This window comes from Geobacillus jurassicus NBRC 107829 (assembly GCF_001544315.1).
Lineage (GTDB): Bacteria > Bacillota > Bacilli > Bacillales > Anoxybacillaceae > Geobacillus > Geobacillus jurassicus.
On record NZ_BCQG01000020.1, the window covers coordinates 1 to 55,979 of the forward strand.

At 54.2% G+C, this 55,979-nt stretch carries 60 protein-coding genes and 1 riboswitch (1 of these 61 running past the window's edge); of the genes, 18 read left to right on the forward strand and 42 right to left on the reverse strand.

Annotated features, from left to right (window positions below; all coding sequences use genetic code 11):
* Positions 1–194 precede the first annotated feature (194 nt).
* The gene (locus tag GJ1_RS07220; protein WP_066230496.1) at positions 195–593 is read left to right on the forward strand and encodes a hypothetical protein; all 399 of its coding nucleotides are present in this window, start codon (positions 195–197) and stop codon (positions 591–593) included.
* 36 nt (positions 594–629) lie between these two features.
* Here the strand turns inward: GJ1_RS07220 and GJ1_RS07225 are convergent, their stop codons facing one another.
* The 3 genes from GJ1_RS07225 to lipM all read right to left on the reverse strand — a co-directional run bounded on the left by GJ1_RS07225 (position 630) and on the right by lipM (position 5,838).
* The gene (locus tag GJ1_RS07225; RefSeq protein ID WP_066230499.1) at positions 630–2,042 is read right to left on the reverse strand and encodes a glycoside hydrolase family 18 protein; all 1,413 of its coding nucleotides are present in this window, start codon (positions 2,040–2,042) and stop codon (positions 630–632) included.
* A 128-nt stretch (positions 2,043–2,170) separates the two neighbouring features.
* Positions 2,171–4,744 carry a vitamin B12-dependent ribonucleotide reductase gene (locus GJ1_RS07230; protein WP_066230502.1) on the reverse strand — a complete coding sequence of 858 codons (2,574 nt, stop codon included), beginning with the start codon at positions 4,742–4,744 and terminating at the stop codon, positions 2,171–2,173.
* A gap of 257 nt (positions 4,745–5,001) precedes the next feature.
* Positions 5,002–5,838: an octanoyltransferase LipM gene (lipM, locus tag GJ1_RS07235; protein ID WP_066230505.1), complete on the reverse strand. Its 837-nt coding sequence runs from the start codon at positions 5,836–5,838 to the stop codon at positions 5,002–5,004.
* Positions 5,839–6,046: 208 nt separating this feature from the next.
* Here lipM and GJ1_RS07240 point away from each other — a divergent pair, with 208 nt between their 5' ends.
* Positions 6,047–6,421 carry a rhodanese-like domain-containing protein gene (locus GJ1_RS07240; RefSeq protein ID WP_066230508.1) on the forward strand — a complete coding sequence of 125 codons (375 nt, stop codon included), beginning with the start codon at positions 6,047–6,049 and terminating at the stop codon, positions 6,419–6,421.
* A 53-nt stretch (positions 6,422–6,474) separates the two neighbouring features.
* Here GJ1_RS07240 and GJ1_RS07245 read toward each other — a convergent pair whose 3' ends face one another.
* The 5 genes from GJ1_RS07245 to gcvT form a co-directional block, all read right to left on the reverse strand.
* On the reverse strand, positions 6,475–7,662 hold the full coding sequence (locus GJ1_RS07245) for an ROK family transcriptional regulator (RefSeq protein ID WP_083509968.1): 1,188 nt from the start codon (positions 7,660–7,662) through the stop codon (positions 6,475–6,477).
* Positions 7,663–7,691: 29 nt separating this feature from the next.
* Positions 7,692–8,675 carry an aldo/keto reductase gene (locus GJ1_RS07250; RefSeq protein ID WP_066230509.1) on the reverse strand — a complete coding sequence of 328 codons (984 nt, stop codon included), beginning with the start codon at positions 8,673–8,675 and terminating at the stop codon, positions 7,692–7,694.
* 134 nt (positions 8,676–8,809) lie between these two features.
* Complete coding sequence (gcvPB, locus tag GJ1_RS07255) at positions 8,810–10,270, reverse strand: aminomethyl-transferring glycine dehydrogenase subunit GcvPB (protein WP_066230511.1); 1,461 nt, start codon at positions 10,268–10,270, stop codon at positions 8,810–8,812.
* Complete coding sequence (gene gcvPA, locus GJ1_RS07260; RefSeq protein ID WP_066230515.1) at positions 10,263–11,609, reverse strand: aminomethyl-transferring glycine dehydrogenase subunit GcvPA; 1,347 nt, start codon at positions 11,607–11,609, stop codon at positions 10,263–10,265. Before gcvPA ends, gcvPB begins: the two co-directional genes overlap by 8 nt.
* Positions 11,610–11,644: 35 nt before the next feature.
* On the reverse strand, positions 11,645–12,739 hold the full coding sequence (gcvT, locus tag GJ1_RS07265; RefSeq protein WP_066230517.1) for a glycine cleavage system aminomethyltransferase GcvT: 1,095 nt from the start codon (positions 12,737–12,739) through the stop codon (positions 11,645–11,647).
* A 189-nt stretch (positions 12,740–12,928) separates the two neighbouring features.
* Positions 12,929–13,017, reverse strand: a riboswitch (glycine riboswitch).
* A 219-nt stretch (positions 13,018–13,236) separates the two neighbouring features.
* Between gcvT and GJ1_RS07270 the strand changes: the two genes are divergently transcribed.
* Positions 13,237–14,901 carry a DEAD/DEAH box helicase gene (locus GJ1_RS07270; protein ID WP_066230519.1) on the forward strand — a complete coding sequence of 555 codons (1,665 nt, stop codon included), beginning with the start codon at positions 13,237–13,239 and terminating at the stop codon, positions 14,899–14,901.
* Entirely contained in the window at positions 14,888–15,682 is a 795-nt protein-coding gene (locus tag GJ1_RS07275; protein WP_066230523.1) for a YqhG family protein, read from the forward strand. Before GJ1_RS07270 ends, GJ1_RS07275 begins: the two co-directional genes overlap by 14 nt.
* Before the next feature lie 108 nt (positions 15,683–15,790).
* Here the strand turns inward: GJ1_RS07275 and GJ1_RS07280 are convergent, their stop codons facing one another.
* From GJ1_RS07280 to comGA, 8 genes are all read right to left on the reverse strand, one after another.
* Positions 15,791–15,970 (reverse strand): YqzE family protein, encoded by a 180-nt coding sequence (locus GJ1_RS07280; protein ID WP_066230526.1) that lies wholly within the window; start codon positions 15,968–15,970, stop codon positions 15,791–15,793.
* Positions 15,971–16,016: 46 nt separating this feature from the next.
* Positions 16,017–16,406, reverse strand: coding sequence for a competence type IV pilus minor pilin ComGG (gene comGG / locus GJ1_RS07285; protein ID WP_066230529.1), 390 nt, complete (start codon positions 16,404–16,406; stop codon positions 16,017–16,019).
* A 114-nt stretch (positions 16,407–16,520) separates the two neighbouring features.
* Entirely contained in the window at positions 16,521–16,967 is a 447-nt protein-coding gene (gene comGF / locus GJ1_RS07290; RefSeq protein ID WP_066230532.1) for a competence type IV pilus minor pilin ComGF, read from the reverse strand.
* The gene (locus tag GJ1_RS07295; RefSeq protein ID WP_066230537.1) at positions 16,946–17,272 is read right to left on the reverse strand and encodes a competence protein ComG; all 327 of its coding nucleotides are present in this window, start codon (positions 17,270–17,272) and stop codon (positions 16,946–16,948) included. The genes comGF and GJ1_RS07295 overlap by 22 nt, the downstream gene beginning before the upstream one ends.
* On the reverse strand, positions 17,256–17,699 hold the full coding sequence (gene comGD / locus GJ1_RS07300; protein WP_083509969.1) for a competence type IV pilus minor pilin ComGD: 444 nt from the start codon (positions 17,697–17,699) through the stop codon (positions 17,256–17,258). The genes GJ1_RS07295 and comGD overlap by 17 nt, the downstream gene beginning before the upstream one ends.
* Positions 17,683–17,979, reverse strand: coding sequence for a competence type IV pilus major pilin ComGC (gene comGC / locus GJ1_RS07305; protein ID WP_066230544.1), 297 nt, complete (start codon positions 17,977–17,979; stop codon positions 17,683–17,685). The genes comGD and comGC overlap by 17 nt, the downstream gene beginning before the upstream one ends.
* Before the next feature lie 198 nt (positions 17,980–18,177).
* Positions 18,178–19,206 carry a competence type IV pilus assembly protein ComGB gene (comGB, locus tag GJ1_RS07310; RefSeq protein WP_066230548.1) on the reverse strand — a complete coding sequence of 343 codons (1,029 nt, stop codon included), beginning with the start codon at positions 19,204–19,206 and terminating at the stop codon, positions 18,178–18,180.
* Positions 19,203–20,276 carry a competence type IV pilus ATPase ComGA gene (comGA, locus tag GJ1_RS07315; RefSeq protein ID WP_066230551.1) on the reverse strand — a complete coding sequence of 358 codons (1,074 nt, stop codon included), beginning with the start codon at positions 20,274–20,276 and terminating at the stop codon, positions 19,203–19,205. Before comGA ends, comGB begins: the two co-directional genes overlap by 4 nt.
* Before the next feature lie 192 nt (positions 20,277–20,468).
* Here comGA and GJ1_RS07320 point away from each other — a divergent pair, with 192 nt between their 5' ends.
* Both GJ1_RS07320 and GJ1_RS07325 read left to right on the forward strand, forming a co-directional pair.
* Positions 20,469–21,167 (forward strand): helix-turn-helix transcriptional regulator, encoded by a 699-nt coding sequence (locus GJ1_RS07320; RefSeq protein WP_066230554.1) that lies wholly within the window; start codon positions 20,469–20,471, stop codon positions 21,165–21,167.
* A gap of 159 nt (positions 21,168–21,326) precedes the next feature.
* On the forward strand, positions 21,327–21,569 hold the full coding sequence (locus GJ1_RS07325) for a DUF2626 family protein (protein WP_008879854.1): 243 nt from the start codon (positions 21,327–21,329) through the stop codon (positions 21,567–21,569).
* Positions 21,570–21,906: 337 nt separating this feature from the next.
* Here the strand turns inward: GJ1_RS07325 and GJ1_RS07330 are convergent, their stop codons facing one another.
* Both GJ1_RS07330 and GJ1_RS07335 read right to left on the reverse strand, forming a co-directional pair.
* Positions 21,907–23,040, reverse strand: a complete 1,134-nt coding sequence (locus GJ1_RS07330; RefSeq protein ID WP_066230558.1) for a class I SAM-dependent methyltransferase — start codon at positions 23,038–23,040, stop codon at positions 21,907–21,909.
* 309 nt (positions 23,041–23,349) lie between these two features.
* Entirely contained in the window at positions 23,350–23,982 is a 633-nt protein-coding gene (locus GJ1_RS07335; RefSeq protein ID WP_066230561.1) for an MBL fold metallo-hydrolase, read from the reverse strand.
* A 175-nt stretch (positions 23,983–24,157) separates the two neighbouring features.
* Between GJ1_RS07335 and GJ1_RS17740 the strand changes: the two genes are divergently transcribed.
* The gene (locus GJ1_RS17740; protein WP_044730834.1) at positions 24,158–24,334 is read left to right on the forward strand and encodes a DUF2759 domain-containing protein; all 177 of its coding nucleotides are present in this window, start codon (positions 24,158–24,160) and stop codon (positions 24,332–24,334) included.
* Between the two features lie 34 nt (positions 24,335–24,368).
* Here GJ1_RS17740 and GJ1_RS07340 read toward each other — a convergent pair whose 3' ends face one another.
* The 4 genes from GJ1_RS07340 to GJ1_RS07355 form a co-directional block, all read right to left on the reverse strand.
* On the reverse strand, positions 24,369–25,532 hold the full coding sequence (locus GJ1_RS07340; RefSeq protein ID WP_066230564.1) for a M14 family metallopeptidase: 1,164 nt from the start codon (positions 25,530–25,532) through the stop codon (positions 24,369–24,371).
* A 270-nt stretch (positions 25,533–25,802) separates the two neighbouring features.
* Entirely contained in the window at positions 25,803–26,756 is a 954-nt protein-coding gene (locus GJ1_RS07345; protein ID WP_066230567.1) for an ROK family glucokinase, read from the reverse strand.
* A gap of 7 nt (positions 26,757–26,763) precedes the next feature.
* Positions 26,764–26,976 carry a YqgQ family protein gene (locus GJ1_RS07350; RefSeq protein WP_066230572.1) on the reverse strand — a complete coding sequence of 71 codons (213 nt, stop codon included), beginning with the start codon at positions 26,974–26,976 and terminating at the stop codon, positions 26,764–26,766.
* Positions 26,977–27,072: 96 nt separating this feature from the next.
* A complete protein-coding gene (locus tag GJ1_RS07355) occupies positions 27,073–28,536 on the reverse strand; it encodes a spore germination protein (protein ID WP_066230575.1) in 1,464 nt (487 codons plus the stop codon).
* 125 nt (positions 28,537–28,661) lie between these two features.
* On the opposite strand from GJ1_RS07355, the gene GJ1_RS07360 reads away from it, so the two are divergent.
* Entirely contained in the window at positions 28,662–29,525 is an 864-nt protein-coding gene (locus GJ1_RS07360) for a hypothetical protein (protein WP_066230577.1), read from the forward strand.
* Here the strand turns inward: GJ1_RS07360 and GJ1_RS07365 are convergent.
* The 5 genes from GJ1_RS07365 to rpmG form a co-directional block, all read right to left on the reverse strand.
* Complete coding sequence (locus GJ1_RS07365) at positions 29,522–30,682, reverse strand: rhomboid family intramembrane serine protease (RefSeq protein WP_066230675.1); 1,161 nt, start codon at positions 30,680–30,682, stop codon at positions 29,522–29,524. The two genes, GJ1_RS07360 and GJ1_RS07365, sit on opposite strands and share 4 nt — an antisense overlap.
* Positions 30,683–30,787: 105 nt before the next feature.
* A complete protein-coding gene (gene yqgO, locus GJ1_RS07370) occupies positions 30,788–30,967 on the reverse strand; it encodes a protein YqgO (RefSeq protein ID WP_066230580.1) in 180 nt (59 codons plus the stop codon).
* A gap of 77 nt (positions 30,968–31,044) precedes the next feature.
* The gene (locus tag GJ1_RS07375; protein WP_066230582.1) at positions 31,045–31,818 is read right to left on the reverse strand and encodes a DUF92 domain-containing protein; all 774 of its coding nucleotides are present in this window, start codon (positions 31,816–31,818) and stop codon (positions 31,045–31,047) included.
* Positions 31,808–32,380 (reverse strand): 5-formyltetrahydrofolate cyclo-ligase, encoded by a 573-nt coding sequence (locus tag GJ1_RS07380; protein WP_066230585.1) that lies wholly within the window; start codon positions 32,378–32,380, stop codon positions 31,808–31,810. Before GJ1_RS07380 ends, GJ1_RS07375 begins: the two co-directional genes overlap by 11 nt.
* A gap of 53 nt (positions 32,381–32,433) precedes the next feature.
* Positions 32,434–32,583 (reverse strand): 50S ribosomal protein L33, encoded by a 150-nt coding sequence (rpmG, locus tag GJ1_RS07385; RefSeq protein WP_011231931.1) that lies wholly within the window; start codon positions 32,581–32,583, stop codon positions 32,434–32,436.
* 149 nt (positions 32,584–32,732) lie between these two features.
* Here rpmG and GJ1_RS07390 point away from each other — a divergent pair, with 149 nt between their 5' ends.
* Positions 32,733–33,083, forward strand: coding sequence for a hypothetical protein (locus tag GJ1_RS07390; protein ID WP_066230678.1), 351 nt, complete (start codon positions 32,733–32,735; stop codon positions 33,081–33,083).
* Entirely contained in the window at positions 33,080–33,529 is a 450-nt protein-coding gene (locus GJ1_RS07395; protein WP_066230590.1) for an endolytic transglycosylase MltG, read from the forward strand. The genes GJ1_RS07390 and GJ1_RS07395 overlap by 4 nt, the downstream gene beginning before the upstream one ends.
* 107 nt (positions 33,530–33,636) lie before the next feature.
* On the opposite strand, the gene pstB is transcribed toward GJ1_RS07395, so the two are convergent.
* The 4 genes from pstB to GJ1_RS07415 form a co-directional block, all read right to left on the reverse strand.
* Positions 33,637–34,455 (reverse strand): phosphate ABC transporter ATP-binding protein PstB, encoded by an 819-nt coding sequence (pstB, locus tag GJ1_RS07400; RefSeq protein WP_066230593.1) that lies wholly within the window; start codon positions 34,453–34,455, stop codon positions 33,637–33,639.
* Positions 34,456–34,640: 185 nt separating this feature from the next.
* Complete coding sequence (locus GJ1_RS07405; protein WP_066230598.1) at positions 34,641–36,755, reverse strand: peptidoglycan D,D-transpeptidase FtsI family protein; 2,115 nt, start codon at positions 36,753–36,755, stop codon at positions 34,641–34,643.
* A gap of 72 nt (positions 36,756–36,827) precedes the next feature.
* Positions 36,828–38,120, reverse strand: a complete 1,293-nt coding sequence (locus GJ1_RS07410) for an MFS transporter (RefSeq protein WP_066230600.1) — start codon at positions 38,118–38,120, stop codon at positions 36,828–36,830.
* Positions 38,121–38,264: 144 nt separating this feature from the next.
* Entirely contained in the window at positions 38,265–38,879 is a 615-nt protein-coding gene (locus tag GJ1_RS07415; protein WP_066230603.1) for a superoxide dismutase, read from the reverse strand.
* A gap of 201 nt (positions 38,880–39,080) precedes the next feature.
* Here GJ1_RS07415 and GJ1_RS07420 point away from each other — a divergent pair, with 201 nt between their 5' ends.
* Complete coding sequence (locus GJ1_RS07420) at positions 39,081–40,760, forward strand: methyl-accepting chemotaxis protein (RefSeq protein ID WP_066230608.1); 1,680 nt, start codon at positions 39,081–39,083, stop codon at positions 40,758–40,760.
* 99 nt (positions 40,761–40,859) lie between these two features.
* Positions 40,860–41,633, forward strand: a complete 774-nt coding sequence (locus tag GJ1_RS07425; RefSeq protein WP_066230611.1) for a DUF1189 domain-containing protein — start codon at positions 40,860–40,862, stop codon at positions 41,631–41,633.
* 39 nt (positions 41,634–41,672) lie between these two features.
* On the opposite strand, the gene pstA is transcribed toward GJ1_RS07425, so the two are convergent.
* The 3 genes from pstA to GJ1_RS07440 all read right to left on the reverse strand — a co-directional run bounded on the left by pstA (position 41,673) and on the right by GJ1_RS07440 (position 44,441).
* Positions 41,673–42,596: a phosphate ABC transporter permease PstA gene (gene pstA / locus GJ1_RS07430; RefSeq protein ID WP_066230614.1), complete on the reverse strand. Its 924-nt coding sequence runs from the start codon at positions 42,594–42,596 to the stop codon at positions 41,673–41,675.
* A gap of 1 nt (position 42,597) precedes the next feature.
* Complete coding sequence (pstC, locus tag GJ1_RS07435) at positions 42,598–43,485, reverse strand: phosphate ABC transporter permease subunit PstC (RefSeq protein ID WP_066230680.1); 888 nt, start codon at positions 43,483–43,485, stop codon at positions 42,598–42,600.
* Between the two features lie 65 nt (positions 43,486–43,550).
* Positions 43,551–44,441: a phosphate ABC transporter substrate-binding protein PstS family protein gene (locus GJ1_RS07440; protein ID WP_066230684.1), complete on the reverse strand. Its 891-nt coding sequence runs from the start codon at positions 44,439–44,441 to the stop codon at positions 43,551–43,553.
* 298 nt (positions 44,442–44,739) lie between these two features.
* Here GJ1_RS07440 and yqfZ point away from each other — a divergent pair, with 298 nt between their 5' ends.
* The gene (gene yqfZ / locus GJ1_RS07445; RefSeq protein ID WP_066230617.1) at positions 44,740–45,054 is read left to right on the forward strand and encodes a protein YqfZ; all 315 of its coding nucleotides are present in this window, start codon (positions 44,740–44,742) and stop codon (positions 45,052–45,054) included.
* A gap of 82 nt (positions 45,055–45,136) precedes the next feature.
* On the forward strand, positions 45,137–46,255 hold the full coding sequence (gene ispG / locus GJ1_RS07450; protein ID WP_066230619.1) for a flavodoxin-dependent (E)-4-hydroxy-3-methylbut-2-enyl-diphosphate synthase: 1,119 nt from the start codon (positions 45,137–45,139) through the stop codon (positions 46,253–46,255).
* A 63-nt stretch (positions 46,256–46,318) separates the two neighbouring features.
* Here ispG and GJ1_RS07455 read toward each other — a convergent pair whose 3' ends face one another.
* Positions 46,319–46,663, reverse strand: coding sequence for a hypothetical protein (locus GJ1_RS07455; RefSeq protein WP_066230622.1), 345 nt, complete (start codon positions 46,661–46,663; stop codon positions 46,319–46,321).
* 97 nt (positions 46,664–46,760) lie between these two features.
* Here GJ1_RS07455 and GJ1_RS07460 point away from each other — a divergent pair, with 97 nt between their 5' ends.
* Positions 46,761–47,327 carry a hypothetical protein gene (locus tag GJ1_RS07460; RefSeq protein WP_066230626.1) on the forward strand — a complete coding sequence of 189 codons (567 nt, stop codon included), beginning with the start codon at positions 46,761–46,763 and terminating at the stop codon, positions 47,325–47,327.
* Positions 47,328–47,343: 16 nt separating this feature from the next.
* Here GJ1_RS07460 and GJ1_RS07465 read toward each other — a convergent pair whose 3' ends face one another.
* The 4 genes from GJ1_RS07465 to GJ1_RS07480 form a co-directional block, all read right to left on the reverse strand.
* Positions 47,344–47,769, reverse strand: a complete 426-nt coding sequence (locus GJ1_RS07465; RefSeq protein ID WP_066230629.1) for a Fur family transcriptional regulator — start codon at positions 47,767–47,769, stop codon at positions 47,344–47,346.
* Complete coding sequence (locus GJ1_RS07470) at positions 47,766–48,599, reverse strand: metal ABC transporter permease (RefSeq protein WP_066230632.1); 834 nt, start codon at positions 48,597–48,599, stop codon at positions 47,766–47,768. The genes GJ1_RS07465 and GJ1_RS07470 overlap by 4 nt, the downstream gene beginning before the upstream one ends.
* 40 nt (positions 48,600–48,639) lie before the next feature.
* Positions 48,640–49,395 carry a metal ABC transporter ATP-binding protein gene (locus GJ1_RS07475; protein WP_066230636.1) on the reverse strand — a complete coding sequence of 252 codons (756 nt, stop codon included), beginning with the start codon at positions 49,393–49,395 and terminating at the stop codon, positions 48,640–48,642.
* Between the two features lie 82 nt (positions 49,396–49,477).
* Positions 49,478–50,359 (reverse strand): YitT family protein, encoded by an 882-nt coding sequence (locus GJ1_RS07480; protein WP_083509971.1) that lies wholly within the window; start codon positions 50,357–50,359, stop codon positions 49,478–49,480.
* A gap of 98 nt (positions 50,360–50,457) precedes the next feature.
* Here GJ1_RS07480 and GJ1_RS07485 point away from each other — a divergent pair, with 98 nt between their 5' ends.
* Complete coding sequence (locus tag GJ1_RS07485; RefSeq protein ID WP_066230638.1) at positions 50,458–50,718, forward strand: DUF2624 domain-containing protein; 261 nt, start codon at positions 50,458–50,460, stop codon at positions 50,716–50,718.
* A 20-nt stretch (positions 50,719–50,738) separates the two neighbouring features.
* Here the strand turns inward: GJ1_RS07485 and GJ1_RS07490 are convergent, their stop codons facing one another.
* On the reverse strand, positions 50,739–51,638 hold the full coding sequence (locus GJ1_RS07490) for a deoxyribonuclease IV (RefSeq protein ID WP_066230640.1): 900 nt from the start codon (positions 51,636–51,638) through the stop codon (positions 50,739–50,741).
* A 38-nt stretch (positions 51,639–51,676) separates the two neighbouring features.
* Positions 51,677–52,987 (reverse strand): DEAD/DEAH box helicase, encoded by a 1,311-nt coding sequence (locus tag GJ1_RS07495; protein ID WP_066230643.1) that lies wholly within the window; start codon positions 52,985–52,987, stop codon positions 51,677–51,679.
* Positions 52,988–53,370: 383 nt separating this feature from the next.
* On the opposite strand from GJ1_RS07495, the gene vrrA reads away from it, so the two are divergent.
* Positions 53,371–53,901: a VrrA/YqfQ family protein gene (gene vrrA / locus GJ1_RS07500; protein WP_066230646.1), complete on the forward strand. Its 531-nt coding sequence runs from the start codon at positions 53,371–53,373 to the stop codon at positions 53,899–53,901.
* 121 nt (positions 53,902–54,022) lie between these two features.
* Positions 54,023–54,973, forward strand: coding sequence for a 4-hydroxy-3-methylbut-2-enyl diphosphate reductase (locus GJ1_RS07505; RefSeq protein ID WP_066230649.1), 951 nt, complete (start codon positions 54,023–54,025; stop codon positions 54,971–54,973).
* 82 nt (positions 54,974–55,055) lie between these two features.
* On the opposite strand, the gene GJ1_RS07510 is transcribed toward GJ1_RS07505, so the two are convergent.
* On the reverse strand, positions 55,056–55,979 hold the 3' portion of the coding sequence (locus tag GJ1_RS07510) for a Nif3-like dinuclear metal center hexameric protein (protein ID WP_066230652.1). It continues 198 nt past the right edge of the window; only the last 924 of its 1,122 coding nucleotides appear in the window; the start codon falls outside the window, past its right edge; it ends in the stop codon at positions 55,056–55,058.

Below are 55,979 nucleotides of genomic sequence, written 5' to 3' on the forward strand. Positions count from 1 at the left end.
CCTGCAGATGCAATTTCGGATCCCACATATTGTTGTACACGTGGAACAAGTCCCGTTGACGGCCGATTTCGCGAATCCGCTCAAGCAACACACACTGTTTTCCTTCCCAAACATTCGCACATCTTTAGGATTCGCCATGACAACCCGTGAGCACAATGGTACAATAAAACTAAACAGCAAGGGAGGGATGTGGAATGTCTCGTGAGCTTGTCGAATTGCTTCGCTCAGTGCTGAAAGAAGAGCTGCAGCCGATTCATGAACGTCTCGACCGTCTAGAAGCCGGGCAGTTGCGGCTTGAAGAGCGGCAAGCGCGGCTTGAGGAACGGCAACAGCGTCTTGAAGAACAGCAGCGGCAGCTCGAGGAACGGCAAATGCGTCTTGAGGAAAAACTGGACCATTTCATCATCGAGACGCGCAGCCATTTCAAAAAAATCGAGGACGAGCTCGCCGACCATCAGCGCATGTTCGAAATTTTGTCGAACGATTGGCGCAACGCAAACATCGCCATCGAGTATTTAAGCAGCAAAATCGGCCAGCACGACACCGAGATCTACCAGCTGAAAAAACGGTTGGAACTCCAAAGCGCAAAGTAAAAAAGCGCATGCCCCATGCGCATACGCTCCATTCGTTTATCCGCGTTTGCGAACGCGGAAGTTGTCTTCTAACAGCACCCAGTTTTCTGGATACGGATACCCGAGCACCCAGTAGCTGATTCCGCGCAATCCGTATTCTTTCACCAATTCAAATTTTGCCAACGCGCTGCGAGCGTCCTCAAACCATACTTCGTGCTGGCGCCCGTGTTCGTCCGTGTAGCGGTAAAACGGCGAAGCAGCCGCCGGATCGTACTGAATGGACGCTCCGTAGCGAATGGCGCGCTCAACCGCTTCTTTTGGGCTGAACGTTTCCGCCTCTTGCCCCTGCACGTGCGGCAGCACCCAGTCGCGCGCATAAATTTGAAACCCCATCATAATTTTACTCCGCGGAATGGCGGTCACCGCATAATCGAGCACGCGCCGGATTTGATTCACCGGAGAAATGGCTTGCGGCGGCCCAAACCGGTAGCCCCACTCATAGGTCATCAGGACAACAAAATCGGCGATGCGCCCGTGGGCTGGGTAGTCGTGCGCTTCGTACAGCAGCCCTTTTTGTTCAGCGCTAATTTTCGGCGCCAGCGACGTCGATAAAATATACCCTTCGGCGTGAAGCCGGTCGGCCGCCCGCCGCAAAAACTCGTTGTACCGCTCACGGTCGGACGGATAGACGTTTTCAAAATCGACATTCAACGCTCGATATCCTTTCGCCCGCATCACCTGAATGGCGTTGTCAAGCAGCCGCGTTTGCAGGGCAATGTCTCCCAAAATCGTCTGCGCTAGCCTAGAGCCCGGGTCTCGGTACGTAAAGTTTGTGATCGTCATCATCGGCACAACGCGTTCGGCATAAGCCGCCTGAATGATCGCCGCATCATTGATGGGGTTGAGCCCGCCATCGGCGCGGATCGTGTAGGTGAATGGCGCGGCATAGGTCAAATGGCGGCCGACTTGGCGCACTTGTTCGGCTCCTTTTTCCCCTTGATCCACCGTAAACGCATTGACTTCGATCAGCGGTTTGGCCGGCGGAATGATGAGGCGCTGTCCGGGGACGATCCGGTTTGGGTCGGTGATGTCGTTTACCTCAATCAGCTGCTGAACCGTCACTCCGTAGACTGAAGCGATTTGCGCCAGCGTTTCTCGGCTTCGCACCGTATGGATGCGCGCCGGGATGACCAAAGTGGTCCCTGGATAAAGGAGCGATGGATTGGTGATCCGGTTCGCCTGTACAATCGCCTCGACCGTCACTCCGTACTGGCGGGCGATTTGCCATAGCGCTTCCCCTGCGCGAACGGTATGGTAGCGATACGGCACCGGGATGACAACGGCTTGCCCGACGGCCAGTCGGTTCGGGTCGCTCAATTGGTTGGCGGCGATGATCCGCTCAAGCGGGACGTCGTAGCGCCGAGACAGCTGCCAAAGCGCCTCGCCGCGCTTTACGACATGGACAATCATGACGCTCCCCCTTTCTTTTTCCTCTGCTCTCTTACACTATATTTCCGCTCTCTCCTTTTATGTAAAAAAAACGCCGGTTTCGCTATGGAAACCAGCGTTTTCGAAATCGGGAGCTTCTCTCCGTTACATTACAGCCCGCATTTCAGCTGGGCGCCGCAGTTGGTGCACGTATTGCAGCCGCCGATCTCTTCGACCGTCCCTTCGCGGCAAATCGGGCAAATGTTGCCGATTTCGGAGCCGATCGTCACATCGGTGGCGCGCACATCTTGAATTGTATCCACAAGAACGACAGCGCGCTTCTTTGTTTCCTCTTCCGTTTCCTCTGGAATCAGTTCAAGCTGCTCTTCGATCCGGTTTTCTTCCGCTTTCAGCGTCAACACTTGCGCATCGCGGCTGCCGTCGACGTAGACGGTTCCGCCTTTCGCGCCGCCGCGCCATAAGCGCTCATACACTTTTTGCACTTGTTCGACCGTATAGCCCTTTGGTGCGTTGACCGTTTTTGACAAGCTGGAGTCGACCCAGCGCTGGATGATGCATTGCACATCGGCGTGCGCTTCCGGCGGCAAGTCCATCGCCGTCACAAACCAAGGCGGCAAGTTGTTCGGATCGGCTTCCGGATGTTTGTCCAAATATTCTTGGACGATGTCGGCTTTGACCTCGATAAACTTGCCGAGGCGGCCGCTCCGGTAGTATGAGAACGAGAAATACGGCTCAAGCCCGGTCGAGACGCCGACCATCGTTCCTGTCGACCCTGTCGGGGCCACCGTGAGCAAATGCGAGTTGCGGATGCCGTATTTCAAAATATCTTGGCGAATGTCTTCCGGCATCCGTTTCATGTAGCCGGTGTTGATGAACGCTTCACGCAGTTTGCGCGTTTCTTCTTCCGTTTTGCCGACAAGGAACGGGAAGCTGCCTTTTTCTTTCGCCAGCTCGATCGACGCCCGGTACGCGGTCGTGGCGATCGTGCGGAACAGCTCGTCGACGAGCTGGTTTCCTTCCTCAGAGCCGTACGCTTTTTCGCAATAAATGAGCAAGTCCGCAAGTCCCATGACGCCGAGGCCGATGCGGCGCTCGCCGAGCGCTTGTTTTTTGTTTTCCTCAAGGAAGTACGGCGTCGCGTCAATGACGTTGTCTTGCATCCGCACCCCGATCTCGACCGTGCGCTTCAGTTTTTCGTAGTCAATGACCTTCCGTTCTTTGTCCACCATGTTGGCCAAGTTGATGGCGGCCAGATTGCACACCGAATACGGTGCTAAAGGTTGTTCCCCGCACGGGTTGGTCGCAACCACTTTTTGCCCGTACGCGCGGGCGTTCGTCATTTCGTTGGCGTTGTCGATGAAGAAAATGCCCGGTTCAGCCGAGTACGTCGCGCAAATGTTGATCAGCTTCCAGAGCTCGCGGGCGCGGATTTTCCGGTAGACGCGGACGCGGTAGCCCATTTTCTCCCATTCGCGCACATCGCCGACTTCATGCCATTTTTCGTTGTAAATACGCATTTCTTCTTCGGAGTACGTTTCAACGTCCGGGAAGCGGAGGGCATATTCTTCGTCCTTTTCGACCGCTTCCATGAACTCTTTCGTCAAGCAGACGGAAATGTTCGCCCCGGTCAAAAAGTCTGGGTTGTGCACAGTGTATGTGCCGCCGGTGCGCAGTTTTTCTTCGGCATCTTTAATGATTTCTTCAGTGAAGCCGCCGTAGTCAGGCTCGTTTTTGTAGCGGACGATCGCTTCGTACATCGCCCGCTCCCGGTCGGTGAGCGGCGTGAATTTCAGCTTGTCGCGCGCTGCTTTTTTGATTCCTTCGTCTTCCATGTTTTCGAGCAAGTAGCGCAAAATGCGCGGGTTTTGCATTTTCGAGACGATGAATTCGATAATGTCCGGGTGCCAGTCGGCAAGCATAATCATTTGGGCGCCGCGGCGGGAGCCACCTTGCTCGACAAGGTGGGTCAGCTTCGCAATGTCGTCAAGCCATGAGACCGACCCGGACGATTTGCCGTTCACCCCGCGCGCAAGCGTATGGCGCGGCCGCAATGTCGAGCCGTTCGTGCCGACGCCGCCGCCGCGGCTCATGATTTCCATCACCTGCTTCCGATGTTCGGAAATTCCTTCGCGCGAGTCTTTCACAAACGGCATCACATAGCAGTTGAAATACGTCACTTCCTTGCCTGAACCCGCGCCGTACAAAACGCGGCCGGCCGGAACAAAATTCAAGCTGGCGAGCTCTTGATAAAACTTTTCGAACCACTCTTTCCGCTTTTCTTCCGTCTTTTCCACTGCCGCCAGCCCGGTCGCATTGCGTTTGGCGATCTGTTCGTAAAAAATCTCGAGCGGCTTGTCGATGATGTCGAGCGACCGGACGACAATGCCCGTCTCCGCCTCTTCCCCTTCAAGCACATGCCGGTATTCGTCTTCAATCAACACGCGCGCCTTTTTCGCCTCCCAGTCGATGTCGACGATAAACCCGAGCCCCCGGGCCGGGAACTTCGGATCCTCCTTGATCGTCAACACGACGAAGTCGCCCGGTGTGAGCGTCAGCTTTTCCGTATCTTTGAACGAATACCGGTCAAGCATGACTAAACGGGATACGCCTTTGTGGGTGATGTGCATATCCGGCGTAATCGGATGCACTTGCGGAAACAGGCGGATATCCTCGTTCAGCTTGTCAATATTGATCTTCATTTTTTCGGATGACGCCACCGTCATTCTCCTATCTCTCCTCTTTTATATAATCTCTCATGTTTTTGGCAAAGTTGTCCTGTCTTCTCTACCTTACCATATCGAACAGAAAAAAACAATATATAGTATGATTTTTTATGAAAATCATACTATATATTGTTAAAGAGAACAAATGATTCGATTTTTGTCAAGCAGAAAAAAAGGCAAAACACGGCGAAAAGTGGAGAAAAACGGGTGAGTGCCGCCGTTTTTGCCGGAAAACGAACGATTTTCCACGTTGCTGCTTAGCGCTTAAAGTTCCACTCGTCGCTCTCGTATTTCGTCCGCGCCAGCTCTTCGACGTACGCCCGCTCTTCGGCGGTGAGCGTGTACGGCTCCAACACGATGTTCAACCCTTTTTCAAATCCTTTGTAAAACGCCTCTTTCGCTTCCTCGATCGTCACCGTGCGGCTAGTCAACTCATTGATCGCGACTGCTTTCTTTTTAAAATCGCGCTGCAGCCGCTCTTTCACCCGCTCGTTCGGGTATTTAAACAAACTGAACAGCAGCTCTTCGTCCAGATCAAGCAAAATCGATCCGTGCTGCAAAATGACGCCTTTTTGCCGCGTTTGCGCGCTGCCGGCGATTTTCCGTCCCTCAACGACAAGCTCGTACCACGACGGCGCGTCAAAACAAACGGCCGAGCGCGGGCTGCGCAAATCCGCCTTCTCTTCTTCCGTTTTCGGCACAGCAAAATACGCATCCAATCCAAGGTAGCGGAACCCTTCCAAAATGCCTTGGGAAATGACGCGATACGCTTCCGTCACTGTCTGCGGCATTGCTGGGTGCGATTCGGAGACGATCACGCTGTATGTCAATTCTTTATCGTGCAGGACGCCGCGCCCTCCGGTCGGCCGGCGAACAAAGCCGAGGCCGTGCCGTTTGACCGCCTCTAAGTCAATTTCTTTCTCCACTTTTTGAAAATAGCCGATCGACAACGTCGGCGGATTCCAGCCGTAAAAGCGGACCGTCGGCGGAATTTTTCCTTCGCTGTGCCAATCGAGAAGTGCTTCATCAAGCGCCATGTTAAACGACGGCGAGCCATCGCCGGAATCGATAAAGCGCCATACTTCTTTTGCCATCGTTCCACCTTCTCTATTGTTCCATGCTCTAGACGCTGCGGCGGCTTGTCCACCACCGCTGAGGGGCGGGCCGCTTTTGGCCGCCTTTACTAGTTTAGCAAACAACGCCGGTGAAGGAAAGAAAAATGGCATCGTGAAACCCCTTTGCTTCCCGGCGGCGACTTTATATAATAGGAGATAGCAGACGAAGCGAAAGGAGGCAGGACGGGTGGAAGCATTGCTCATTATTCTCGGCGCGATCATCGTGTATTCTGCCATTACGTACTTCTGGCAGCGGAGAATTGTCAAAGCATTGACAGAGGAAGAGTTCCGCGCCGGTTATCGAAAAGCGCAACTCGTCGACGTCCGCGAACCGGATGAGTTTGCGGCTGGACATATTTTAGGGGCGCGCAACATCCCGCTCACGCAGCTTCGCATGCGCATGAAAGAATTGCGCAAAGACCAGCCGATCTATTTGTACTGCCAAAACGGGCTGCGCAGCGGGCGGGCCGCGCAAATGCTCTACCGGAAAGGGTACCGCGACTTGTATCATTTAAAAGGCGGTTTTAAAACGTGGACCGGGAAGGTGAAGAAAAAAGCGTAGCCTAACGAAAGAGGCGCTCTGCCGGGAAAGGCAGACGCCTCTTTTCGCTTGCGCTAGACCGCCGCATATTCCGGCGGCAGAACGACCGTCTCAAGCACCGAAGCAGCCGCGCCGATAGCGCAGCTTTTCTCTTTCAGCTTCGAGGCGATGATCAACGGTTCGCTTTCTTTTTTGACGAGAATGCGCTTTCTCACTTCTTGGCGCGCCGGACCGATCACATACTCGCCCGCTTGGGCAAGTGGACCGCCGATGATGACCGCTTCCGGATTATACGCGTAAATCACCTGCAACAGCCCAACGCCAAGATAGCGGCCTGCTTCTTCCAAAATGCGCGCCAGCTGTTCATCGCTTTCCGCCGCCAGTGCCATCGCGGCGATGGAAAAGCGGTCATCGAGCCATTCGGAACGCCCTTCTTCGGACAAACGGCGTTCAATGTATTTTTCCGACGCATACATTTCCCAGCAGCCGATGTTGCCGCAGCTGCAGCGAATGCCGTTGACATCGATCGTATGATGGCCGATTTCACCAGCTAGGCCACTGACACCGCGATAGAGCTGATGGTGAAGAACGACGCCGGCGCCGATGCCGATGCCGGCGCTGATGTAAACGAAGTGGGCGAACTCGTTGCCGGCGCCAAACCACTTTTCTCCAAGCGCTGCTAATTTCGCCTCATTCTCGACAATGACAGGACGCTCGGGCCACTGTTTTTGCAAAACAGCCGCCAAGGCGACATCGTCCCAGCGCAAGTTCGGGGCAAAAATGACCGTCCCGCTTTCTGTATGAACGACGCCCGGCACACCGATGCCGATTCCCATCACGCCGTACGGCGTCGCCGGCGCCCGGCGGATGGCCGCCTCGATAAGCTCAATCATTTCGCCGATGATCGCCTCCTGCCCTTCGGACGGGCGGAACGAACGCCGTTGCTCCCAAAGGATATCCGCGTTTAAATTGGTCAACACGGCATACAAATAGTTCACCCCCAGCTCAACGCCGACAAGCGAGCCGGCGTCGGCGTTGAAGCGAAGCATGAGCGGCCGGCGCCCGCCGGTTGACTCGCCGATGCCGCTTTCATGGACGAAATGCTCGGCGATCAGTTCGTCAACAAGCGCGGAAACGGTCGCTTTGTTCAATCCGGTCGTCTTCGCAATATCGGCGCGCGAAATCGGATGCTGGTCGCGAATCAATTTCAAGACAAGCTGTTTATTCATTTTTTTTACAAGGGAAATGTTTCCTGTGCGCACGTCTCTGTCATCCTTTTCCTCTTATTTGCTTAGTATGCCCCGCGGATGTGCGGATGCACCTCGCTCCAATAAAACTGGCGAAGCCGTTCCTTTTCTGCTTCTGTAAATGGCGGCACATGAAGCGCGTCTAAGTTTTCTTTCACTTGTTTCACTGTCTTAAAACCTGGAATAGCACACGTCACTTCTTCATGATCGATCACCCAGCGCAACGCTGCTTTCGCCATGCTGCCTCGCCCATCAGCGACCCAACGCAGCTCGTCGGCAAGTTCCACCCCTTTTTGAAACTCAAGGCCGCCGAACGTTTCCCCAACGTTAAACTGTTCGCCGTTGCGGTTGAAATGACGGTGATCGTCCTCAGGGAACGTTGTTTGTTTTGTAAACTTGCCAGTCAGCAACCCGCTTGCCAGCGGCAGACGGACCAAAATGCCGACACCAAGCCGTTTTGCCTCCGGAAACAGACGCTCAAGCGGCTTTTGCCGCAAAATATTAAAGATGACTTGCAAGGCGCTTGCCTTTGAGTGCTCAAGGACATACAGCCCTTCTTCAATCGTTTCGACGCTGACACCATAATAGCGGATTTTCCCTTCCTGCTTCAGCTTCTCCAACACTTCAAACACCGCGCCTTGCTTTAAGATTTCAAACGGCGGGCAATGAATTTGATACAAGTCGATCGTCTCACGTCCGAGCCGTTTCAAGCTCGCTTCACAATAGGTGCGCACCGACGCCTCGGAATACGTATTCGGATCGTGAATATCGCCGGCGCGGCAAAACTTCGTTGCAATATAGACGCGGTCTTCCTTTCCTTTCGTCGCTTTCGCTAACAATTCCTCGCTATGGCCATCGCCGTACACATCGGCCGTATCAAAAAAATTGACACCGTGATCAATCGCATAAGCGAGCGCGCGCAGCGATTCTTGGTCGTCGACGTTTCCCCACGAACCGCCGATCGCCCATGTGCCGAAACTGAGCGCGCTCACTTGAAGATCGGTGTTTCCTAGTTGGCGGTATTGCATGTCCCTCTCCCCTTTCGTTGACTTCAACCATTAGTTTATATGATAAACTAACTGAACTTTTCTGTCAACGCGCCAGTTGCAAAACGAAGCGGCCCGCCCTTTATGAGGCAGGCCGCATAAGAACAAGGCTTAGCTTACGTTTCTTTTTGGTAGCGCAAAATCGGTTTGCGCGCCGCGGTCGTTTCGTCGAGCCGCTTGACGACCGTCGTATGCGGCGCTTCTTGAACGATTTCCGGATTTTCCTCCGCCTCTTTGGCGATTTGGATCATTGCTTCAATAAACGCATCGAGCGTCTCTTTCGACTCCGTCTCCGTCGGCTCGATCATCATGCATTCTTCGACGATGAGCGGGAAGTAAATCGTCGGCGGATGGAACCCGAAATCAAGCAGCCTCTTGGCGATGTCGAGCGTTCTGACGCCGAGCTTCTTTTGCCGCCGGCCGGAGAGGACGAACTCATGCTTGCAATGGCGGTCATACGGCAAATCGTAATATTCGGCAAGCCGGCGCATCATATAGTTGGCGTTTAACACAGCGTACTCGCTCACCGCTTTTAAGCCGTCCGGCCCCATCGAGCGGATGTACGTGTACGCCCGGACGTTGATGCCGAAATTGCCGTAAAACGGCTTGACGCGGCCGATCGATTGCGGGCGGTCGTAATCAAGGTAATAGCCGTTTTCCCCTTTTTCGATGACCGGCTTCGGCAAAAACGGAATGAGGTCGGCTTTCACCCCGACCGGGCCGGAGCCTGGGCCTCCGCCGCCGTGCGGGCCGGTGAACGTTTTGTGCAAGTTCAAATGGACGACGTCAAAACCCATGTCGCCCGGGCGCGCCTTGCCAAGAATGGCGTTTAAATTCGCGCCGTCATAATACAGCTTGCCGCCGGCTTCGTGAACGATTTCGGCCATTTCGACAATATGCTCTTCAAACAGCCCGAGCGTGTTCGGGTTCGTGAGCATAAGCGCCGCTGTATCCGGACCGACGACGCGTTTTAAGTCATCCAAATCGACAAGCCCGTCAACCGTCGAGCGGACCGTGACCGTTTCAAAGCCGGCCACCGTGGCCGACGCCGGGTTCGTGCCATGCGCCGAATCCGGAACGATCACTTTCGTCCGTCCGAAGTCGCCGTTTGCTTCATGATAAGCGCGGATCATCATCAGCCCCGTCCACTCGCCGTGGGCGCCGGCCGCCGGCTGCAAGGTGACGGCATCCATGCCGGTGATTTCTTTTAAATGTTCCTGCAAGTCGTACATCAACTCGAGCGCCCCTTGCACCGTTTCTTCCGGCTGAAGCGGATGGATGTGGGCGAACCCAGCGAGGCGGGCGACGTTTTCATTAATTTTCGGATTGTATTTCATCGTGCACGACCCAAGCGGATAAAACCCGGAATCGACGCCGTGGTTTCGTTTCGACAGCGCCGTATAATGGCGCATTAAGTCCAGCTCGGACACTTCCGGCAGCTCCGGCTCTTCGGTGCGCAAGTAGTCGGCCGGAACAAGCTCGCTGACGTCGACAGCCGGAACGTCCAACGCCGGCAGACTGTAGGCGATGCGGCCCGGCTTGCTTCGTTCGAAAATGAGCGGTTGATCATTACGCATGGCCATCCCCCAATTCATTGACAAACCGATCGATTTCTTCTTTCGTCCGCAGTTCCGTGACAGCAACAAGCATATGGCCCGCCAGCTCCGGATAATCGCGGCCAAGGTCATAGCCGCCGATGATCCCCTTCTCAAGCAGGCGTCCGTTCACCTCATCCACCGGCCGGCCGAGCCGGATGACAAACTCGTTGAAAAACGGACCGGCAAACGGCGACGCGAACCCGCGCTGCTCGAGTGCACTTTTCGCATAATGCGCCTTTTGCATGTTCATCGCCGCCATTTCTTTCACGCCCCGCTTGCCGAGCGCCGACAGCGCCACCGAAGCGGCCAAGGCGTTTAACGCCTGATTGGAGCAAATGTTGGACGTCGCCTTGTCGCGGCGGATGTGCTGTTCGCGCGCCTGGAGCGTCAACACAAATCCGCGGCGCCCGTCCTCATCGGTCGTTTGTCCGACGAGCCGCCCCGGAATTTTGCGCATGAGCGGCGTTTTGACGGCGAAATAGCCGCAATGCGGGCCGCCAAACTGCGTTGGAATGCCAAACGGCTGCATGTCGCCGACGACAATGTCGGCGCCAAACGCCCCAGGCGCAGTCAAAATGCCGAGCGCAAGCGGGTTGCTGGCGACGACGAATAAGCTTTTCTTTTCATGGACGAGCGGCTCGATCGCTTTTAACGGCTCAATTTGACCGAAAAAGTTCGGGTATTGGACAACGACGCACGCCACATCGTCCCCCATCTCCGCTTCAAGCGCCGCAAGATCCGTAACACCGCCATCGTACGGAATTTCTTTCACTTCGAGCTGCTGCCCTTTGGCATACGTACGCACAACTTCCCGATATTGCGGATGAACGGCGCTCGAGATGAGCACTTTCTTCCGTTTCGTATGCGCAACGCTAAGGAGCATCGCTTCGGCAAGCGCTGTACCGCCGTCATACATCGACGAGTTGGCGACATCCATGCCGGTCAGCTCGCATACCATCGTTTGAAATTCGAAAATCGCCTGCAGCTCGCCTTGGGAAATTTCCGGCTGATACGGGGTATACGCGGTATAAAATTCAGAGCGCGACAACACATGGTCTACCACCGCTGGAATGTAATGGTCGTACACCCCAGCGCCTAAAAAGGAAACGTATTGTTTCAGATTGGCATTTTTTTCCGCTAAAGCAACAAGCTCCTTCCACAACTCCGGCTCCGATTTGGCCGGTTTCACCTTCATCTCGCCGCGGAAGCGGACTTGTTCCGGAATGTCGGCGAACAAATCATCGATCGAGGCAACGCCGATCGTTTTCAGCATCTCTCGTTTGTCTTCTTCCGTCATCGGCAAATAACGGTGGAGCACAGCGCTTTTCCCCTTTCCTTGTCGCTTTGAAATCGTCACTTCGTCCGCTTGTAAAACGGAGTCGGCACGATGTTCGCTTTCAGCCGTCTACCGCGGATGTCCACTTCAATTTCTCGGCCGACAGCGGCCGCATCAGCCTTCACTAGAGCCAAGCCAATGTTTTTCTTCAACGTCGGCGATTGCGTGCCGGTGGTGACAACGCCGACTTCTTCGCCGCCGGCGAACACACGGTAGCCTTGGCGTGGAATGCCTTTGTCAATCATTTCGATGCCGACAAGCCGGCGCGGCGGCCCCGCCTCTTTTTGCCGCTTCAGCGCCGCTTGGCCAATAAACGGCGTCGCCTTTTCCGTTTTCACCGCAAAGCCGAGCCCGGCTTCAAGCGGCGAAATCGATTCCGACAGCTCTTGGCCGTAAAGCGGCAGGCACGCTTCAAACCGGAGCGTGTCGCGCGCGCCCAACCCGCATGGGAGGACGCCGTCTTCGGCTCCAGCGGTGAGGATCGCATCCCATAGCGCAACGGCATCTTTTGCTTGGCAATATAGTTCAAACCCGTCTTCGCCGGTGTAGCCGGTGCGCGAAACGAGCGCCTTCACGCCAGAGACTTCGACGCCGTCGGCGAATGAAAACGGGCGCAGCGTGGACAAATCAAAATCGGTCAATCGCTGCAGGACGCGCTCTGCTGCCGGTCCTTGCAAAGCAAGCTGAGCCGTTTCGGCCGATACGTCTTGGAGCTCGACTCCCTCATCATTGTGCTCGCTCAGCCACGCAAAATCTTTTTCCGTGTTCGCGGCGTTGACGACAAGCAAGTAGTCATCCTCTGCTTTTTGATAAATGAGCAAATCATCGACCGTACCGCCGTTCTCATTGCACATGAGCGTATATTGCGCCCGTCCCGGCCGCAGCTTGGCGACATCATTAGTCATTAGTTTTTGCAAAAACGCAAGGCTCCCACGGCCGCGAACAATAATTTCCCCCATATGGGAGACGTCGAACAGCCCGGCGTGCGTTCTAACGGCTTCATGTTCTTCCTTAATGCTCGAAAACTGTACCGGCATTTCCCAGCCGCCGAATTCAATCATCTTGGCGCCATGCCGGGCGTACACCGAGAATAGCGGCGTGCGCTTTAACATCTGATTCCCTCCTTCGACCCACATGACGCAAAAAAGGACAGACTCCCCCTATAGTCAAAAGTAAGGGGGCTCTGTCCTGGCACCTGAAAGTTTCCCGACGGCCGTTTGGCGCATCCGCTCCGCGGTGCGCGCGGGCCGGTCGGTTTCCTCTTGGGTGGCCTGCCTGTCTGCAGGCGCTCTCCAGAGCTGCGTCAAGCAAGAGTCTTTTTGCCTGAGAGATTCGCGTTTCCGCTTGCTCCTTCGGCGCTACATTCCGTAGTCTCTCCCCTTGCCGTCATCCGCCCATCGATAAATTGTTTCCAAAACGGGCATACTAACAAACGCCCTCATCAATAAGTCATGCGAATGTTCTAAATTTATACTACCATCAACACAGCGAAAGGGCAATAGGAAATAATCGAACTTTCCCAGGAATTAAATACAAAAACGTTCTTATTTTTGTTGAACATATCGCCTATAATTCATATAAACATTCGCAACAAGGGAAGGGGATGACGATGAACATCGATCTTGAAATGGACGAAACATGGAAGGAGGAATTTTTGGCGCGCGTCGAAAAAGACGGCCCGTGGGCGAGCTGGGAAATGTACGAATTGGCGTTGGAAGCCGCTCATCATTTAAGTGTGCCGGAATTTGACGGCTTGCAGGCACCGAAGCATTTGCCCCACTTGACGATTCTTCCGCACCAGCTTGAAGTGGCGCGCCGCGTCGTCGAAGAGATGAACGGCAAAGCCATTTTAGCGGATGAAGTCGGGCTTGGAAAAACGATCGAAGCCGGGCTCATCTTGAAAGAATATATGATTCGCGGCCTTGTGAAAAAAGCTCTCATTCTCGTTCCCGCCTCCCTTGTTTCGCAATGGGTGAGAGAGTTGAACGAAAAGTTTTTCATCCCGGCCGTCCAGCAGAAAAAGAGCTACGTCTGGGAGCAGTGCGACATCGTCGTTTCATCGATCGACACGGCGAAAAAGCCGCCGCATCGTGATATCATCTACGAGCAGCCGTATGACATGATCATCATCGATGAGGCGCACAAACTGAAAAACAACAAAACGAAAAACTACGAGTTTGTGCAAAATTTAAAAAAGAAGTTTTGTTTGCTGTTGACGGCGACGCCGATCCAAAACCGGATCGAAGAAATTTTCAACCTCGTCTCGCTGTTGAAGCCCGGACATTTAGGCAACGCCGAACAATTTGCCAAAACGTACGGCAAAACGAGAGCCGTACAGACAAACGAGCATTTAAAAGCGCTCGTCAACAAAGTGATGATCCGCAACCGCCGCGCCGACACGCCGATCGAATGGTCGAAGCGCCATGTCGAACCGGTGCTGATCGAGTTTACGGATGAAGAACGAGAACTGTATGAAGCGGTCAGGGCGCTCCGCCACGAATCGTTCGCCGGCTCGTTTTCGCTCATCACGCTTCTTCGAGAAGCGTGTAGCAGCCGCGAGGCGCTGTTTTTAACGATGAAAAACATGATCGACAAGTGTGGCGGGACGGTTCCGGAATCGTTGGAATATGTGCTGGAAAAAATCAACGCCGTCACAACGAACTCGAAAGCGGAAAAAACGCTCGAGCTCATCCGTTCCATTAATGACAAAGTCATTATTTTCACTGAGTACCGGGCGACGCAGCTTTACTTGCAATGGTTTTTAAAGCAGCATGGCATCTCATCCGTCCCGTTTCGCGGCGGGTTCCGGCGCGGCAAAAAAGACTGGATGCAGGAACTGTTTAAACAGCACGCTCAAGTGTTTATCGCCACCGAAGCGGGCGGTGAAGGCATCAACTTGCAGTTTTGCCGGTATGTCATCAACTACGACTTGCCATGGAATCCGATGCGCCTTGAGCAGCGAATCGGCCGCGTCCACCGGCTCGGCCAGACGGATGACGTTTACATTTACAACTTTGCCGTCAAACAGACGGTCGAAGAGCATATTTTAACGCTGCTGTACGAAAAAATCCGCCTGTTCGAACGGGTCGTCGGCGAGCTGGACGACATTTTGGCGAAAATGAATCTCGCCAACCTGGAGCACTACTTCGAAGACGCCCTTGTCCATTCGCGAAGCGAAGGGGAAATGAAAATCAAAATGGAAAACATCATCGCCATGATCGAGCTGGCGGAGCAGCTCGGAAAAGAAGGGGGCAAGCAGCATGCAGCAACATGAAATTCGCCGCTTTGTCGAGCGTTACTTTACAGCCAACGGCTGCACGTTTGTGGAAGCGAACGATGATTACCTCATCATCCAGCTGACGGCGGAAATGGACAAAGAGCTGATGAACCGGCCGTTTTACTGGCATTACATTGAACGGACAGGCGGCGTACCGCAGCCGATGCAACTGACGCTCATCACCCGCGCCAACGAGCGGACGGACAAGCTCAAAGGGGAGCGGCTCCATTTCGGAGCCCCCCGGCTGCACCAGCTGTTCCGCTCGGCGCAAAAACGCGGCAGCTTCATTCGTCTGTATGAGGAGCCAAGCATGCCGTTGCACGGCAACGCCGCCCTCCACCCGTGGCTTGGCATGAACGTCACGATTTCATATGAATGCGACCGAAAAAAAGATGAAATCGTTTCCCTTGGCCTTCACCTAATTAGCGGGACGATCATCGAGTCGTTCCACGAACGGCTGCGCGAGCGGCGGCTCACGCCGAAAATTCCTGATTATTGTTTCACCATTTCCCCGCTGATTAAGCCGAGAAGCGGCATCGGCCGCATTGAACAATATATTCGCGGCCGCATCGCCGCCGACGACCACACGTGGGCCGACGAAGCGCACCGGCGCTGGGCCGACGATTTGGCATTGCTTGATGAGTTTTACAAAGACAGCGAAGAAAAGCCGGAGTGCTATTATATCGAAAAAGAGGCGCTCGAAAAACAGTACAAGCCGCGCATCACCGTTTCTGTCATCAACGGCGGTCTGTTTTACTTGCTGCCCCGCACGTCGTAAATTCCAACCACCAGTCGGCCCCGTCTGTCCCGGGGCGCCCTCTCAAACCATGAGCCGATCTCCGGCCGAATGAAAAACGCCCGAAGGCTGTAGGCCTGCGGGCATTCGCTATGGACGACGCCGAAACAGCAAACGAAGCGAAAGCGGCACCATGCCAAACAAGCGGTACGAAAGCGGGAGCCGCTCTTGCTTTCGCGCCTGGCGTCGCTGCATCCGCTCCTCTTTCGGCAAATCCATGTAGGCGACAAACTGTTGGGTGACAAACTTGACATAATCGTTGACCGCCATCAAATCTCCCCTTTTTTTCTTTTAGTTTTTCCGCCTCTTTCCTTTTTTAACCGTTTGGCTCGCTCCATTCGACAATATGGAGCGCCGGAAGCGTGACGGTAAACGTGACAGCGCGCCTTAGCCCAGAGGCTGAGCGGATGGACAAAGCCACTCGGACGCGCGCTTCACTTTCTCGTGTCCATCGGTAAGCGACCGTTCCGCGCGGATAAATCCATTCTCCTTCTTTCCACGCGGTTGACGGATCGACCGACGCGATTTGTTCCTTGACATCAAACACCGCCATCTGCACAAGCTCATCCGCCTCGGCCGCTTGCCGGGCCGCATACGCCGCCTGCCGTTCCGCTTCGTAAAGAAGCAGGACGTTCGCGGCAGAAAAAGAAAACAGCAGCGCCACAACGGCCGCAAGCGGAAAAATGACGCCGTCTTGCCGGCCCACCTTCTTTCCTCCCTTCTTCTATTTACCGCCTTTGGAGCGTCTTTCTCCGCCCCCGCTCGACGCAACGATGCCAAACGAGGCGAAATGATGTCCGGACAAACCAAGCGCCTGCCGCTAAAACGCCCGCGCGACAAACGACTCGCAAACGGTGCCGTCGTCGGCCGTCACTCGCACAAACAAGCCATGGGCGCTGATTCGGTACGAGACGATGCGCACGTGGCGAAGCGCTGTTTCATTGCCGGCGCCGTCCACTTGACGAATGAGTTCGGCTCTTGACGCAACAACGGAAAAACGGACGATCTCCCCGCTCCATTTTTGCAAGTAGAGAGCGGTTCCGTCTGTCGACCACTGCTTCGTCTCATTGAGCTCGATTTGCAGCTGCTGCAAAAACAGCCGCCATTCCAGCCGGGAAAACGCATCTACGGGCTCCGGGGCCAAGGCGCGGACAGATAGCAACGCCGGGACAGCCGCCGCTATCACGATCGCAGCCGCCAGCGCCAACAACGCTTCAATCATTGTAAACCCGCTTTCTTTTGCCGCTACCGTTTGCCATACCCGCACTGTTCCCTCTCGCGGCCGGCGTAATCGTTCCAGCGCACGCAAACGTTCCACATTCGCCCTCCTTCCTCTCGCGCCTGCAGCCGGAACACCGTGCGTCCGTCAGCAACGATGGTTTCTCCCACAAGCGGCTCCTCGTACAACGCGATCGTTAACAGCTGATGCGCTTTTTCTTCGAGGGTGAGGCTTTGCCGCTCGACGGCGATTTGCATGAGCAGCGGAAGAAGAACCGCCGTCGTCATCCATAGGAGCGACAAAGCGAACAACGCCTCCACCAGTAAAAACCCGCCGCTACATTTTTTGCACATAAAACCGCCCTTTTCCAAGCAAAAAAGTAAGCTTGTAGTTGCTCTTGCCCCCACGCACCCAAACGGTTCCCGCCTTCTCGATGTTGCCGTTGTCCGTAAAGACGAGCGGGTTGCGCAGCGTGACGAGCCGAAACCGCCACGGGGAAGGGAGCGAGCGGACGACAACCTGCCGGCCGCTCGCTGCCTCAACCGCCTTGTACTCCGCCCCGCCGTCAGTGAAAAAAATGGACACATCGGCCCGATGGGCGATGGCGTATTGCTGCGCTCTATACAAGTCCGCGCGCAACACAGCCAACATATACGCCTCCTCCTGCTTACGCATCGCGCCGCCAAGCGTTGGGACAGCCAGCGCGGCAAGCAAGAGGACGACCGCCAAGACGATCAGCATCTCAAGCAGCGTAAACCCGCCGTTATGAGCCGCTTTCACTCACATCACCGTTCGCGCTGATTTGGATCGCATGGCCGTTCGGACATTTGGCCGATTTAATATAGCGGCCGTCGAGCAATTCCTGCACCGTCGGAATTTTGTTATGCTCCATCTCGTATGCTTTCACCTGCGCTTGCACCGTGTTCAGAAACGCCTCGCATCCTTTCGAATTGATCATGCTGTTGTGTTTTGTAATATTTGGAATCGCAATCAGCAACAGGACAGAAATCACCATCATCACGATCAACATTTCGATCAACGTGAATCCTTTTTGATTCATTGCCACTCCTCCTCGTATACGAAATTTCAGAAAGAGCTCTTAGCGAATGACCGGTTCGATCCGTTCCTTGACCATCGAATATGTTCATTGATTGGGCCTCGGGAGGAGGGGCGCGCCCCTCCCCCCAAGGAGCCAACACATCGAAGTTGAGCATCATGTTCCTGCGGCGCCGTCCCATCTCCGTTGGATGGAAGCAGCTTACAGTCCGTTCAACATAGAAAACATTGGCAGCAAAATCGCCAAATACATGCCGACGACAAACGAGCCGACGACCGCCAACAAAAGCGGCTGCATTCGTTTTAAGACCGACTCGATTCGTTGTTCCATCACCTGCAGCAAAAACTCGCTGTAATGTTCAAGTTCTTTGCCAAGTTCGCCGTTCGACTGGCCGTGGCGGATGACAAGCGCCAGCTCTTGTTCGTAATAGCGGACGGCGCCGATTAATCCGTCAAGCGTCATCCCTTTCATCAACCCCTCGCGAATGCGCCGACCTTCCATTTGCAAAAACGGCCAGGACGACGGCTCGCTGAACACGCCGAGCGCATCATAAACCGACAATCCGGCCTGCAGCAGGCGCCCGAGCTGGCGGGCGGTCAGGCAGGTGAGGAACAGTTTCAGAAACGAAGAAACCCCTGGAATTCGCAAAGCGAATTGAAGTTTTCGGGAGACCGGCCAGCGGCGGAAACAAACGGCGTAAAACAGCCCGGAGAACACCGCCAAGGCGGCGATGGCGGCCAGCACCATAGGGGCATGGGCGATCACCGTAAGCAGCCAAGCGGTGTGTCCGCGTTGTGGAGAAAACGCCGCCGCCGCCCGTTCAAACTGCGGCAACAGCCACCATTCCATCAAGACGAGCATGATGATGAGCAAAGAAAGAAGGAACAGCGGATAGCGACTGAAGCGGCGCAGTTGCTCGTGGAAGCGCGCTTTTTGCGCTAGTGCCTCCCCTGTCTCTGCCATGCCGCGCGGCAAGTCGCCATGCCGTTCGGCAAAAAAGAGGAGGTTAACCGCCATGCGGTCGACCGACAGCGCTTCGACAGCCGCAAACAGCGGCAGCCCGGCGCGCAGCTGCTGCAGACAGCGTTCCACTTCCAGCCGGCGGTATGTTGGAGCCTGGATGGCCAAAAACTCAAGCGCTTGCCCGAGCGGATAACCGCGCTCGAGCAGCCGGCCAAGCCGGGCAAAAAACAACGCCTGTTCAGCGAGCGGCCACATTTTACGTTTCATCTTCCTCTCCCTCCGACGAGCTCAAGCATGCGGACGGGCAGGTAGCCGAGCGCAATCCCCTTGCGGATCAAGCGGACCAGCGTCATATAAGGGCGCTTGGGCTTCCCTCTCCCATCGGTGAGTGAACGAATAACGTCCTCAAGCGCTGAACCGTAAAGCAACTCATAAACAGCGGTGCGCCGGCGGCGCCCGAGACGGCCGCACGCCGGATGGCAGTCATCGCCGCACAGCGGGCAGCAAAGCTCGACAAGCCGCTGGGCGGAGACGGCAAGCAGCGTCTCGGCCAAATCGGCGATCGGAATGCCGAATTCATGCAGCCGGTAGACGGCGCCGACTGCATCGGCGGCGTGCATGGTCGAGACGACCAAATGACCGCTCAGCGCTGAACGGATGGCAATGGCTGCCGTGTCATGATCGCGGATCTCTCCGACCATCAACACATCCGGGTCATGGCGCAGCGCCGCTTTTAGGCCGGCGGCGTACGTGATCCCTGCTTTCTCATTGATTTGCACTTGCAACAATCGTTCGTTCTGTTTTTCGATCGGATCTTCAAGCGTGATGATGTTGCGTTGCCTTTCAGCTTGGCAAATATCAAGAAGGGTATACAGGGTCGTCGTTTTTCCCGACCCCGTCGGGCCGGTCAACAGCACGAGTCCTTGCGGATGCTGCATGAAGGAAAATAATCGTGCGGTGGAGCGGGAGAATAAGGATAGTTCGCGAAGCGGCAGCGAGAGGCGTTGCGGCAGAAGGCGAATGACGAGGCTTTCATCGTAGAGCGTCGGCAACGTCGATAAACGCAAATACACCGTTTCCCCAAACTCAGTTACTTCCATGGCGCCGCTTTGCGGACGGCGTCGTTCCCCGATGTCCATGCCGGCTAAAAATTTAAAGTGGACGATGAGACGTTCCGCGGTTTCTTTCGGAAGCACGCCGACGTCGACAAGCATGCCGTCGAGCCGAAGGCGAACGGCGGCATCGTGGCGGCGCGGAACGAGGTGAAGATCCGAGGCGCGGCGCTGCACTGCTTCGGCGAGAAGGCGGTTTGCCGTTTGTTCAATCTCGTTCAGCACATATTCCCTCCTTTCGACAGACTGCTTTGTATTTCGACGAGCATGAGCCGTTATCCTGCTTTCGACGCAACTTTTTTGTGAATTTTTTTTGAATGTCGGTCAACTCACTGCCAATAGTGACAAAAATCATTCCTCGCTTTGGACGATTTCATTATAATAACCATATCAATGATTCATTTAGGAGGGGAACCGATGGAACAAACGTTGAAAATTACAAGCGTATTGTCTGACCCGACCAGATTTCATATTTATGAATACATGACAAAAGTGCATCGCGAAGTTTCTGTTCAAGAAATCGCAGAAAAATTCCATATCCATCCAAACGTCGCCCGCCTGCATTTAACGAAACTTGAAGACGTTCGCATGGTTGTATCGGATACGCAAAAAACGGGAAAAGGCGGACGGCCGAGCCGGCTGTACCGGCTATCCGACGAAGTGATCGGACTGTATTTTCCGTTCCGCGATTATCAACTCCTCGCCCGCATCGCCATTCAAACGATGGCCAAACTCGGTCCCATTGGAAGCGAGGCGTTGCGTGAAACAGGAAAGCGGTTCGGCCATGAGCTCATCGCCAGCCGTTTGCCGCATAACGGCACAGCGAGCGCGCTCACCATGGCGGACAAAATCGCCATAATGGAAGAGGCGGCCGAAGCGGCTGGATTTTTGCCGCAATTGCACTATGATGAAGAAGAAGGAGTGCTTTACCTCGATATTTTCAACTGCCCGTTCAAAGAAATCGCCGCGCAAGCGCCTGATACCGTCTGCGGCATGCACCACGCCTTTTTGAAGGGAATGGTCGAGACGCTGTTTGCCGGCGCCGAAGTAGCGGAAACAGAAAATATGATGGAAGGCAGCCGCCGCTGCGCCTACCGCATCGCCATACGTCCGTGACAGCGTCCCTCCTTCCTCTTTCTTTTTCTGAAAGCAAGCAACGGCCGGCATTTGCATCATTTCTTGCCACCTGCCCGAAAGCGTTATTTACATTCCCAACCATTGTACATTATAATAAGTAAGGACCAATGGTTTGCACAAACGAAGGAGGGATACATAATGGACCGCATGTTCCGCGTGCTCGCCTTTTGGACCGGCATTTTTGCTGTCATGTTTTACCTCGGCCATATGCATACGACGTCGCTCATTTTCTTTGGCCAAACGGTGTTTTTCTTGTTCCTCGGCTTTTTAAAGCTGACCGAGAGAATGTACATCTACATTTTTGGAGCGTATTTGACGATTTTCTTCGCGGCGTTTACGTATTGGACAACTTTTATGATGGTGCCCGGCATGGGTGAATAAAAAACAGGCAGAACCTCCTGCCTGTTTTTTTGTCGCTTTGACCGGAACCCCTTCCCACCGTTGCATATAGATGCAACGAAAAAGTTGAACATATCCTTGACGAAAAAGCAGCTTGTCTATTTTCTCGACTGCCGAAGACAAGCCTGTGGCTTGCCTTCGGCACGCCAAGGCGTGACGGAAGACCGAACAACCAACCGCTTCACAGGCCGATGCATGGGTCTGAAAGCGGCGTTGTTCGATCGCCCGATAGGTCGATCAAATGCCGGTTGGCTCTGTAAAAGCTGTACATTTATTTAAAGTTTCAAATTGCATCTATACAAATCGACGAAGGAAGCCGTCAATCGGCAGACAAAAACTCGGGTTCTGGCCAAAAGTCCCGTGCAGGGAGACTCATTCCTTTCTGCAAGATAAGCACGTCAAAAAAGCGGCTGACGCCATCGTCGGCGATCAGCGCGCGGATCATTCGGTTTTGGCGGTTTGCCGGCGAAAAGAAATCGCCGCCTTCTGAAACGTTCCATTCGTGCAAAAGGCCAGCCGCGAGCAAAAACCGATCTTGGCGAACGAACGCCACTTCCTCCCACCCGGCCTGACGGGCGTATAAGCGAAGCGCATCCCATTGCACATGGCTCGTCAAGTCCATCTCCCCCGGATGGCGAAGCGGGTCGGCAACGAGCTGATGGCGGAAATATCCGCGCAAGCTTCCATGCCGCCGCGCCGGGGCGCGCAGCTGTTCGTCCGTGCAGCCGTAGTCGACCGTCACCATCACCGCCTGATGAAACAGCGGCCCGACATCGAGCCAAAACGCCTTCATCGCGAGCGGCACCTCAAGCCTTTGCCCCTCAGCCAGATCCAATCCGCGCTCATCCAAATAGCGGACAATATCGGGACGGCAAAGAGGCGCCTTATCTTCAATGAGCCGGCCATCGCGGGCGGCGACAAAACATTCGTGCAAAACGCCGCCTTCCTTTACAATGACGTGAACGGGAAACGCATCAAAAAATTCGTTGCTAAACACGATGCCGGAAAACGGCCCGCGCTCGACCAGCCAGCGGGAGACATCGTCATATTGCTCCACCTTCTCGGCAACGGGTTGAAGCGTTTCCCGCTGGCGCCGGCGGTGGAACGGGCTTTGGTCTATGATCGTATACGACAAACGGTCGTATGTATGCGGACTTTTTTTCTTCCATTCTTCCAATACCGAAAGCGCCAATCGCCCGTCCCCACCTCCCCATTCGCAAACAGCCGGCGGCAGCCCCCCTTCTTCCACGAGCCGAATCCAAAGGGAAGCGAGCGCTTTGCCAAACACCGGCGCGAATGAGCTGTTCGTAAAAAAATCGCCTTCCTTGCCGATTTTCGCCCGCTCTCGCATATAGTAGCCGAAACGTTCGTCGTACAGAGCCATCTGCATGTAATCGGCGTACGACACCCGCCCGCCTGGCGCCGCGGCAATCTGTTCGTACAATCGGTTCATCTTTCTACCCCATTTTTGATTTTTTACTGTTGACATAGTGAAAATAATCATATATCGTTATAGTAGTAGCTTAAACTATATCCCCTCCCATTATTGTGGATAGAACATCCCCCAAAAACCCCTTCTTGGCGCAGCTAAGAAGGGTTTTTTGTGTTTTCAGGCGCTAGGCGGCCATCTAGCATATCGCTGCATTCGAAATGCAACCCCTTTTCTGCCGGCCGCCTGCACTAGGCCAAGCGGCGCTTGGCCCGAGCATGAAGAAACGCATTTTTGATGGAGCCAACATGGCGGCCTTTCGCTTTCTTGATCTTATGAAAATCCGTGCAAAAACGGATTTGTATCCATCTCCGCGCCAATCGTCGTCTCCGGCCCGTGGCCGGAAAGAACGATCGTCTCCTCCGGCAGCGTAAGCAGTTCGTTGTGAATGCTTTTCAACAGCTGTTGATGGTTGCCGCCTGGCAAGTCAGTGCGCCCGATGCTGCCGGCAAACAGCGCGTCGCCGGAAAACACAATGTTCGCTTCTTGGCAATAATACGAGACACTGCCCGGCGAGTGGCCCGGCGTTTCGCGGACATCGAGCGCAAACGGGCCGATGTTCAGCGTCGTTGGCCCTTTCAAGCATGTCGGTTCGCAGCGGACGACGACCGGGCCGCCAAAATAAAGTGAGCCGTTTAGCGCCGGATCTTGCAGCCATTGTTTTTCATTCTCGTGCAAATACACCGGAATGTCCCAGCGGGAGAGCACGTCCGGGATGCCGCCGATATGATCGAAATGCGCATGCGTCAGCAAAATCGCCAACGGGGTCAGCTTTTTTTCCTCGATCCGGCGGACGAGCGCCGCGCCCTCTGCTCCGGGATCAACGATGAGGCATGCCCCGTCTGCGGACGACAAAAGATAAGCGTTCGCTTGAATTGGACCGACAGGAATGCGCGTCCATTCCATGACCGTCTCCTCCTTTCGTCTGTCCAATATATGGTTAGCTTTATTTTACTGTTTTTTTTCAAGCGATGAAAGAGAAAAAGTAAAAAGGAAGAGACCTCGACAAATGGAAGAAAAAAGATTACAATGAAAAAGAATGGACACGTTTGTACATACTGTTTCACGAGGGGGTAAAACGATGGGTACAGTCATTATTTTTGCACTTGTGACGCTGCTTGCCCTTTATGGAATGCTCCGTACATTGCGCGAGAAAAACGTGCTCGGATTTTTGTTTGGACTTGCCACCGCGGCTGTATTCGGCTGGTTTACCATCATGACCATTTTGGATCACGGCATTCCAACCGGCACGCACTGAAAACGCAAGAGGCGAATCATGCCTCTTGCGTTTTTTATGCCATTTTGAGCGTTGCTAAAAACAGGCCGAGGCTGTCGCGGTATATTTGCGCAAACTGCGAGAGCGGCAACGGGTTGACGCCCTCGCCGAGCTCCACGGTGTAGCCGCGCCGCTTCCACGTTTGAATGAACCAATCGCGGTAGCCGGCATGGCTGTCAATGTAGCGGACAGGCTGATAGCGGCTTGCTTTGGCCATCGCCTGAACCGTCGCCTCCGCTTCCGGCGGCTCGAACCCTTCATATCCCCAATAAATTTCCTTCCCTTGCGTATGAAACGCGACGACCATTGCAAAATCGCTCGACTCGGCGAGCGCCGCCATCGCTTTCGCCTCCGGCTCGGTGAGGGGGGCAAAGCCAGGAAAGTCGCGCGGCGCCGGCGCTTTCGGAAGTTTGCGCGCCTGTTCGATTTCCCAGTGAGCTGGGAATTGATTGTTTAAATCAACGCCGCGGATGTTCGCTTTCCATTGAGAAAAATCGAGCGATCCGCCGTTGATGCAGACGACTTCGCTCCGATGCGGCTCTTCTTCCGGCGGGCCGTTCAGCACAAGGTTGACGCCGTCGGGATTGACCATCGGCACAACGGAAAGGGTCACTTTATGGTAATAATCAAGCACCCGATGGCCGGCCAGCGCGTCATCGTTAACCAGCGCCCTCGCGTACTCGTCGATGAGCGCCATGATCACTGCCGTCGTGATCCACTCATTCGCATGGAACGATCCGTTCATATGCACGCGCACCGGTCCGCGGCCGATTTGCAGTTCAACAAGCGGCAAGCCGAGCACGCTATGACCGATCGTTCGTCGGCGCACAAACGGATAGTGGCAGACGAGGGCGGTGATATCCTCCATCAAAGCGGCAAAATCGTACGGGCGGACGCTGCGGACGACGGGGGATGAAATTCGCTTCGGCAGCGGCGCCGTTCCGTTCACGACCGCCATCGCCCCCGGAAGCCGCCGCAACGCCTCCGTCGGCAGCGACAGGCAGTCAGCGAGCACTTCCCACGCATCGATCGTCGTATATCCTGGAATCACAACGGTCTGTCCCGGACGCAATCCTCCCTTTTCCACATGCGGATTCGCGTCGATGATCAACTCGGTCGGCACGGAAAACCATCGCCCATATTTCTCAAACGTATCGCCGGGCCATGCTTGAAGGTGCATGCGCCGTCTCCCCTTCCCATTTCTTTATCTTCAAGATATGTCAGCAGACGGAAAAAAATGAGCGCTTGGCAGGCGGCTGACACGCGTCAACGGAAAAGGCCAAATGTCTCTGTTCAATTTACAAGAAACATCTTCACCGTTGGAACGATGGGTAGAGCCTGCTAAAAACCCGGTGAATACAATAATGTTCGCAGGCATCTCCACCTTCAAATTCCATATATACAGCAATAAGAAAAGGCGCCCCAACCCTTTTGGGACACCTTCCGTTGTTTACACGCCGACAAGCCCTTTCGCCAGCCAAGCACCGCCGATAACGCCGGCATCGTTGCCAAGCTTCGCTAAAACGATCTCCGCTCTTGCGGCGACGCGCGAGAACGCGAAGCGGCGGAAATGGGCGGCCGTGCGCTCGACAAGCATGTCACCCGCCTTGGAAACGCCGCCGCCGATCACGATTTTCTCCGGGTTCGTCACATTGGCGGCATTCGCCAACGCCCAGCCGAGATAATACGTTGCTTCATCAACCACTTCCAACGCCAGCGCATCGCCCGCTTTGGCCGCGTCAAACACCGCTTTGGCCGTGACATCGCCGCTATGGAGCGCGCTCGGACGCGCGTCGGCGGCCAATTTCTCGTTTGCGATCCGCACGATGCCGGTGGCGGACGCGATCGTTTCCAAGCAGCCGGTTTTGCCGCAGTTGCAGCGGGCGCCGCCGTCATGGATCATCGTCATATGGCCGATCTCTCCGCCGGCGCCGTTTGTGCCGCGCACGATGGCGCCGTTGGCGATCACGCCGCCGCCAACGCCGGTGCCAAGCGTCACAAACAACAAATGGCGCGCACCTCCTCCTGCTCCTTTCCACATCTCGCCAAGCGCTGCGAGATTGGCGTCATTATCGACCGCCACGGGCAGCCCCGTTGCCTCTTCCAACAGTTGTTTCAGTGGATAATTCGTCCATCCAATATTGACCGTTTCATACAACATGCCGGTTTCCTCTTCGACCGGCCCGGGGGCGCCGATGCCGACAGCAAGCAATCGCCCTTTCTCCCCGCCGAGCTGGGCAAGCGTCCCATCAAGCGACCGGGCAATGTCAGCGACGATATGCTCACCGCGATTGGCGTTGTTCGTCGGAATTTCCCATTTGTGCACGATGTCGCCCTCGGTGGTGACAAACGCCATTTTGATCGTCGTGCCGCCGAGGTCAATGCCTACCAACCATCGTTCCATTGCATCCTCATCCTTTTTTCATCTGTTTTTCCCGCTCAATTTGCGCTTCCTGACGCAAAATAAACAAGGCCGCTTGCAGCTGTTTAGCATCGATCAGCTGGGACTGGTACAGCTCTTTCACTTCCTCCTCCATCAGCTCCAAGTCAGCGAGCCGATCGCCGACGTAAATGATCGTGCCAAACCGTTTCAGCAGCTGTTGTACGTCGTATACCGTCTTCATCGTCACTCATGCTCCTTTTTTCCCTTTTTAATGTAGCGGCAAACGGCCGCAACCGTCAAGACAAAAAACGCAGGCGCCAAATCAACAGCACCTGCGTCAGCGGTCAGGGTCGCGTGGGTGAAGAATCGCCGGCCGCCGGTTTTTGAGCGGCATCGGCGAACGGATGAGCACATCGCGCATCGCTCGGTAGGAGAACGGGATGAACGGCCATAAGTACGGAACGCCAAACGACGTCATCCGCGCCAAGGCAAGGATCCAAACGGTGATGCCGATGACATAACCGTACAGGCCGAACAGGCCCGACAAAATGAGCAAGGCGATGCGGACGAGCCGGTTTGCCAAGCTCATTTCATAGCTCGGCGTTGCAAACGTACCGATGGCAGTAACAGAAAAATACAAAATCACCTCATTGGAGAAGAGGCCGACTTCGACCGCGATGCCGCCGATCATAAGCGCGGCGACAAGGCCGAGCGCGGTCGCCAGTGAAGACGGCGTATGAATGGCGGCCATCCGCAGCATATCCATTCCGAGTTCAATCATCAAAATTTGCGCAAACAGCGGAATATCGCCCAATTTGGCCTTTCCTAAAAACGAGAGCGGTCCGGGCAACAGCTCCGGCTCAGTCATCAACAAATACCAAAGCGGCAGCAAAAACACTGACGCCCAGACGGCCAAAAAGCGGACGAGCCGCAAATACGCTCCAACGATCGGCTTGTTTCGGTACTCTTCGGCGTGTTGCAAATGATGCCAAAACGTTGCCGGAGTAATAATGACACTTGGCGATCCGTCGACGATCACAAGCACATGGCCTTCATACAAATGGGCCGCCGCCGTATCGGGGCGCTCTGTGTAGCGGACGACCGGGTACGGGTTCCAATGCCGGCCGGAAATAAACTCTTCCACCGTTTTTTCGGCCATGACCAGACCGTCCGTATCAATAGCAGTGATCGATTCTCGGACGCGGCGGACGAGCTCCGGGTCGGCGATTTCCTCGATATAGCAAATGCAAATATCGGTCTTCGAGCGCCGCGCCGCCTGCACGTACTCCATGCGCAAAGAAGGGTCGCGGACGCGGCGGCGGATAAGCGCGGTGTTAAAGACGATCGTCTCGACAAAACCGTCGCGCGCCCCCCGCACGACCCGCTCGGTGTCCGGCTCTTGCGGCCCGCGCACCGGATACGTGCGGGCGTCAATCAAAATGATCCGCTCCACGCCGTCAACGACTAACGCCGTCGGCCCGGCAAGCACCATCGCGACCGCTTCTTCAAGATCGTCCGTCTGCCCAATTTCCACATAGGGAAGGTCCTTTTTTAACAGCTTCTCGAGCGGATGGATGTCAAACTCGTGTTCGTCCAAACGGGACAGTCGTTTCATCAAATAATGCAAAATATCATCTTTGACAAAACCGTCGATCATAAAAAACGCCATCGCCCGTCCCCCGTATTCGACATCAAGCCGAATGACGTCAAAGCTTTTGCCGACTCCAAGCCGCTCGGCTAAGTAGGACGCATTGTCATGAAGGCGGCGGGACGCCGGGCGTTTGGGCCTTTGTTTCTCCATCGTCATCCCCCTGCATCGTTTGCACTGTATACTCCCCATCATAGACAAGCATGGGAAAATTCATACATAAATGTTCCTCGCTATGCATATATTGGTGAAAACCTTGTCCAATCGGGGAGGATGTCATGAAACGATGGATGATCGCCGCCATAGCGCTTGCTTTTTTCCTCGCCTCCGCGCTCGTTTCACGGTGGGAGCACAATCGCGCCGCTGAAACGATCAAGTTTTTCCCGCTTGACCGCGAAGCGGCCTTCATCGAAGCGGAAACAACGCTTGCACTTGAAGTCTACAGCGAACGCGGGCGCTACGCGCTCCGCTGGTCAGTTGCCTCCGTTTTAAACCGCCGCGCCTATTTGCGCCAAGACGTCTCGTTGTTGTTTGCCGACGGCCGCTTGGCCGATGTGTTGTCAAAATGGAAAACAAACACAGATGTGATCGAAATGGAAAAGACGGTGACCATGCAAGACAGCCGCTTTTTCCAGACCGTCTCCTTTCATCATGGCGAGCTGCATAAAGGAGAGGACATCACAAGCAGCCAAACGATGTCAAGCGACTATTTGTACGTCATTGACTCACCGTACCATCCGCTCGCATCGTTCCGGCGGCCAAGAACAGACGACGAGCGCGAATGGCAGCGTGTCTTGAACAAAGCCACGAATGAGTTTCTTCGTCATAAAGCAGACGAGCTGCTCACCCATTTTTCTTTGTCAAAAGAAGATTATTACGCCCTTTATTTGCCTGAGCTCGTCGCCTACACGGAACAACCGTTGCCGGGTTTATCAACGGCGACAACGCAGGCGATCATCGGCCGTCTTTGGGAAGGGCTGTACAAATCATACATTCTCGGCATAAAAAAAGAGGATGACTCCATCCTCTCGCCAATCGGCAGCACAATGCCGCTTATTCTCATTCGTAAAGATTACAGCCGGCTCTTCGTCCTAACGGAAACAGAAACTGGGGAAAAAGTCATGCTCGTGCAGCTGCTTTAACGAAATCCGATCCATAAACCAACAGCAGCAAGCAGCGCCGCAGACGCCAACGAGCCCGCCTGCCGCCCCCAAGCAGTGTGTTTTGGCAAATGAACGACGCCGGCCGCCAAAAAGCCGCCAACGAGCCCGCCGATATGGCCGGCGTTGTCAATGCCGGGGACAAGCAAGCCGAACAGCAAGTTGACGACAATTAAGCTGATGACGTTCATCCCCATCGTCCGGAAAAATAAATGCCGATAGACAGTGCCAAAGTAAAGAAGCGATCCGAACAGCCCGAAAATGGCTCCCGATGCCCCGGCAGACAGCGATGGCGTGAACAAAAAACTCGCCAGCGCCCCGAAAAAGCCGGCCGTTACGTAAATGAACAAAAAGCGAAGCGAGCCGTACAGCCGCTCGACCGTCATCCCTAAATAATGCAAAGCAAGAGTGTTTGTCAACAGATGCAAAAAACCAATATGCAAAAACATCGGCGTCAACAGCCGCCACCATTCTCCCGCCTCAATGAGCGGATTGAATTTCGCACCGTAATGGATCAACACATCCGGATTCGTGCTCCCGCCGCTCCATTCGAGAACAAGAAACATCGCGACCTGCACGACGATGAGCAATCGGGTGAACAGCGGCTTGCCATGCTCAAAAATGCGCCGCTCCTCCTCACGGCAGCGCCGCCATTCACGGACCACCTCGCGCTTTAAGCGCTCGGCGGCGGCAAACGGGTCAGCCGTTTCCGCAAGCGGCTCAAAGTGAAACGCGGCGCCGGTCATCTCCGCAAGCCGCGGCAGCATTTCGCCCATGTTGCCGCTATGGAGGAGAAGCGTATGAAACGCGCCATCGCCCGCCCCAGAAAGCGGCAGCGGCTCGGCGACAAGAAACTCCCAATCGTCAACCGGCGGATACACCATCACATAAACATTGATGACCCGGCCCGCTTTGCCGAAACTCCATCCCTTCATTTGCTGGACGAGCCGCCATGTATATTCCATATCAAGACGCAGCAACCGGCTCCAATCAAAGTCGGCGCGCACGAGGCGGACGAGCGTTGGATGCCGCCAATGGCCTGATTCCAGCCATACTTCATCGGCATGCTCAGACATCCGCACGATGCGGTAGCCGCCGCGAACCAAAAACTGAACAAGCTGCCAAAACAGTACATCCATTGTTCCGATCACGTTCCCCTCTCCCTTTCTCCGGCGAGGCCAAGCCGGCCAAACAGCGTCTCATCCAAGTCGAACCAAGCAGCCTCCCATCGTTTCATCGCCGCATCACGGGCGCAACATTTGCGATACGAGGGCATTGCGCACCGCAGGAATGTGGAGCGCAAATCGGACGAGTTGCTTGCGCAGCGGCGGAATGCGCAACGCCCAGTCGGCAATCCGGTAGCGATAGCGGTAGGCAAGCCAGCCGGCCGTAACAGCAATCAGCGAGTACGACCATTTGTTCAAGGTTGTTCCTCCTTCATCATATGACATGCTCGTTATTCTTTTTCCCTTTTTCTCACCAAATATGAAGCGGGGCGCGTCTAATGCACCAACGCGAAGGCGGCCAGCACCGCGCCGATGACTGCCAGGAAGTTCACCGCATCGTTGTCAAGCCAGCGCCAGCCTTTCACGTGGACGGTCGCTTGTCCGCAGTGCCGTTTCCGCTCAGTCGCCGCCCCGCATGCCGGACAGCGATAAGCTGCCTGCCAAGCCGCGCCAAGCCATGTATCGAACCAGCTGCCAAGCCAGCCGAAGAGGGCAAGGACGAAAACGGGCCGGGCGTCGAGAAAAAATGCGCCGGCAAGCGCGATAAACAGCGCGCCAGCAAACGAAGCGGCCGTGCCAAGGAACGTCACTGCCCCTGACGTTCCGGCTTCCACCGGCTGAAAGCTCGGCCACGCCCGCGGCGGACGGCGGCTTAACGGGCCGATTTCGGACGCCCACGTATCGGCGTTCGCCGCGGCGATGGCGACAACAAACAGCTCGTCCCAAAGCGAGGTCGGCTGAATGACTGCCAAGAACGCCAACACGGCCGGCACCCCACCGTTGGCGAGCACTTGGATGGCATCGCGCCGCCCGCCTTTGGCTACTTTTTCAGCCAGTTTAGCTTTATGGCGCTTTCCGATATAGCTAAATAAGCTCGAGCTGGCAAAAAAGCAGCCTAACAGCCATAATCCATCCCAAGAAAACCCGTATCCGACGATCGCGCCGACGACGACAGCAGCCGCCGCTCCTGACGCAGACAATAAGCGCAATCGCCATCCGCCGGTGGCGGCGAGAGCAGAGGCGGCGATATATTCCCATTCATCGCCCACAACGGAGAACTCCTTGATCAGTAATGATGAATTCCACCGGCACGTCGTGCGCCTCAGCCGGAACGTCGTCCACCACTTGGAACGAGTAGGCGAGCGCCGCCGTCACCGCCGCCACCCCCGGCAAATACCGGTCATAATACCCGCCCCCATAACCGATCCGGTAGCCGTTTTTCGCAAAACAGACGCCCGGAACGATGATCAAATCAAACTTGCCGCGGTCGATCGGCGCCGTTTGTTCCTCGATCGGCTCCCATAGTCCCGCATACGCCTTTTCGAGCTGAGCAAACGACACGAGCCGCCGGAAGGTCATCGTTTTCGCCCTTGGATCGCATTTCGGCACGCCGACCGTTTTTCCTTCCCGCCACGCCTGCTCAATGATCGGCAAGGTGTTGACTTCCGTCTCTCTCGCCACCGTCATGGCGATCGTCCGCGCTGTTTGCCATCGCGGCCACCGGTATAAATGAGCAGCAATTTCTCGATCGTACGCCTCTTTCTCCGCCGCTGGAAGCTGACGAAGCCGGTCAAGCATGCGGCGGCGCCATTCCCGTTTGCCGTCCATCATCTTCCCCTTCCTCCCATTAAAGATAAAAGCAGCAGGAATCATCTTCCCACTGCTTACTTCGTTTCGCGGTGCAACGTGACTTTGCGATCCCGCGGGCAATATTTTTTCAATTCCAAACGCTCTGGGTTGTTGCGTTTATTTTTCGACGTAATATAGTTGCGTTCGCCGCATTCTGTGCATGCCAATGTGATGTTCACACGCATCTTTTTTCCCTCCAAACGAGCTTTATATAATCAGACCTTTCTATGATACCATTTTTCTGCGGCGATTTCCACCACTAAATTTCATCTTTTTCAATAAGAGCGCCACAAGCAGATGATGATATGGTATAGTGAAAAGGGGAGGGATGCGCGTGGTGGAATATGCAATCATCGCTTTGGCAGCTCTAGCCATTATTCTTCTTGTTATTTCCTTTTTTGCTAAAGATGAACTGAAACCGCTCGAAGAACAAATTGATCATTTGACCGTTTCGCTGGCGCAAGAAACATACCAGATTAAAAAGCGATTGCAAGTCATCGAGGAGGAGCTGCTCATCCCCGAGCGCCAACGTCCGGCTCCGCCCCGGCGCGGGGGAGCGTTGTCGTCGACTGACCGTCGCATCTTGTTTTTGCATAAACAAGGGTTCCCACTCGAAGACATCGCCCGCGAAACAGGTTTGACCGTCTCAGAAGTCGAGCGGGCGGTAAGGAGATTGCGGATATGAACAAACGTTCGATTCGTTCCTTCGCCTTCGGTTTGCTTTTATCTACGTCGCTTATCGGCGCCTCGTATTACGCCTCGCCCCCCGCTGCGCCGACAGAAGCGGAAGTCAAGGCGTTTCTTAAGCAGCACGGGCTTGTCGCTGTGGCGAAAGAAGAATACGACAAGCTCCGCAGCGCTCAGCCGAACGTCGATCCGAAAGCGCCGGCCAAACAGACGTCCGAGCCATCAGTGCAAACCGTTTACGTCTATCGACTCGTTATTAAGAAAGGAGATACGCCAGAGACATTTGCCCGCGAACTTGAAGAGGCTGGCATCATTCCAAGCGCCCGCGCATTCAACGACTACTTGGAACAACACGGGCTGACGCGCTCGATCCGCCCCGGCGCCTACAACGTGCGAAGCGACATGGACTATGCCGCCATCGGCCGTTTGATTGCCAAACCATAACGAAAGAAGGTGTCCCAAAGAGTTGGGACACCTTTTCTTATCAAACAGCCGTTTGATGGTTTCGAAAGAAACACTCTTTTTTGAATGCCGGCGAAACTCCTCCGCTTTCAACCGAAACGCCCGGCGATGTAATCCGCCGTCCGCGGGTCCGCTGGATAAGAGAACAGCGTTTTCGTCTCGCCGTATTCAACCACTTCCCCATTTAAGAAAAACGCCGTCCGATCGGAAATGCGCGCGGCCTGTTGCATGTTGTGCGTGACGATAATGATGCTGTACTTTTCTTTCAGCCGGCCCATCAATTCCTCGATTTTAGCGGTTGCAACCGGGTCAAGCGCCGATGTCGGTTCGTCCATTAAAATCACGTCCGGTTCAACCGCGAGACAACGGGCGATGCATAACCGCTGCTGCTGGCCACCTGATAAACCGAGGGCATTTTCGTGAAGACGATCTTTGACCTCGTCCCAAAGCGCCGCTTGGCGCAAACTTTTTTCGACGATCTCATCGAGACGCCGCCGGTCGCGGATCCCATGAATGCGCGGTCCGTAGGCAACGTTGTCATAAATCGATTTTGGAAACGGATTGGGTTTTTGAAACACCATACCCACTTGCGTACGCAACTGTTCAACGGGGTATGACGTGTCAAAAATGCGGCGGCCGCGATACAAAATCTCCCCTTCGACCCGGACGTTTGGAATGAGCTCGATCATTCGATTGAGCGTTTTAATATAGGTCGACTTGCCGCATCCTGACGGGCCGATAATCGCCGTAATCTCGCGTTCGTAAAAGGAAAGGTGAATATGTTTTAACGCATGATGCTCACCGTACCATACGTTCAGTCCATTCGTTTCGTAAACGACCTCTTTTTTCGCCAAATGGGCTGAAGGAATCGCCTCTTTTCGGCGTTCCGCTACCGCCATCGTACTCATCGGCGTGACTCCTTTCATTATCCTTCCGCCCCCACTGGCAGCGGAAGATCGATTTTTCCTCTATCATGAGCATACAAAACGATCGTTAACGCCGTGTGGACGGTATGTTAAGGTTTTGTAAACGAACATGTTTTTTGGCAAGCACAGCGGCAAAAAAAGAGGCGCCCATTCAGGCGCCTTCCCGATCAGCGCGTAGCGGCGGCTTCCGCGCTGTCAGGGCGTTCGAGACTGTTTTCGCCTCCCGCCGCCCGCTTCGCTTTCAATTCAAAATACGCATCTAAAATGCGGCGGCCGATCCGGTCATTAATCCCATCGCTCTCCCCTTGCGTCGCCCACGGAACGACAACGGCAAACGACACTTCCGGGTCATTGTACGGCGCATAACCGACGAGCGTCAAGTTGTACGTTGGATCATTCCGCCGGCTTTGGATCGGTCCATCATAAAACGCCTCGGCTGTCCCCGTTTTGCCGGCCGGCTTGTACGAAGCGCCCGCAAAGTACGAATACGCCGTTCCGCCCGGCTCTTGCATGACACGGCGGAATCCTTCCTGCACCTGTTTAATGTATTCGGCCTTCATATCAATGCGGTTTAGCACAACTGGTTCAAACTGTTTGATGACCGGACCGAGCTCTTTCCCGTCGGCTGACGGCTGGCGGATTTCCTTGACAAGCTGCGGCTTCATCCGATAGCCGCCGTTGGCGATCGTTGAGACGTATTGCGCCAGCTGCATCGGCGTATACATATCATACTGGCCGATCGCCAAGTCAAGCAAAAGCCCCGCTTGCGTGCTCTGTCCTTGGAAACCGCCGAGTTCGTTCGGCAAATCGATCCCGGTTTTCACGCCGAGGCCGAACTGGCTGAAATACTTGCGAATCGTTTTGAATGCTGCCGGGTTGATATCAAGCGGTGCATTCGGGCGATACGTACCGCCGCCGATGGCAATTGCCGTTTTGAACATATAGACGTTGGATGATTGTTTCAACGCTGTCAGTTCATTGATCGTCCCCATCGTTTTCCATGACTTTTTCGGCTTTGTACCTTTAATGTATAACGGCTCATCCTTAATATACGTATTCGGATGAAGCACCCCGGTTTGGAAGCCGGTGAGCACGGTCGCCCCTTTCACCGCCGATCCCATCGCATAAGCGGACGTGATGTTGCCGATGGCAAAGTCGACAAATTTTCCGTCTTGAAGAAGCTTGCCGGCCATCGCCAGCACCTCGCCCGTTTTTGGGTTCATCATAACGACAAATGCCCGGTCTAAAAGCGGCGAGCGGCCTTTGCGCTTCGTCGCCAAAATCTCTTGTTGAATGATTTGCTCAACCTTTTGCTGGAGCTCGGCATCAATGGTCAACACGAGGTCTTTGCCGCGCTCGCCTGGGTAAACTTGCTCAACCGAGATGACATTGCCCGATTTGTCGACAATGTTTTTCACTTTTGCCTTTTTGCCGTGCAGCACTTCTTCATACTGCATCTCCAAATAGCTTTTGCCGACGCGGTCATTGCGGCTGTAGTCGCGGGCTAAAAAGTAATCAAGCCGTTCGCGCGGGACGCCTTCGTCTTCTTCCGTCACACTGCCGAGCACAGAGCGGAATGTGTTGTCATAGACGTATTTCCGGTCCCAATCCACCGTCGTATTGACGCCGGGCAGCTCGCTCAAATGCTCGCTGACGACCGCATATTCGCGGTCGGTCACTCCTTTGCTTTTGACCGTCTGCGGCGTCAAGGCGTAGCCGCTTTCCATCTCATGTTTAATGGCGATCACTTCAAGCTCTGCTTTCGAAATTTGCGCCAAATCTTGCTTAGTGATGCGATCAAGCGTCCACTCGTACACTTTTTTGTCGATCTCTTTTTGCGTCAATCCTTGATCAGCGAGCTTTTTCCGTTCTTGTTCGCTCACCTTCTGTTTCGCTTCTTCCGGATGCGTTAAAATCCAATAATCTTTCATATCGCGCTCAGTTACTTTTTTCTCCGCATCGGGAATATCGATGTATTGAGCGAGTTTCTTGGCGACAGCCAATATTTCTTCCGGCTGTGTCGTTTTGGAGCGCGTGTACGTAATCGCCTTTTGCGGTGTGTTGTCGACGATCACGCGGCCGAACCGATCGTAAATTTTGCCGCGCGGCACCGGCGTGCTGACGATTTCATCCTGCGTTCGCTCCACTTCGCGCCGATAGTCTTCACCGTAGACAATTTGCACGACGCCAAGGCGCAAAATGAGCGCCGAAAACAGCAAAAAAACAAAGAAAAACAAAATGTTTAACCGAATCGGCACTTGCGCCCGCTTCTTCCGTTTCATCCCCCGGTCCTCCTTTCCTCCTCTCTATTGTAAAAGAAAAAGGCAGGCATGGCTAGGGAAAAACTTGGCCCCTCACGCCGACGGACCGCCTCGTTCGCCCGCCAGTTTCGGCCGAAGCAAAATCCGCTCACGATGACCGCGCTCTGGACGGTCATCGGTGAAGCGGATGCGGCGGACGAACCAGTAAATTGACAAATGTCCGGCGCCGCACACAAACATGAGCGCGCGGATGCCGGCCTCTTCGCCAAAGAATGCCACAGCTGTTAAAAAGGCTAAAATCGACGCCACCCGTCCGGCGTTTAAAAACAATTCGCGGACAACGATGTATTCGACGCGCGCCTCGGCCGATTTCCAGCTCTTCCCTATGACGTCAAACGTCAAGGAGGAATACGGAACAAGCAGCAATGGATACGCAATGGCGATCGTGATGGCATAAAGAATGAGGCGCGGATAGGTCGGATGGAAAACGATCAAAAAAATCGCCCCATATAGCAGCGCTCCCCCCAATAGAATGGCTTTCATCCGATATTCACGCTTGATCAGCCGGGAGACGGCATAATAAGCGACAAACGATGTGAACGAGTTGACAAGCCCGAATTTGCCGAGCGCCCATTCGCTTCCAGAAGTGATATACACAAGCACGGAAATGATAAACACAAACGTGCCTTCGCGCAATCCTTGAAAAAAGTGGGCATTCGTAATAAGCCGCCAGTTCCGGTTTTCATTCCTCTCCTTTAAAATGCGGACGAACAAATATTTCCCCGCAGCCGCGCGGCGCTTCAAGAAAAAGCTGAGCAACACAGCGACAAGAAACAAGCAGAGCGACAGTGAAAAAATAAACCTATACCCTTTCGCTCCAGTGAACGACGAGATGATGTAGCCGGCGGCAATCGGCCCGATCATGCCGGCTGATGAGGTCAACACCCCGAAAAAACCGTTAAAAAAGTCGCGCGTCTCCGGTTCGGTAATTTCAAATGTCAACACGTTAAACGCCAGCCAATAAAAGCCATAGCCGACGCCGAGCAGCGCGCCGAGAAAGAGCAAATATTGATGGGCGCGAGAGCCGACCAATAAAACGGTGACAAAAAAAACGGCTAAACACGACACGCCAAGCCGCAACACGAGAATACGGTCGATTTGTTTTGCCAGCCGACCGGCGAAAATAAACGTCAGCGGCTGCATCGTGACGACCGCCAAATTGTACAGCGCCAAGTCGCGGAAATCGCTGGTCTGTTTCCATAAATAAATGTTGACAAACGTGTTCGACAGCGAAACACCGAGCGCGTAAAACCCACCGATGCAAAGCAAAAGAAGCAGGTCGCGATTCACTTGTTCTTGGCCGGTCAGTTTTTGGAAAAATGCCATTGCGAACTCCCCTTTTCATCTATCCGGTAGTGTGGCCATTTCCGCTATGGCTATGCACCCGGCGCAAAGAAAACCGCTTCCTTTGCCTGCGGCCCCCCGTCGCTAAAAAAAAGCGAGGCGTTTCGTTTCGCCCCGCTTCGTTCATTACTTCGCTTTCGCTTCGCTGTAGCGTTTCGCTACTTCGTCCCAGTTGACAATGTTCCAGAATGCGGCAATGTATTCCGGACGACGGTTTTGATATTTCAAGTAGTAGGCATGCTCCCAAACGTCCAAGCCGAGAATCGGCGTTTTGCCTTCCATAATCGGCGAATCTTGGTTCGGCGTGCTCGTAATTTCCAGCTCGCCGTTGTTCACGACAAGCCACGCCCAGCCAGAACCGAAACGGCCGGCTGCTGCTTTCGAAAACTCGTCTTTGAACGCGGCAAAGCTGCCGAATTTTTTGTTGATCGCCTCAGCCAGTTCACCCGTCGGCTCGCCGCCGCCGTTTGGCGACAAAATCGTCCAGAAGAGCGAGTGGTTCGCATGGCCGCCGCCGTTGTTGCGCACCGCCGTGCGGATGCTTTCCGGAAGGGCTTCCAAATTGCTGAGCAATTCTTCGAGCGATTTGCTTTGCAAATCCGGATGCCCTTCAAGCGCCGCATTCAAATTCGTGACGTATGTGTTATGGTGCTTTGTGTGGTGGATGTTCATCGTTTCTTTGTCAATGTGCGGCTCGAGCGCATCGTACGGATACGGCAATGCTGGCAATTCAAATGGCATACCGATCTCCTCCTTTTTTGGTATGTACACGAACGCCAAAGCGTCCGTTTGAGATTAGCTTACCAAAGTTGGCACAATGTTTCAATCGATTTGCTTGTTCTCCCCCTTTGTTTACATATTTTCAACATGCCGTTGACCGTTTCTTCATAATGGCAAGCTATAGTATAAAGTAGCTTCCAGTTAAGGGGGAACTCAGCGAAAATGGAAACGAAACGAACAGGTTCGTTATGGAGCGCCTTCCGGCTTGAGACGATTGTCATGACGGCAATGGTGCTCACAACGACGTTGGCGGCCCTTGCCATCACTTCAATCGGCTATATTCAAGGACGCCATTCAGCTATTCAGTCGATCCAGCAACAATTGCAATTATCAAGCGAAACTATGATTGAAAAAATTTCTATTTTAAAGGCTACAACGACCAATGAAGCATTTTCTCAAAAACTGAACTATTCATTGACCTTAAATGAACGGAAATTCCACGCTTTACACCTTCATCCGGTGCAATTGATTTTAACGGAAACGGGAAAGACGGTGGCGAAACGGCCAACCTCGCCCAACCAAACGCTGTCCAAACAGGTCGTGCGCGACATATTGAAAAAGAAGCAAGGGGTTTTGCATACAGACCAATGGCTGGCCGTATTTTCCAGTTCAAGCGATTTGCAAGGAGCGGTCTATATTATCGCCATTCCGAAAAAGGATTATTTGTGGCCGCTTTTGAAACAGCAAGCAGCAAACTTGGCAGGGTCTGTCGCCGCCATCTTGGCTGTATGCCTGGCCGGATGGAGGATCATCCGCCGCGCCACCCGCCCCATTGCTTGGCTCCAGCAAGCGATGGAACGGCTTGGATCTGGCGATTGGCGGTCGCGCATTGAACTCCGTTCTGCGACAAAAGATATTCTCGCTCTGGCCGACAAGTTCCATCAGATGTCTGACAATTTAGCCGTCCTTATCGAACATATGCGCTTCAGCTCTGAACAAATCGCAGCGGCTACCAGCATTTTAAACCAAACATCCCTTGAAACAAAAACAGCTTCTGAACAAATCGCAGCCGCGGTGGCAGACACGGCGTACGGTGCAGAGCAACAAGCGCGCAAATCGGCTGACATTGCCTCTTTTTTTCAACAACTGGCAGATGAAATGGAACAAATGTCCTTTCGAATGGAGGAAGCCCGTCGTTCCACAGAACAAGCCCATTCCCAAGCGGAAAGCGGCAACCGGCTTGTTCAACGGGCAAGCAGCGACATGGCTTACCTGCAACAATCCATTGCGAAAACGATGCACACGATCGATGCATTGAAAGACTATTCGCAGCATATTGCCAGCATTCTGTCATTAATCGGAAGCATCGCTGAGCAAACGAACTTGCTCGCCTTAAACGCTGCCATTGAAGCAGCCAAAGCAGGGGAGCATGGCCGGGGTTTCTCAGTTGTTGCTAAAGAAATCCGGTCGCTGTCGGCGCAAACAGGACAAGCGTTGGCACAAATTCAATCCATTGTTCAAGATGTGCAAAGCCAAATCGAGGCCGCGGTTCAATCGATGAAAGAAAGTGCAAAACAACTCGATGAAGCGAAAAAAACGTTCACGGAAAGCCAACAAGCCTTTGAAGAAATCACCGCAATGGTGTCGCATTCATCCGCACATACGCTGCAAATTTCAGAACAATTCGCCGCCACCGAGCGGCAAATCAGCGAAATGCGTGAACATATCGCAGAGATTGCCACCGTCGCCCAACAGATCGCTTCGTCGATGGAGCAAATTTCGCATTTTACCGACGGCCAGCACAATGCCATGGCTGCCATTCGTTCCGAAGCCGATGCACTAAATGAACGGGTGTTGCAATGGCGCGCCTTGCTTGGCACCTTTCATTTGCCTTCTGACTAAAGCGGGGGAGAGGGACCCCGCTTTTTTCTTCGTCCCAAGTTGAATTCTTCCTCTTTCCCGGCTACAATGGAAAAGGAGACAAAGAAAGGTGTGTCTGTGATGAACGTATTCGTCCAGCTGTGGAAAAGCTTATATTCCCCAAAAGACATCGCCCGCTTCCGATTCCAAGGAATCGGCAAAACGATCGGCTATTTGTTTTTGCTTACGTTCTTATCCATTCTTCCGACCTTTTACTACGCTTCGGCATCTCTCGCCGAAGGCGTCCGCACAACGAGCGCCTTGTTGTATAACGACTTGCCGTCGTTTGCGATTGAAAACGGTGAACTTCGCTCAGCGGCAGCCAAGCCCATTCATATTGACCAAGGCGGATTTACGATCATTTTTGACAGCACGGGTGAAGTGGCAAGGGAGGAAGTGGAGCGGTTTCCAAATGCGATTGCATTGTTAAAAAACGAGGCCGTGGTCGTTGCCAACTATCAGGCACAGCATTATAGCTATGCGACATTTCCCAATATGAAAATTACCGATCAAGATGTACGCACCTTTATCGCTGATCTGCAATCACTTCTTCCTGTTCTCATTCCGCTTTTTGGGCTCGTTTTATACGTGCTCGCCTGCGCCGGAAAATTCATCAGCGTGTGCATCTTCGCCTTTTTCGGCCTGATTCTTGCCGGCGTGCTCGACAAAAAGCTGCGCTACCGCCATACGTGGGTGATGTCGGCTTACGCCATTACACTGTCGACCGTCTTTTTCACCGTGATGGAAACGGTGCAGGCGGTCGTGCCCTACGGCGCGTTGATCCATTGGTTCGTTTCGCTTGTCGTCCTCTTTTTGGCCGTCAAAGAAGTGCCATCAGCCAAACGGGAAATGTAAAAAAAGCTGCCTGTCGATGCAGGGCAGCTTTTTTTGTGCTTACGCTGCTTTGTTTCTTTCTTCTCGTCCTCGGCGCGCACGCCGTCCCCCGGAGAAATGCCGGGCAAGCAAGGAAGAAGCGAGTCGTGCGGCCAAATTGAATAAAAGAACAGCCACCATCAACACAGCCGCCGATTTGGCGGCGATCAGCTTCGCGTCCGGGACAATGCCTTCCGAATTCAATTTCCAAATATGCACTGTCAGTGTTTCCGCCGGACGGAACACGTTCAGCGGGTTGGTCGGGCTGCCCCAATCAGCATCCAAACGCAACATCGGAGTCGTCAGCCCAGCGGTATAAATGAAAACAGCCGCTTCACCAAAAATGCGCCCAGCCGATAAAATGACGCCGGTGACAATTTGCGGGATGGCCGCCGGAAGCACCGCTTTGATCAATGTCTGCCAGCGCGTCGCTCCAAGGGCAAGACTCCCCTCTTTAATGTTGGATGGAACATCCAAAATCGCGGTTTCGCAAATGCGCGTCAATCCAGGCAAATTGATGATCGTGACGGCTAACGCGCCGCCGAGCAGCGTGTAGCCCCAGCCCGTCAAGGTGACAAACGCCAGCAATCCGAACAACCCGACGACAATCGACGGCAATGACGCCATCGCTTCCAAGCAAAGGCGAATGAACCCGACGATCCGCCCCTGTTTGGCGTATTCGGCCAAATAAATTCCGGCTCCCAACGAAAGCGGGACCGACAAAAGCAATGTCACAACCAACATATAAAATGAATTGATGAGCTGCGGGCCAATGCCGCCGCCCGCTTGCGTGTTGCTCGGCCGCCCGAACAGAAACTCAGGCTGCCAAAACCCCGCTCCTTTCGACAATACAACAGCAAAAAAGAATATGAGCAACCCGATGACCGCAGCAGCTACCGCGTAGAAAATGCCCGTCCATACTTTATCGATCATCCGCGCTGTCATCTTATCGCTCCTTTCCCGAACCGACCAAACGGATCACAGCAATGAAGAAAAACGAGATCAAGAGCAAAATGAGCGCCAATGTCCACAACGCGTTGTTCCATGGTGTTCCGTTGATCGTATTCGCCATATCCATCGTCAATATACTTGTTAACGTCGCCGTCGGGCTGTCAAGGCCTGAAGGCAGCTTGATCGTGTTGCCGATCACCATTTGCACGGCAAGCGCCTCGCCAAACGCCCGCGCCAAACCGAGAACGACGCCGGTGGCGATCCCGGCTTTCGCCGCCGGAACGATGACGCGGGAAATCGCCTGCCAACGCGTAGAGCCAAGCCCGTATGACGCTTCCATATACGCCATCGGGACATTGGCCAAGGCGTCGGCCGCAACGCTGGTGATGGTCGGCAAAATCATCATGCTAAGGACGATGATCCCCGCCAGCAGACTAAAGCCGGAGCCTCCGAACCATTCGCGCAAGAGCGGGACGAGAATCGTCACCCCAAGCCAGCCATACACGACCGACGGAATGCCGACAAGCAGTTCCAGCACCGGTTTGAGCAACGAAACGAACCATTTTGGGGCGATAAAGTTCATGAAAATCGCCAACGCCAAAGCAATCGGCGCGCTGATCAACAAAGCGCCAAGCGAGACGAGCATCGAGCCGACGATAAAAATAAGCGCCCCATACCTCGGCGGCGTCCCGTTCGGATCCCATTGCGCCGAAAGCAGCATATCCGACAGCGAAAGTCTGCTGTCCGTAAAGGACTGAATTCCCTTTACCGCCAAAAAGATGATCATCGTCACCGTAATCAGAACGATCAGCCAGCCGCAGACGACTGCAAACGTTCGGCCGATGTATTCTTCAAGCCAGCGATTCCGCCGTTTCGTATACATTTGTTGCAAGGCTTCATCCCTCCATTGTAAAAGGCCGGCCTAGCGAGCCGGCCTTCCGCCTTTCCCTACTCCAATTCCGTCATCGGGATATACCCCATATTTTTGACGGTCGGCGCAAATTCTTCGCTCTTGACAAAATCGATAAATGCTCGCACCTCTTCCTTCGCTTCCCCTTTGGTGATCATGTATTCATACGACCAAAATGGGTATTTTTCCGTGCGGATGTTCTCCACTGTCGGTTCAGCGCCGTCAATTTTTACCGTTTTTAAGTTTTTCTTTTCCCCGATTAAATACGACATCGCTACATAGCTAACAGCCCCCGGCGTCGAACTGATCGCTTGCTCGACCGCCCCGTTTGAATCTTGGACCGTGCCAATCGAATCGTTGACTTTCACGTCTTTCATGATCGTTTTCTCAAATGTCGCCCGCGTGCCCGATGACGCCGGACGGTTGATGACGTGAATGGCTTCATCCGGTCCACCGACTTCTTTCCAGTTTTTGATCTTTCCACTGAAAATATCTTGAATTTGCTTCGTCGTTAAATTATCGACGTTCACATCGTCATTGACCACAATCGCAAAGGCGATGCCGGCCACTTTATGGTCAACGAGCTCTGACGCTTTCGATTTGTCGTCCAGTTTCTCCGCGGCCGGCACATCGGAGTTGCCGATTTGCACGGCGCCGGCCGCCACTTGGTTGACGCCCGTGCCGCTGCCGCCGCCTTGAACGGTGATCGACACGTCCGGATATTTTTCCATAAACGCGTTCGCCGCTTCTTCTGCCAGCGGCTGAAGCGCTGTGGATCCCGCTAGGGCAATGGTGCCGGAGTAGGTTTCTTCTTTCTTTGGCGTTTCTTCATTGCCGCCCGCATTGTTGTTTTCGGTCTGCCCGCAGCCGGCCAAAACACCGGTCATCAACAAGGCGGCCAATCCCAATTTGACTCGTTTGCTCCACATCAAGGAATCCCCCCGTTTTGTTTTCACATCTTCAACGTACAAGACCATTGTAGCGGGACATTGTTAGGCCCTTATAAAGCGGTTGTTAAGTTTCTGTAAAGGCAAAAACAACGATATCTTCAAAGCCATCGAGCCGTGAATGCAAAGAACGACCGTTATGCCGTTTTTCAGATTGGAGACATTCTCTTGTTGGGGTGTTTTCCCCATGAAATAGCCGACCTTACAAGGAAGGCATATTTTCGCTGGACAAGCATACATAATGAATTAACGACAAATGTGCGCAAGCGGAGGAAGCGCCATGAAAAAATTCATTCTTCTCCTATTTCTCATTCTTTCCAGCTATATCGTTTACCGCGATCTTGCCATCGGAACGCTCCACCCTTCGTCTGAAACAGCAGCAGCCATTGTCCAGCCGAAACAAGCGCCCATGCCGTACCGGACCGTGACAGTTCGCCCCGGCGATACGTTGTTGTCCATCGTCGAGAAAGAACTCGACGGTCCATTGCCCGTTCCGCTTGAGCAACTGATTCATGATTTTGAGCGGTTAAATCCAGGAGAACATGCACAAACATTAAAAATCGGGAAAACTTATAAAGTGCCGATCTATCGTTAACCGGCGAATCGCTTGTCAAACGGCTGATGGCACTGTTACAATAATGCAGAAAGCGACTTGAATGTTAAAGGAGCGAATTCCCGTGGGTGAAATCATCCATCGTTCAAAAACACGGCCGGTCCGCGTCGGTCCGCTGACGATCGGCGGCAGCAACGAAGTCATCATTCAAAGTATGACGACCACAAAAACGCACGATGTCGAAGCGACGGTGGCGCAAATCCATCGCCTCGAGGAAGCGGGCTGCCAAATCGTCCGCGTCGCCTGCCCGGACGAGCGGGCGGCTGAGGCCATACCGGAAATTAAAAAGCGAATCAACATCCCGCTTGTCGCCGACATCCACTTTGACTATAAATTGGCGCTGAAAGCGATCGAAGGCGGCGTCGATAAAATCCGCATCAATCCAGGCAACATCGGGCGCCGCGAAAAAGTCGAAGCGGTCGTGAAAGCAGCGAAAGAACGCGGCGTGCCGATTCGCATCGGCGTCAACGCCGGATCACTCGAGAAGCGCATTTTGGAAAAATACGGATACCCGACGGCCGACGGCATGGTGGAGAGCGCCTTATATCATATCCGCATTTTGGAAGAGCTTGATTTTCACGATATTATTGTCTCGTTAAAGGCGTCCGACGTGCGCCTCGCCATTGAAGCGTATGAAAAAGCGGCGCGCACGTTCGACTATCCGCTCCATGTCGGCATCACCGAAGCGGGGACTCTGTTTTCCGGCACGATCAAAAGCGCGGTTGGGCTCGGCGCCATTTTAAGCAAAGGCATCGGCAATACGATCCGCGTTTCGTTAAGCGCCGACCCGGTTGAAGAGGTAAAAGTGGCGCGCGAAATTTTAAAAACGTTCGGACTTGCCTCCAATGCGGCGACGCTTATTTCCTGCCCGACGTGCGGGCGGATTGAGATCGATTTGATCCGCATCGCCAACGAAATCGAAGACTATATCGCCAAAATTCGAGCGCCGATCAAAGTCGCCGTGCTCGGTTGCGCCGTCAACGGGCCGGGCGAGGCGCGCGAAGCGGACATCGGCATCGCCGGTGCCCGCGGCGAAGGCTTGTTGTTTCGCCATGGCAAAATCGTCCGGAAAGTGCCGGAAGAGCAAATGGTGGAAGAGCTGAAAAAAGAAATCGACAAGCTGGTGGAAGAATATTTCGCTAAGCAAAAAGAAGCCGCCCTAAAAGGCAGCGCCGCCAAGTGAGCAGAAACAGCGGAAGGGCGGACAGAAAAAGGGCGTCCCCGCTTGGGGACACCCTCGCTTTTTTTACGTGTAAAACGGCATAATAAACAGGCGGACGAGAATGGCGATGACGCCGATCCCGATGGCCCATGCCCCGAGAGTTTCCGCGCCGCGCCGGCGCGCGATAAACCCGACAATGATGCCGGCCGCTCCTAACAAAATCGGCCAGATAAACAAGGCGATGATGGACAGGGCCAAAGCGAGCCAGCCGAGCCCGGCGCCGTCCGCTCGTTCTTCGTCCCGCTCGTCGCGGCGGCGAATCGGTTCAGCGACTTCCGCCGCTGTTTCTTCCATAAAATTTCGTTCTGGTTCCTCTTTTCCGATCGATTGCACGTAGCCTCCATACGTGCGCTCGCGGTCTTCTGCCATATGCTTCCCTCGCTTTCTTAAAGTAAGAAGCATTATTAGTATGGGAAACCGGTGTTATTTTATCAGTGTGAATATTTTCTAACAGGAGGGTGAAACGGTGAAAAAACGGCTTGGCATCGACATTGACGGCACGGTGACATGTCCGAGCACATTCATTCCGTATTTGAACGAAGCGTTCGGCAAAGAGCTCGCATTAAGCGATATTACGCAATACAATTTGGCGCCGTTATACGGCGTGACGGAGGAAGAAATGGACCGCTGGCTGGAGGACAACGAAGCGGATATTTATGAGCGCGCTCCGCTGGCCCGCTATGCGCTTGAAGTGATCGACAGCTGGAAAGACAAATACGAGCTGTATTACATCAGCGCCCGCGGCCGCCATTTGTACGAGCTCACCGAGCGCTGGTTTCGGCGGCACGGCGTCTATTACCACCATATTGATCTGATCGGGTCGCACGACAAAATCGCCGCCGTCCGCCAATATAAGCTGTCCGCCTTCTTTGAAGACAAGTACGACAATGCCTGTGAAATCGCCGAAGCATGCGGCATTCCGGTCATTTTGTTTGACACCCCATACAACCGAGGCCCGCTCCCCGAAAACGTCATCCGCGTCAACAACTGGCTTGAAGCAAAGCGAGAAATCGAACAGCGCCTCCGGCCATAAAACAACATCTCCCTGCTTATACAGGGAGATGTTGTTGGCATTGCGGACATGTGCCGTAAATTTCAAACTTATGGTCAGCGATCTCATAACCATCGAGCTTCTCGGCGAGCACATCCATTGGACATGCGTCAATTTCTTTTGTTTTTCCACACTGGATGCAGATGAAATGGTGATGATGACGACGGGCGCCGCAGGCAAAACGGAAATGTTTTTCCCCGGACAGCTCGGTCATCTCCAAAATGCCAAGCAGCGTAAAGAGCGACAAATTGCGGTACACTGTATCAACGCTCAAGCCCGGATAGACGGGACGGAGCGCTTCAAGCACGTCTTTGGCCGTCAAGTATTTGTCGCTTTCGGCAAATAACTCCAACATTTGTCTCCGTTTTTCCGTATATTTAAACCCTTTCTCTTTCATCAACTGCAACGCTTCACCGATATTCATCGCTGCCGCCCCCTTTTCCATCCGAGTGCGAAAAGCAAAATGACAACCGCTACAATGACGATCGTTCCGCCCGGCGCCCAGTCAAGCTCATACGCCGCCCAAAGCCCGGCGATGACCGCCAGCTCTCCGAACAAAATCGAAAGCCCCATCGCCTGCTTAAAACTTTTGGCGATGCGGATGCTCGCCGCGACCGGCAGTGTCATGAGCGACGAGATGAGAAGCACGCCGACGATGCGCATCGATGCGGCGATGACAAGCGCAACCAACACGATGAACAAAAAGTGGATCAATGTGGTGCGAATGCCGGAGACGCGGGCGTATTCCTCATCGAATGAAAGGAGAAACAGCTCTTTGTAAAACGCCAAAATAACGATCGCCGCAGCCGCAGCAACAACCACCGCTGTCCAAACATCGGCGCGGCTGACAGCGCTGACGCTGCCGAACAAATAGGAAAACAAATCGGTCGTAAACCCGTTGGCGATTGAAATGAAAATGACGCTCAAGCCGATGCCGGATGACAAAATGATCGGAATGGCGAGCTCCTCATAATGGCGGTAAACAGCGCGCAGCTTCTCGACAAGCAGCGACCCGACGACGGAAAAGCCCATGCCGATGTAAAGCGGATTCCAGCTCGCAGCCGCCGGCGCCAATGAACCGAGCAAGAGCCCGGCGGCGATGCCAGCGAGCGTCACATGGCTTAACGCATCGGCGATGAGCGACAACCGCCGAACAACAATAAAGACACCGAGCAACGGCGCTGCAAAACCGGTCAAAATGCCGGCGACAAACGCATTGCGCAGAAATTCATAGTGCCAAATCGCTTCCCACACGTGTCATCCCTCCACTGTCCCCGTCTCGTTTCTCCTGCGTTTAATGCTCATGAGAGAGAACGCGGAGCGGATGACCGTAAAACTGTGAAATCGCCTCGTCGTCAAGCTGGGCAAACTCTTCCGCGTTCCCATGGAAATAAAGGCGCTTGTTCAAGCAGGCGATATCGGTCACCTGATCGGTGATCGTTCCGATGTCGTGCGTCACTAGGATGAGCGTCAAGCCGCGGCGGTTCAAGTCGCCGAGCAGTTCGTAAAACTCGTGCACATGGCGGGCGTCGACGCCGACCGTCGGCTCGTCTAAAATGAGCAAATCCGGCTTGCTCGCCAACGCCCGGGCGATAAACACCCGCTGCTGCTGACCGCCGGAAAGCTCCGCGATATTGCGCTTTGCTAGGCCGCTTAGCCCAACGGCGGCGAGCGCCGCCTCAACCGCTCGGCGGTCCTCTTTTGTCAGCTGCCGGAACAAACCGCGTTTGGCCGCCAATCCGCTCGCCGCCACTTCCTCAACCGTTGCCGGAAAGCTGCGGTTGAAGCTGTTCGCTTTTTGCGACACGAAACCGATCCGATGCCATTCGCGAAACGATTCGATCGGCTCGCCGAACAAGAAAATGCGGCCGCTGTTCGGTTTTAACAAGCCGAGCACACATTTGAGCAGCGTCGATTTTCCCGAGCCGTTCGGGCCGACCAACCCTAAAAACGCCCCTTTCGGCACCATTAAACTGACGTTTTCAAGCACGTTCTCTTTGTCATAGCGAAACGAAACATCCTCAATTTGCACGGCAATCCCATTTTCCATGGTCGTTCTCCCTTGCTAATTCAGAATCATTCCGATTTATCTTCCTATGCAAGTATAACCGACCATCCGCATTTTGTAAACCTCAATGAATCGCTGATTTAAAGCGGGCCCCGCGCACCTCATGAGTCGGCATAATGGTGATAAACGCATCCGGGTCGATTTCATTGACGATCGATTTTAGTTTTGTCACTTCCAAGCGCGTGACGACCGCATAAATGATTTCTTTTTGCTCATCCGTATATCCGCCTTTGCCGAGCAATTTCGTCGTCCCGCGGCCGAGCCGGTGCAAAATGGCGTCGGAAATTTCCTCATAATGATCGGTCACAATAAAGGCCGCCCGCGTCTCGTCAAGCCCTTCGATGACCGCATCGATCGTTTTTGAAGCGATGTAGTACGTCATCACCGAATACATCGCCGGCTCGAGGCCAAGCACAAACGCCGCCCAGCCAAAAACAAAGACGTTGACAAACATGACGAACTCCCCAACGGAAAACGGAATCTTTTTCGTCAGCAAAATCCCTAAAATTTCCGTCCCGTCAAGCGATCCGCCATGGCGGATGACAAGTCCAACACCGAGCCCGAGCGCCAATCCGCCAAAAACAGTGGCCAAAATCGGCTCGGTCGTCAGCGGGGAAAAATGGTGAAATGCTCGTTCTGTGACGCCGAGAATGACGACGCCTAAAATCGTCGACAACATAAACGTTTTGCCGATTTGCTTGTAGCCGAAGTACATGAACGGAGCGTTTAAGAGGATGACGAGCGTAGCGAAATTGAGCAGCCGCCATTCATCTGGAATTAAGTAATCCAAAATCAGTGATACACCGATAATGCCGCCGTCGATCATTTTATTTGGAACGAGCAACCGTTCGATGGCAAACGCCGCCAAAGAGGCGCCGATAGCGATCATCAACCCCCGATACAACACATGGCTCAACGGTTCTTTTTTATGCTGTTTTGACGACAAACTACCACCCTTTCCCTTTTTGCTTTCTTTTCCATTATACCATACACGCCTTTTCCACTCACGTCATATGCTGGAATAGAAGCAAGGAGGCGGCTGCCATGAACATTTACCAACAGTTTGTAAAGCAAAAATTAAAAACGATTACCCCGGAAGAACTCGTTGTGTACAGCCGAGAGTACGGCTTGCCGATCACGGTCAGCCAGGCGAAGAAAATTCTTCATCTCGCCCGGACGAACAACATTAACGTGTTCGATCCGCAAGAGAGGAAAAAATGGGTGCGCGAACTGGCCAAAATCACCTCGCCGGACATCGCTCGAAAGGCGAACGAACTATTTTTGAAGTTCGTGCAAAAAAAATAAAAGGGCATATAGCCCTTTTTTCATTCCGCCCCAGCGGCGATTTTTTCAAGCAACTGATCATCGAACGACTGCGCCCGCAGCATGGCGATTTCGTATTTGTACGGTGGTTTTTTGTTGTTTTTGTCTTCGCCCACGTATGGAGTTTCTAAAATTTTCGGAATATCCTCAAGCTGCGGGTGATGGACGATATAGTTGAGCGCCTGGAATCCGATATGGCCGAAACCGATGTTTTCATGGCGGTCTTTCCGGCTGCCGCGCGGGTTTTTGCTGTCGTTGATGTGCAGCACTTTCAGCCGCCCGAGGCCGATGATCCGGTCAAACTCCTCAAGGACGCCGTCAAAATCGTTGACGATGTCATAGCCGGCGTCATGCGTATGGCACGTATCAAAGCAAACGGACAGCTTGTCATTATAGGCGACGCCGTCGATAATGCAGGCCAGCTCCTCAAACGTTCGCCCGCATTCCGACCCTTTGCCGGCCATCGTTTCCAGGGCAATTTCGACCGTCTGCTCGCGCGTCAACACTTCATTCAGTCCGCGAATAATTTGCCGAAGTCCGGCTTCCACCCCCGCACCGACATGAGCGCCTGGGTGCAGCACGAGCTGTTTGGCGCCAATCGCTTCCGTCCGCTCAATTTCCGCGCGCAAAAAGTCGACGCCTAGCGAAAACGTATCGAGATTGGTCGTATTGCCGATATTGATGATATACGGGGCATGGACGATGATCTCTTCGATGCCGTGCGCTTGCATATGCTCGCGCCCGGCTTCGATGTTGAGCTCTTCAATCGCCTTGCGCTTTGTGTTTTGCGGCGCCCCGGTGTAAATCATAAACGTGTTCGCTCCGTAAGAGGCCGCTTCTTCGCTGGCGGCCAGCAGCATTTTCTTTCCGCTCATGGAAACGTGTGAACCGATTTTTAACATGTTCTTCTCTCCCTTTTCTTTGCGTTGAAGGCGGACGGCTATGATTTTTTGAAGCGGCTAAGCCGCTTTTTCTTCTTCTCCAGCTCCGCGCGCAGCTTTTTCTTGTAGCCCGGCTTCACCTGTTTCGTTTTTTTCAGTTTGGCGACAAGCAGCGCCAGTTCGTCGTCTTTTTCGCCTGCCCGCTTGCTCCGCCGGTTCCACGGCGGCAGCTCCTTCCATTCGCCGCGCACGAGATCGCGGTGGACAAACGAAATTCCCATTTTCTCCAATCGAGCGATCGCATCTTGGTCAGACGGCTCATAAATCGTCGCCGCGATGCCGCTATAGCCGGCGCGCGCCGTCCGTCCGGCGCGGTGAATATAAAACTGCAGATCATCAGGCAGCTCGTAGTTGATGACATGACTGACACCTTCAATATCGATGCCGCGCGCCGCCAAATCGGTGGCTACGACATATTGAAACTCCAAATCGCGGATGAGATTCATCATCTTTCTCCGCTCTCGCGGGGTCAGGTCGCCGTGCAGCACTCCGACTTTCAACCCTTGCTCAGCGAGACGGTCGGCGACCTCGTCAGCCATTTTCCTTGTGTTGACAAATACGATGGCCAAATACGGGTTGTAGCTGAGGAGCACATCATGAAGAAGTTTTGTTTTCTCGCGTCCGCGCAGCGGGATGAGCACATGTTCGATGTTTTCGTTCGCCGTCTGTTTCGGGTCGACATGGACAAAGGTCGGGTTTTCCATATATTTTTTCAAAAACGGCTTCAGCTTTTCCGGAATCGTCGCTGAAAAGACGAGCATTTGCAAGTCTTTCGGCATCCGGGCGGCGATTTGGTCGACATCAGCGATAAAGCCCATGTCGAGCATCAAGTCGGCTTCATCGACGACAAGGATGTGGGCCGTATGCACATTAAGCGCCTGCTCGCGGATGAAATCGTTGATGCGCCCCGGCGTGCCGATGACAATATGCGGCTGCACGTTGAGCTTTTCAAGCGCCTTTTGCTTATCCGTCCCGCCAATAAAGCAACGGGCGACGATCATCCGATCTTTCGGGCAAAACTTCGTGATTTTCAGCGTTTCGTGATAAATTTGCGTCGCTAACTCGCGCGTCGGCGCCGTGATGACGGCTTGCACTTCGGCGCGTTCCGGTTTGATTTTTTCAATGATCGGCAATAAGTACGCATGTGTTTTTCCCGTTCCCGTTTGCGATTGGCCGACCATGCTTTCGCCGCGCAGCGCCCCCGGAATGATGCGCTCTTGAATTTCCGTCGGTTTATAAAAACGAAGCGCCTTGATCGCTTCGATGATAAACGGTTGAAACGGAAAACGAGCAAACTGCGTTTCTGTCATTAAGCACTACTCCCTTCAAATATAAATGCAACTGGAAAGTTTCACATCTCGTTGGCCCAAAAGCGTGTCGTCCATTTTTCCGACTGTCGGCGGCAAGCCTTGACGTGACGGAAGACCGAACAACCCACTGCTTCACAGACCCATGCATGGGTCTGGAAGCGGTATTGTTCGGTCACCCGACAGTCGCTGGCTCCATAAAAGAGCGTAAACGTTAACGTTTCAAATGGCATATGTGCACCGCTTCGTCCGCTTCACCATTATAGCGAATCGCTGCCCCCCGCCGCAACTAAAGACGATGCGGCAACAAACCTTTCCCGCCTTGCCCGCATATTGTATGAAGGAGGACATTCGTTCATCCGCACGACCGAAAGGAGGCAACTGCTATGAGATACAGCCGGCCCCCGATGATGCCTTCTCCGTTTGCCGGAAGGCCGCCAGCCCCGTTCGCCCGCATGCCGGCGCCGCCTTTCCGCACAAGCGGCCCCGGCGGCTTCTTGGCTCGCTTGTTTTCGCGCGGGCAGCCGCCGGCTGCTGCGTCGTCTCCGTGGGGGCTGCCGCTGCTGCCCAACGCTGCTAACACCGCCGCATCCAACACGGGCGGCGGCTTGGTTGGCATGTTAAACAACGTGCAAAAAATGCTTGGCATCGCGCAAAACGTCATGCCGATGGTGCAGCAGTATGGACCGCTCATCCGCAATCTTCCGGCGATGATCCGCATTTTCCGCGAGCTGAAACCGGCCGACGAAGGGGAAGGCGAAACAACGTCGGAAAGCGCACCGGCTAACGAAACGAAACAAAAGCCGGCCGCTCAGGCGCCAAAAAAACGCTCCGTTCCGCAGGCAAAGCGCAAAGAGCCGCAGGAAAAAGAAGCACCGGCCGCCCCGAAGCCATCCAAGCCGAAACTGTATATCTAGTTTCTTTCCCCGCCCTAGCGCACCCGCTGTTTAGGGCGGTTATTCTTTGTCTTCTCCCCGGAGCTCCGATATAATGAAAGGTGAACAACCGCCGCACAGCCGGCGGCAGGGAGGGAATATGATGGAAGTGATTAAAATTACCCCGCGCGGGTATTGCTACGGGGTGGTCGATGCGATGGTCATCGCCCGCAACGCGGCGCTCGACCCGTCTTTGCCGCGTCCGATTTACATTCTCGGCATGATCGTCCATAACAAGCACGTCACGGACGCGTTTGCCGAAGAAGGCATTATCACGCTCGATGGAGAAAACCGTTTGGAAATTTTGGAAAAAATCGATCGTGGCACCGTCATTTTCACCGCCCACGGCGTCTCACCGGAAGTGAAAAAACGAGCGCTCGAAAAGGGGCTTGTCACGATTGATGCGACATGCCCGGATGTGACAAAAACGCATCGGCTCATCGAACAAAAACTCGCCGATGGCTATGATATCATCTATATCGGCAAAAAAGGACACCCGGAACCGGAAGGAGCGGTCGGCATCAATCCGGAAAGGATCCATCTTGTGGAAACTATCGATGATGTCGAACGACTGTCCATTAATAATGAGCGCATCATGGTGACGAACCAAACGACGATGAGCCAATGGGACGTCGCCGACATCATGGCGAAAGTGAAAGAAAAATACCCGCACGTGGAAATGCATAAAGAAATTTGCCTCGCCACCCAGCTTCGACAAGAGGCGGTCGCTGAGCAGGCGAAGGAAGCCGATGTGACGATCGTCGTCGGCGACCCGCGCAGCAACAACTCGAACCGCCTCGCCCAAGTATCGGAAGAGATCGCCGGCACGAAGGCGTATCGCGTCGCCGATGTAACGGAAATCGACATCAACTGGATTAAAGATGCGAAAAAAGTCGCTGTCACCGCCGGCGCCTCCACTCCGACGCCGATTACGAAAGAAGTGATCGATTTTTTGGAGCAGTTTGACCCGAACGACCCGTCGACATGGAAGCGGGAACGGAAAGTGCCGCTGCAAAAAATTTTGCCGAAAGTGAAAACAAAGAAGGAAGAGTGACGGTTGTTTCGTCCATAAAGAGAGGCTGTCATGGATAAACGGTCGAAAGGCTCATCCAGGACAGCCCTTTTCCGTTGACCGCTCACACGAATTGAAACGGGTCGGTATGCACACTGGAAACGACCACTTCCACCTCCCATTGACGTTTCGCGAGCTCAGCGGTTAAGTAACGGGCTACGCCTTCTTTCATGATTTTTTCTACATTATGGCCTGGGTCGATGATATGAAGGCCGAGCGCTTGGGCGTCATGGGCGGTATGATAATACACATCGCCGGTCACGTACACGTCCGCGCCAGCCGCCTTGGCTGCGCTGACAAACTTGTTTCCGTCCCCGCCAAGCACCGCGACCGTTTGCACGAGATCGTCCAGCCGGCCCACGACGCGCACCGCCGGAACGGAAAACGCCGTTTTCACCTGCTCGGCGAAAGCGCCAAGCGTCACCGGATGCGGCAGCCGGCCAATGCGCCCAAGCCCGAAGCGGCGGCCTCCGTTGTCAAGCGGATAGATATCATATGCCACTTCCTCATACGGATGAACAGACAGCATCGCCTGAATCGCTTGCCGTTCAAGAGAGGCCGGCACGATGGTTTCGATGCGCACTTCCTCAACTTCCTCGAGCCGCCCTTGCTCGCCGATGAACGGCCGCGCCCCTTCCTCCGGCAAAAACGTGCCGACGCCGCGGCTGTTGAACGTGCAATGGCTGTAGCGGCCAATATGCCCGGCGCCGGCATCGCCTAAGGCCTTCCGCACCACCTCAGCATGCGTCACCGGCACATAGACAACGAGCTTTTTCAACGCTTCCGTATACGTCGGCACAAGCACTGTCGTCTCTTGGAGACCGAGCGCTTCGGCCAGCCAGTCGTTCAACCCGCCATCCGCCGCATCCAAATTCGTATGAGCAGCGTATACGGCGATATCATGCTTGACGCATGCGGCGATCGTCCGTCCGTGCCCATCATCAGTGGAGAGCTGCTTCAGGGGGCGGTACAGCGGCGGGTGGTGGGC

Bases quoted from the DNA above. Each gene is read 5' to 3' on its own strand.
- GJ1_RS07220 (WP_066230496.1), top strand. From the start codon at position 195: ATGTCTCGTGAGCTTGTCGAATTGCTTCGCTCAGTGCTGAAAGAAGAG.
- GJ1_RS07225 (WP_066230499.1), bottom strand. From the start codon at position 2,042: ATGATTGTCCATGTCGTAAAGCGCGGCGAGGCGCTTTGGCAGCTGTCT.
- GJ1_RS07230 (WP_066230502.1), bottom strand. From the start codon at position 4,744: ATGACGGTGGCGTCATCCGAAAAAATGAAGATCAATATTGACAAGCTG.
- lipM (WP_066230505.1), bottom strand. From the start codon at position 5,838: ATGGCAAAAGAAGTATGGCGCTTTATCGATTCCGGCGATGGCTCGCCG.
- GJ1_RS07250 (WP_066230509.1), bottom strand. From the start codon at position 8,675: ATGCAATACCGCCAACTAGGAAACACCGATCTTCAAGTGAGCGCGCTC.
- gcvPB (WP_066230511.1), bottom strand. From the start codon at position 10,270: ATGCGTAATGATCAACCGCTCATTTTCGAACGAAGCAAGCCGGGCCGC.
- gcvT (WP_066230517.1), bottom strand. From the start codon at position 12,739: ATGTTAAAGCGCACGCCGCTATTCTCGGTGTACGCCCGGCATGGCGCC.
- GJ1_RS07270 (WP_066230519.1), top strand. From the start codon at position 13,237: ATGAACATCGATCTTGAAATGGACGAAACATGGAAGGAGGAATTTTTG.
- GJ1_RS07275 (WP_066230523.1), top strand. From the start codon at position 14,888: ATGCAGCAACATGAAATTCGCCGCTTTGTCGAGCGTTACTTTACAGCC.
- GJ1_RS07280 (WP_066230526.1), bottom strand. From the start codon at position 15,970: ATGGCGGTCAACGATTATGTCAAGTTTGTCACCCAACAGTTTGTCGCC.
- GJ1_RS07295 (WP_066230537.1), bottom strand. From the start codon at position 17,272: ATGTGCAAAAAATGTAGCGGCGGGTTTTTACTGGTGGAGGCGTTGTTC.
- comGC (WP_066230544.1), bottom strand. From the start codon at position 17,979: ATGAATCAAAAAGGATTCACGTTGATCGAAATGTTGATCGTGATGATG.
- comGB (WP_066230548.1), bottom strand. From the start codon at position 19,206: ATGAAACGTAAAATGTGGCCGCTCGCTGAACAGGCGTTGTTTTTTGCC.
- GJ1_RS07320 (WP_066230554.1), top strand. From the start codon at position 20,469: ATGGAACAAACGTTGAAAATTACAAGCGTATTGTCTGACCCGACCAGA.
- GJ1_RS07325 (WP_008879854.1), top strand. From the start codon at position 21,327: ATGGACCGCATGTTCCGCGTGCTCGCCTTTTGGACCGGCATTTTTGCT.
- GJ1_RS07330 (WP_066230558.1), bottom strand. From the start codon at position 23,040: ATGAACCGATTGTACGAACAGATTGCCGCGGCGCCAGGCGGGCGGGTG.
- GJ1_RS07335 (WP_066230561.1), bottom strand. From the start codon at position 23,982: ATGGAATGGACGCGCATTCCTGTCGGTCCAATTCAAGCGAACGCTTAT.
- GJ1_RS17740 (WP_044730834.1), top strand. From the start codon at position 24,158: ATGGGTACAGTCATTATTTTTGCACTTGTGACGCTGCTTGCCCTTTAT.
- GJ1_RS07340 (WP_066230564.1), bottom strand. From the start codon at position 25,532: ATGCACCTTCAAGCATGGCCCGGCGATACGTTTGAGAAATATGGGCGA.
- GJ1_RS07345 (WP_066230567.1), bottom strand. From the start codon at position 26,756: ATGGAACGATGGTTGGTAGGCATTGACCTCGGCGGCACGACGATCAAA.
- GJ1_RS07350 (WP_066230572.1), bottom strand. From the start codon at position 26,976: ATGAAGACGGTATACGACGTACAACAGCTGCTGAAACGGTTTGGCACG.
- GJ1_RS07355 (WP_066230575.1), bottom strand. From the start codon at position 28,536: ATGGAGAAACAAAGGCCCAAACGCCCGGCGTCCCGCCGCCTTCATGAC.
- GJ1_RS07360 (WP_066230577.1), top strand. From the start codon at position 28,662: ATGAAACGATGGATGATCGCCGCCATAGCGCTTGCTTTTTTCCTCGCC.
- GJ1_RS07365 (WP_066230675.1), bottom strand. From the start codon at position 30,682: ATGGATGTACTGTTTTGGCAGCTTGTTCAGTTTTTGGTTCGCGGCGGC.
- GJ1_RS07380 (WP_066230585.1), bottom strand. From the start codon at position 32,380: ATGATGGACGGCAAACGGGAATGGCGCCGCCGCATGCTTGACCGGCTT.
- rpmG (WP_011231931.1), bottom strand. From the start codon at position 32,583: ATGCGTGTGAACATCACATTGGCATGCACAGAATGCGGCGAACGCAAC.
- GJ1_RS07395 (WP_066230590.1), top strand. From the start codon at position 33,080: ATGAACAAACGTTCGATTCGTTCCTTCGCCTTCGGTTTGCTTTTATCT.
- pstB (WP_066230593.1), bottom strand. From the start codon at position 34,455: ATGAGTACGATGGCGGTAGCGGAACGCCGAAAAGAGGCGATTCCTTCA.
- GJ1_RS07405 (WP_066230598.1), bottom strand. From the start codon at position 36,755: ATGAAACGGAAGAAGCGGGCGCAAGTGCCGATTCGGTTAAACATTTTG.
- GJ1_RS07410 (WP_066230600.1), bottom strand. From the start codon at position 38,120: ATGGCATTTTTCCAAAAACTGACCGGCCAAGAACAAGTGAATCGCGAC.
- GJ1_RS07415 (WP_066230603.1), bottom strand. From the start codon at position 38,879: ATGCCATTTGAATTGCCAGCATTGCCGTATCCGTACGATGCGCTCGAG.
- GJ1_RS07420 (WP_066230608.1), top strand. From the start codon at position 39,081: ATGGAAACGAAACGAACAGGTTCGTTATGGAGCGCCTTCCGGCTTGAG.
- GJ1_RS07425 (WP_066230611.1), top strand. From the start codon at position 40,860: ATGAACGTATTCGTCCAGCTGTGGAAAAGCTTATATTCCCCAAAAGAC.
- pstA (WP_066230614.1), bottom strand. From the start codon at position 42,596: ATGACAGCGCGGATGATCGATAAAGTATGGACGGGCATTTTCTACGCG.
- pstC (WP_066230680.1), bottom strand. From the start codon at position 43,485: ATGTATACGAAACGGCGGAATCGCTGGCTTGAAGAATACATCGGCCGA.
- GJ1_RS07440 (WP_066230684.1), bottom strand. From the start codon at position 44,441: ATGTGGAGCAAACGAGTCAAATTGGGATTGGCCGCCTTGTTGATGACC.
- yqfZ (WP_066230617.1), top strand. From the start codon at position 44,740: ATGAAAAAATTCATTCTTCTCCTATTTCTCATTCTTTCCAGCTATATC.
- GJ1_RS07455 (WP_066230622.1), bottom strand. From the start codon at position 46,663: ATGGCAGAAGACCGCGAGCGCACGTATGGAGGCTACGTGCAATCGATC.
- GJ1_RS07465 (WP_066230629.1), bottom strand. From the start codon at position 47,769: ATGAATATCGGTGAAGCGTTGCAGTTGATGAAAGAGAAAGGGTTTAAA.
- GJ1_RS07475 (WP_066230636.1), bottom strand. From the start codon at position 49,395: ATGGAAAATGGGATTGCCGTGCAAATTGAGGATGTTTCGTTTCGCTAT.
- GJ1_RS07485 (WP_066230638.1), top strand. From the start codon at position 50,458: ATGAACATTTACCAACAGTTTGTAAAGCAAAAATTAAAAACGATTACC.
- GJ1_RS07490 (WP_066230640.1), bottom strand. From the start codon at position 51,638: ATGTTAAAAATCGGTTCACACGTTTCCATGAGCGGAAAGAAAATGCTG.
- GJ1_RS07495 (WP_066230643.1), bottom strand. From the start codon at position 52,987: ATGACAGAAACGCAGTTTGCTCGTTTTCCGTTTCAACCGTTTATCATC.
- vrrA (WP_066230646.1), top strand. From the start codon at position 53,371: ATGAGATACAGCCGGCCCCCGATGATGCCTTCTCCGTTTGCCGGAAGG.
- GJ1_RS07505 (WP_066230649.1), top strand. From the start codon at position 54,023: ATGGAAGTGATTAAAATTACCCCGCGCGGGTATTGCTACGGGGTGGTC.